The organism is Streptosporangiales bacterium, assembly GCA_009379955.1.
Classification (GTDB): Bacteria; Actinomycetota; Actinomycetes; order Streptosporangiales; family WHST01; genus WHST01.
Map to the genome: position 1 here is coordinate 1 of WHST01000020.1, position 56,756 is coordinate 56,756.

General features: G+C 71.4%; 54 protein-coding genes and 2 pseudogenes (1 of these 56 running past the window's edge). 30 read left to right on the plus strand and 26 right to left on the minus strand.

Translation table 11 applies throughout. The features are described 5' to 3' along the window. Positions 1-195: 195 nt before the first annotated feature. Positions 196-1,596, minus strand: a complete 1,401-nt coding sequence (locus GEV10_08490; protein MQA78503.1) for an asparagine synthetase B — start codon at positions 1,594-1,596, stop codon at positions 196-198. 166 nt (positions 1,597-1,762) lie between these two features. Beyond that, positions 1,763-2,533 (minus strand): FCD domain-containing protein, encoded by a 771-nt coding sequence (locus tag GEV10_08495; GenBank protein ID MQA78504.1) that lies wholly within the window; start codon positions 2,531-2,533, stop codon positions 1,763-1,765. Between GEV10_08495 and GEV10_08500 the strand changes: the two genes are divergently transcribed. From GEV10_08500 to solA, 4 genes are read left to right on the plus strand one after another with little or no spacing between them, the layout of a single operon-like run. After that, positions 2,352-3,860 carry an MFS transporter gene (locus GEV10_08500; protein MQA78505.1) on the plus strand — a complete coding sequence of 503 codons (1,509 nt, stop codon included), beginning with the start codon at positions 2,352-2,354 and terminating at the stop codon, positions 3,858-3,860. The genes GEV10_08495 and GEV10_08500 overlap by 182 nt on opposite strands. Beyond that, positions 3,371-4,900 (plus strand): hypothetical protein, encoded by a 1,530-nt coding sequence (locus tag GEV10_08505; GenBank protein ID MQA78506.1) that lies wholly within the window; start codon positions 3,371-3,373, stop codon positions 4,898-4,900. Before GEV10_08500 ends, GEV10_08505 begins: the two co-directional genes overlap by 490 nt. Continuing rightward, entirely contained in the window at positions 4,603-5,862 is a 1,260-nt protein-coding gene (locus GEV10_08510; protein ID MQA78507.1) for a succinylglutamate desuccinylase, read from the plus strand. Before GEV10_08505 ends, GEV10_08510 begins: the two co-directional genes overlap by 298 nt. A gap of 1 nt (position 5,863) precedes the next feature. Continuing rightward, complete coding sequence (gene solA / locus GEV10_08515) at positions 5,864-7,033, plus strand: N-methyl-L-tryptophan oxidase (GenBank protein ID MQA78508.1); 1,170 nt, start codon at positions 5,864-5,866, stop codon at positions 7,031-7,033. A 25-nt stretch (positions 7,034-7,058) separates the two neighbouring features. Here solA and GEV10_08520 read toward each other — a convergent pair whose 3' ends face one another. Next, a complete protein-coding gene (locus tag GEV10_08520) occupies positions 7,059-7,910 on the minus strand; it encodes a GNAT family N-acetyltransferase (protein MQA78509.1) in 852 nt (283 codons plus the stop codon). Positions 7,911-8,189: 279 nt separating this feature from the next. On the opposite strand from GEV10_08520, the gene GEV10_08525 reads away from it, so the two are divergent. The 5 genes from GEV10_08525 to GEV10_08545 are packed head-to-tail and all read left to right on the plus strand — an operon-like array spanning position 8,190 to position 12,851. Next, complete coding sequence (locus tag GEV10_08525) at positions 8,190-9,500, plus strand: extracellular solute-binding protein (GenBank protein MQA78510.1); 1,311 nt, start codon at positions 8,190-8,192, stop codon at positions 9,498-9,500. Between the two features lie 3 nt (positions 9,501-9,503). Then, complete coding sequence (locus tag GEV10_08530) at positions 9,504-10,400, plus strand: ABC transporter permease subunit (GenBank protein ID MQA78511.1); 897 nt, start codon at positions 9,504-9,506, stop codon at positions 10,398-10,400. Continuing rightward, a complete protein-coding gene (locus GEV10_08535; GenBank protein MQA78512.1) occupies positions 10,397-11,245 on the plus strand; it encodes an ABC transporter permease subunit in 849 nt (282 codons plus the stop codon). Before GEV10_08530 ends, GEV10_08535 begins: the two co-directional genes overlap by 4 nt. Further along, positions 11,242-12,174, plus strand: coding sequence for a hypothetical protein (locus GEV10_08540; GenBank protein MQA78513.1), 933 nt, complete (start codon positions 11,242-11,244; stop codon positions 12,172-12,174). Before GEV10_08535 ends, GEV10_08540 begins: the two co-directional genes overlap by 4 nt. Beyond that, entirely contained in the window at positions 12,171-12,851 is a 681-nt protein-coding gene (locus GEV10_08545) for a putative N-acetylmannosamine-6-phosphate 2-epimerase (GenBank protein ID MQA78514.1), read from the plus strand. The genes GEV10_08540 and GEV10_08545 overlap by 4 nt, the downstream gene beginning before the upstream one ends. A gap of 18 nt (positions 12,852-12,869) precedes the next feature. On the opposite strand, the gene GEV10_08550 is transcribed toward GEV10_08545, so the two are convergent. From GEV10_08550 to GEV10_08560, 3 genes and pseudogenes are all read right to left on the minus strand, one after another. Continuing rightward, the gene (locus GEV10_08550) at positions 12,870-13,631 is read right to left on the minus strand and encodes a sugar isomerase domain-containing protein (protein ID MQA78515.1); all 762 of its coding nucleotides are present in this window, start codon (positions 13,629-13,631) and stop codon (positions 12,870-12,872) included. Further along, positions 13,628-14,899: a hypothetical protein gene (locus tag GEV10_08555; GenBank protein MQA78516.1), complete on the minus strand. Its 1,272-nt coding sequence runs from the start codon at positions 14,897-14,899 to the stop codon at positions 13,628-13,630. The genes GEV10_08550 and GEV10_08555 overlap by 4 nt, the downstream gene beginning before the upstream one ends. After that, a pseudogene (locus GEV10_08560) lies at positions 14,889-15,560 on the minus strand (UTRA domain-containing protein). Before GEV10_08560 ends, GEV10_08555 begins: the two are co-directional and overlap by 11 nt. Positions 15,561-15,940: 380 nt before the next feature. Between GEV10_08560 and GEV10_08565 the strand changes: the two are divergent. After that, positions 15,941-17,500: an FAD-dependent oxidoreductase gene (locus GEV10_08565; protein MQA78517.1), complete on the plus strand. Its 1,560-nt coding sequence runs from the start codon at positions 15,941-15,943 to the stop codon at positions 17,498-17,500. 71 nt (positions 17,501-17,571) lie between these two features. On the opposite strand, the gene GEV10_08570 is transcribed toward GEV10_08565, so the two are convergent. After that, positions 17,572-18,114, minus strand: coding sequence for a DUF1772 domain-containing protein (locus GEV10_08570; GenBank protein ID MQA78518.1), 543 nt, complete (start codon positions 18,112-18,114; stop codon positions 17,572-17,574). A gap of 312 nt (positions 18,115-18,426) precedes the next feature. Between GEV10_08570 and GEV10_08575 the strand changes: the two genes are divergently transcribed. The 5 genes and pseudogenes from GEV10_08575 to GEV10_08595 all read left to right on the plus strand — a co-directional run bounded on the left by GEV10_08575 (position 18,427) and on the right by GEV10_08595 (position 24,406). Then, the gene (locus GEV10_08575; protein ID MQA78519.1) at positions 18,427-20,076 is read left to right on the plus strand and encodes an ATP-binding cassette domain-containing protein; all 1,650 of its coding nucleotides are present in this window, start codon (positions 18,427-18,429) and stop codon (positions 20,074-20,076) included. A gap of 130 nt (positions 20,077-20,206) precedes the next feature. Further along, a pseudogene (locus tag GEV10_08580) lies at positions 20,207-21,956 on the plus strand (ATP-binding cassette domain-containing protein). Positions 21,957-22,113: 157 nt separating this feature from the next. Further along, a complete protein-coding gene (locus tag GEV10_08585; protein ID MQA78520.1) occupies positions 22,114-22,707 on the plus strand; it encodes an ATP-binding protein in 594 nt (197 codons plus the stop codon). A 29-nt stretch (positions 22,708-22,736) separates the two neighbouring features. Then, positions 22,737-23,642, plus strand: coding sequence for an ATP-binding cassette domain-containing protein (locus tag GEV10_08590; protein MQA78521.1), 906 nt, complete (start codon positions 22,737-22,739; stop codon positions 23,640-23,642). After that, positions 23,639-24,406, plus strand: a complete 768-nt coding sequence (locus GEV10_08595; protein MQA78522.1) for an ABC transporter permease — start codon at positions 23,639-23,641, stop codon at positions 24,404-24,406. The genes GEV10_08590 and GEV10_08595 overlap by 4 nt, the downstream gene beginning before the upstream one ends. Before the next feature lie 82 nt (positions 24,407-24,488). Here GEV10_08595 and GEV10_08600 read toward each other — a convergent pair whose 3' ends face one another. Continuing rightward, positions 24,489-25,586, minus strand: a complete 1,098-nt coding sequence (locus GEV10_08600; GenBank protein MQA78523.1) for a polysaccharide deacetylase family protein — start codon at positions 25,584-25,586, stop codon at positions 24,489-24,491. Here GEV10_08600 and GEV10_08605 point away from each other — a divergent pair. Genes GEV10_08605 through GEV10_08615 form a run of 3 tightly spaced genes read left to right on the plus strand, consistent with a single transcriptional unit; the run spans position 25,563 to position 30,064 of the window. Continuing rightward, a complete protein-coding gene (locus GEV10_08605) occupies positions 25,563-29,312 on the plus strand; it encodes a multifunctional oxoglutarate decarboxylase/oxoglutarate dehydrogenase thiamine pyrophosphate-binding subunit/dihydrolipoyllysine-residue succinyltransferase subunit (GenBank protein ID MQA78524.1) in 3,750 nt (1,249 codons plus the stop codon). The two genes, GEV10_08600 and GEV10_08605, sit on opposite strands and share 24 nt — an antisense overlap. A gap of 5 nt (positions 29,313-29,317) precedes the next feature. Beyond that, positions 29,318-29,500, plus strand: coding sequence for a hypothetical protein (locus tag GEV10_08610; GenBank protein MQA78525.1), 183 nt, complete (start codon positions 29,318-29,320; stop codon positions 29,498-29,500). A 51-nt stretch (positions 29,501-29,551) separates the two neighbouring features. Continuing rightward, positions 29,552-30,064, plus strand: coding sequence for a DUF664 domain-containing protein (locus tag GEV10_08615; protein MQA78526.1), 513 nt, complete (start codon positions 29,552-29,554; stop codon positions 30,062-30,064). 105 nt (positions 30,065-30,169) lie between these two features. On the opposite strand, the gene GEV10_08620 is transcribed toward GEV10_08615, so the two are convergent. The 8 genes from GEV10_08620 to GEV10_08655 all read right to left on the minus strand — a co-directional run bounded on the left by GEV10_08620 (position 30,170) and on the right by GEV10_08655 (position 38,569). Then, positions 30,170-31,060: an ABC transporter permease subunit gene (locus GEV10_08620; GenBank protein MQA78527.1), complete on the minus strand. Its 891-nt coding sequence runs from the start codon at positions 31,058-31,060 to the stop codon at positions 30,170-30,172. Then, positions 31,057-31,956, minus strand: coding sequence for an ABC transporter permease subunit (locus tag GEV10_08625; protein MQA78528.1), 900 nt, complete (start codon positions 31,954-31,956; stop codon positions 31,057-31,059). Before GEV10_08625 ends, GEV10_08620 begins: the two co-directional genes overlap by 4 nt. Then, positions 31,956-33,089 carry an ATP-binding cassette domain-containing protein gene (locus GEV10_08630; protein MQA78529.1) on the minus strand — a complete coding sequence of 378 codons (1,134 nt, stop codon included), beginning with the start codon at positions 33,087-33,089 and terminating at the stop codon, positions 31,956-31,958. Before GEV10_08630 ends, GEV10_08625 begins: the two co-directional genes overlap by 1 nt. A gap of 3 nt (positions 33,090-33,092) precedes the next feature. Next, a complete protein-coding gene (locus tag GEV10_08635) occupies positions 33,093-34,316 on the minus strand; it encodes an extracellular solute-binding protein (GenBank protein MQA78530.1) in 1,224 nt (407 codons plus the stop codon). A gap of 18 nt (positions 34,317-34,334) precedes the next feature. Next, positions 34,335-35,348, minus strand: coding sequence for a LacI family DNA-binding transcriptional regulator (locus GEV10_08640; protein MQA78531.1), 1,014 nt, complete (start codon positions 35,346-35,348; stop codon positions 34,335-34,337). Positions 35,349-35,482: 134 nt separating this feature from the next. Further along, the gene (locus GEV10_08645; protein ID MQA78532.1) at positions 35,483-36,697 is read right to left on the minus strand and encodes a cytochrome P450; all 1,215 of its coding nucleotides are present in this window, start codon (positions 36,695-36,697) and stop codon (positions 35,483-35,485) included. A gap of 62 nt (positions 36,698-36,759) precedes the next feature. Continuing rightward, positions 36,760-38,208 carry a hypothetical protein gene (locus GEV10_08650; protein ID MQA78533.1) on the minus strand — a complete coding sequence of 483 codons (1,449 nt, stop codon included), beginning with the start codon at positions 38,206-38,208 and terminating at the stop codon, positions 36,760-36,762. A gap of 1 nt (position 38,209) precedes the next feature. Beyond that, positions 38,210-38,569, minus strand: a complete 360-nt coding sequence (locus tag GEV10_08655) for a hypothetical protein (protein ID MQA78534.1) — start codon at positions 38,567-38,569, stop codon at positions 38,210-38,212. Between the two features lie 239 nt (positions 38,570-38,808). On the opposite strand from GEV10_08655, the gene GEV10_08660 reads away from it, so the two are divergent. Together GEV10_08660 and GEV10_08665 are read left to right on the plus strand one after the other, a co-directional pair. Beyond that, positions 38,809-39,735 carry a DUF4097 family beta strand repeat protein gene (locus tag GEV10_08660; protein MQA78535.1) on the plus strand — a complete coding sequence of 309 codons (927 nt, stop codon included), beginning with the start codon at positions 38,809-38,811 and terminating at the stop codon, positions 39,733-39,735. Continuing rightward, complete coding sequence (locus tag GEV10_08665) at positions 39,735-40,466, plus strand: PadR family transcriptional regulator (protein MQA78536.1); 732 nt, start codon at positions 39,735-39,737, stop codon at positions 40,464-40,466. Before GEV10_08660 ends, GEV10_08665 begins: the two co-directional genes overlap by 1 nt. Here the strand turns inward: GEV10_08665 and GEV10_08670 are convergent. Next, a complete protein-coding gene (locus GEV10_08670) occupies positions 40,453-41,421 on the minus strand; it encodes a zinc-binding dehydrogenase (GenBank protein ID MQA78537.1) in 969 nt (322 codons plus the stop codon). The genes GEV10_08665 and GEV10_08670 overlap by 14 nt on opposite strands. 29 nt (positions 41,422-41,450) lie before the next feature. Continuing rightward, positions 41,451-42,740, minus strand: coding sequence for an NAD-dependent malic enzyme (locus GEV10_08675; GenBank protein MQA78538.1), 1,290 nt, complete (start codon positions 42,738-42,740; stop codon positions 41,451-41,453). A 77-nt stretch (positions 42,741-42,817) separates the two neighbouring features. On the opposite strand from GEV10_08675, the gene GEV10_08680 reads away from it, so the two are divergent. Together GEV10_08680 and GEV10_08685 are read left to right on the plus strand one after the other, a co-directional pair. Further along, positions 42,818-43,378 carry a hypothetical protein gene (locus tag GEV10_08680; protein ID MQA78539.1) on the plus strand — a complete coding sequence of 187 codons (561 nt, stop codon included), beginning with the start codon at positions 42,818-42,820 and terminating at the stop codon, positions 43,376-43,378. A 101-nt stretch (positions 43,379-43,479) separates the two neighbouring features. Then, the gene (locus tag GEV10_08685; GenBank protein ID MQA78540.1) at positions 43,480-43,848 is read left to right on the plus strand and encodes an HTH domain-containing protein; all 369 of its coding nucleotides are present in this window, start codon (positions 43,480-43,482) and stop codon (positions 43,846-43,848) included. On the opposite strand, the gene GEV10_08690 is transcribed toward GEV10_08685, so the two are convergent. Next, positions 43,849-44,271: a hypothetical protein gene (locus tag GEV10_08690; protein ID MQA78541.1), complete on the minus strand. Its 423-nt coding sequence runs from the start codon at positions 44,269-44,271 to the stop codon at positions 43,849-43,851. Positions 44,272-44,434: 163 nt separating this feature from the next. Between GEV10_08690 and GEV10_08695 the strand changes: the two genes are divergently transcribed. The 4 genes from GEV10_08695 to GEV10_08710 all read left to right on the plus strand — a co-directional run bounded on the left by GEV10_08695 (position 44,435) and on the right by GEV10_08710 (position 48,134). Further along, a complete protein-coding gene (locus GEV10_08695; GenBank protein MQA78542.1) occupies positions 44,435-44,683 on the plus strand; it encodes a hypothetical protein in 249 nt (82 codons plus the stop codon). A gap of 35 nt (positions 44,684-44,718) precedes the next feature. Further along, entirely contained in the window at positions 44,719-45,642 is a 924-nt protein-coding gene (locus tag GEV10_08700; GenBank protein MQA78543.1) for a diacylglycerol kinase family lipid kinase, read from the plus strand. A gap of 284 nt (positions 45,643-45,926) precedes the next feature. Next, positions 45,927-46,181 (plus strand): WhiB family transcriptional regulator, encoded by a 255-nt coding sequence (locus tag GEV10_08705; GenBank protein ID MQA78544.1) that lies wholly within the window; start codon positions 45,927-45,929, stop codon positions 46,179-46,181. Between the two features lie 222 nt (positions 46,182-46,403). Beyond that, positions 46,404-48,134, plus strand: a complete 1,731-nt coding sequence (locus tag GEV10_08710) for a S8 family serine peptidase (GenBank protein ID MQA78545.1) — start codon at positions 46,404-46,406, stop codon at positions 48,132-48,134. Positions 48,135-48,183: 49 nt separating this feature from the next. On the opposite strand, the gene GEV10_08715 is transcribed toward GEV10_08710, so the two are convergent. The 3 genes from GEV10_08715 to GEV10_08725 all read right to left on the minus strand — a co-directional run bounded on the left by GEV10_08715 (position 48,184) and on the right by GEV10_08725 (position 50,658). Continuing rightward, positions 48,184-49,806, minus strand: a complete 1,623-nt coding sequence (locus GEV10_08715) for a PAS domain-containing protein (protein MQA78546.1) — start codon at positions 49,804-49,806, stop codon at positions 48,184-48,186. A gap of 102 nt (positions 49,807-49,908) precedes the next feature. Continuing rightward, positions 49,909-50,463: a hypothetical protein gene (locus GEV10_08720; GenBank protein MQA78547.1), complete on the minus strand. Its 555-nt coding sequence runs from the start codon at positions 50,461-50,463 to the stop codon at positions 49,909-49,911. Then, positions 50,464-50,658, minus strand: coding sequence for a hypothetical protein (locus GEV10_08725; GenBank protein MQA78548.1), 195 nt, complete (start codon positions 50,656-50,658; stop codon positions 50,464-50,466). A 611-nt stretch (positions 50,659-51,269) separates the two neighbouring features. Here GEV10_08725 and GEV10_08730 point away from each other — a divergent pair. The 4 genes from GEV10_08730 (at position 51,270) to GEV10_08745 (ending at position 55,019) form a co-directional block, all read left to right on the plus strand. Beyond that, positions 51,270-52,556, plus strand: a complete 1,287-nt coding sequence (locus GEV10_08730; protein ID MQA78549.1) for a helix-turn-helix domain-containing protein — start codon at positions 51,270-51,272, stop codon at positions 52,554-52,556. Next, complete coding sequence (locus GEV10_08735; GenBank protein MQA78550.1) at positions 52,553-53,110, plus strand: GNAT family N-acetyltransferase; 558 nt, start codon at positions 52,553-52,555, stop codon at positions 53,108-53,110. Before GEV10_08730 ends, GEV10_08735 begins: the two co-directional genes overlap by 4 nt. 518 nt (positions 53,111-53,628) lie before the next feature. Continuing rightward, complete coding sequence (locus GEV10_08740) at positions 53,629-54,531, plus strand: DUF2785 domain-containing protein (GenBank protein MQA78551.1); 903 nt, start codon at positions 53,629-53,631, stop codon at positions 54,529-54,531. Then, positions 54,528-55,019 carry a GNAT family N-acetyltransferase gene (locus tag GEV10_08745; protein ID MQA78552.1) on the plus strand — a complete coding sequence of 164 codons (492 nt, stop codon included), beginning with the start codon at positions 54,528-54,530 and terminating at the stop codon, positions 55,017-55,019. Before GEV10_08740 ends, GEV10_08745 begins: the two co-directional genes overlap by 4 nt. Positions 55,020-55,027: 8 nt before the next feature. Here the strand turns inward: GEV10_08745 and GEV10_08750 are convergent, their stop codons facing one another. The 4 genes from GEV10_08750 to GEV10_08765 form a co-directional block, all read right to left on the minus strand. Continuing rightward, the gene (locus GEV10_08750) at positions 55,028-55,861 is read right to left on the minus strand and encodes a helix-turn-helix domain-containing protein (protein MQA78553.1); all 834 of its coding nucleotides are present in this window, start codon (positions 55,859-55,861) and stop codon (positions 55,028-55,030) included. Between the two features lie 195 nt (positions 55,862-56,056). Continuing rightward, positions 56,057-56,446: a thioesterase gene (locus GEV10_08755; protein ID MQA78554.1), complete on the minus strand. Its 390-nt coding sequence runs from the start codon at positions 56,444-56,446 to the stop codon at positions 56,057-56,059. Positions 56,447-56,452: 6 nt separating this feature from the next. Beyond that, on the minus strand, positions 56,453-56,668 hold the full coding sequence (locus tag GEV10_08760; GenBank protein MQA78555.1) for a biotin/lipoyl-binding carrier protein: 216 nt from the start codon (positions 56,666-56,668) through the stop codon (positions 56,453-56,455). A gap of 57 nt (positions 56,669-56,725) precedes the next feature. Further along, a protein-coding gene (locus GEV10_08765; protein ID MQA78556.1) for a biotin carboxylase crosses the window boundary here: on the minus strand, positions 56,726-56,756 show its final stretch. The gene runs 1,310 nt beyond the window's last position; only the last 31 of its 1,341 coding nucleotides appear in the window; its start codon lies off the right edge, out of view — the gene reads right to left on this strand; its stop codon occupies positions 56,726-56,728.

Here is a 56,756-nt window from a genome sequence, read left to right on the forward strand (position 1 = left end):
CCACGTGATCGTCGATCAACACGTACAGTGCGGTCAGGAGGGTGTTCAGATCTTTGCTCACACATCGAACATGAACACCCTCCCCCACATCCACGGCCACGACGCGCCCAGGCCCTTCAAGGAATCACTCATCTAGGGCGTGTCTCCAAACGACTGTCCGGGCTACGCACGCCGCTTGGAGACGCACCCTGGGCGTCAGACCCGGTCGTCGGTCCAGGTGCCGGCCACCGCACGCACCTGCTCGGGGTTCTCGAACCTCTTGTCGAGCATGCTCGCGTACCACTCACTCTCGCCCATCGACTCGGCGGCGGCCAAGCTCGGCAGCAGGGTGGTCATGCCCGTGCCCTCGTCGAACTGAGCCTTCTTGCGCCAGAGGATCTCGTCCGGGAGCAGGTCGGAGGCGACCGCGCGCAGGATCCACTTCTCGACCGGCTCGCCGTCGGGAGCGAGCTGCTTCAGCCGGGGGTGGATCTCCATCGCCTCGGCGATGACGGCCTTGTCGAGGAACGGGACACGCGCCTCGACGCCGTGCGACATCGACATCCGGTCGACGCGCTGCAGGTTGATGTTGTGCATCGACTGCAGCGAGCGGCGCAGCTCGGCGTGCAGCTTCTCGTCGGGGTCGTACGAGCCGTGGTAGGCGTAGCCGGCGAACAGCTCGTCGGCGCCCTCACCGGTGAGCACGACGGTGACGTGCTCGGACGCGAACGCCATGACCTGCCAGGTCATGACAGCCGATCTGACGCTGTTGATGTCGGCGTTCTCGAGGTGCCAGATCACGTCGGGCATCGTGCCGACGACGTCGTCGGGGTCGACGACGAGCTCGTGGTGGATCGTGCCGAGGTGGTCGGCGACGACGCGTGCCGCGCGCAGGTCCTCGGTGCCCGGCAACCCGACCGCGAAGGTGTGGAGCTCATCGACGTGCGGCCGGGCGAGCGCGCAGACCAACGAGCTGTCGAGCCCGCCGGAGAGCAGTGCGCCGAGGGGCACGTCGCTGCGCAGCCGCTTCACCACCGCGGCCTCGAGCACCTCGCGTAAGTCGCGGACGACCTGCGCGGTGGGACGGTCGACGGGATCGGTGTCGGGCACGTCGTAGTAGCGCATCAGGCCACGATCGCTGTCGTAGACGTGACCCGGGGGGAACTCGGTGATCTCGTCCGCGACGCCGTCGAACGCCTTGACCTCGCTGCTGAACCCCTCGACGTCGCCGATGCGCACGCGGTAGAGCGGCTTCTTGCCGAGCGGGTCGCGCGCCGCGATGACGCGGTTGTTCGCGACGTAGACGAACGCGAACATGCCGTCGAGCCTGGCCGGCGCGCCGGCACCCCAGCGACGTACGGCATGCAGGATCGACTCGCTGTCGGACCCCGTGTCGTAACGGTGCTCGCCGAGCTGGCCGCGCAGCGCCGTGTCGTTGTAGATCATGCCGTTGGCCACGAGCGCGTCACCGGACGGGCTGACGAGCGGCTGATGGCCGTGCGCCGGGTCGATGATGGCGAGCCTGCGGTGACCGACGAGGTTGTGGTCGGCTACGCGGTGCGTGCCGACGCCGTCAGGACCCCGATGCGATAAGCGGTCGAGCGCGTCGTCGAGCAAATCAGGAAGATCGTCGAGCGACTCGGGGTCGGTGGAATGGACTGGGAGTAGGGCAGCAAGCCCACACACGTGCGAACACGTCCTTCAACACCATCGCGAACAGAACGGGCCCCATCGTACCTGGTCGCCGAACGGGGTGTTGCAGTGCGTGAACGAACCGTTGTCGTCAACACAACGGCGCAGGTGCCTCGCCCGAGGACGACAGGTGGTAGTGGCGCAGACACGCCTGCGCGAGCCGCTCCCCGTCACCGGACTCCGCCGCAGCCACGAGTTCGAGATGTCGCTGCGCCTGCACGCTTCCCGAGCCCGTGCCGCGCCGCGTCAACGTCACCAGCAACGGGCCGAGCAGTGGCTCCTGGCTCCGCCACGCCTGGTGGAGCCACCGCTGGTCGGCCACCTCCATCAGAATGCCGTGGAACGCACGATCGAGCTCGATGAAGCGTTCGAGGTCGTCGGGGAAGCGCAGCGACGCCATGCGTCCCGCGGTCTCGCGCAGCCGGGCGGCCACGGCGGGGTCGAGGGGTGCGGCGAGGCGTCGCGCCGCATGGGCCTCGAGCAGACCGAGCACCTCGCAGATCTCTGCGGCGTCGCGGTCGCCGAAGGCGCGCACCCGGTGGCCCCGATGCGGGACCACCTCGACCAGGCCGCTCGCCGCCAACCGTTGCAGGGCCTCACGGATCGTGCTCCGGCCGACCTGCAGCTCGGCGGCGAGTCGCACCTCGACGAGGTGCTCCCCCGCCGGCAGCGAACCCTTCATGATGGCCAGCCGCAGCTGGCTCGCCACCTGGTCGACGAGCGTGCGCGACGCCGGCGGGACCAGGACCTCCCGTGACACCCGTCCCCTGTCTGACACCCGGGCCTCCTCGTCCGGCGAAGTCTTGACAGTACGCCACGCGAGGAGGATTGTCAGACATCCCGACAACCGAGGGGAAACCATGGCCTCGACCGGAGCCCGTCAGGGCAGTCGTGGAGCGATCTTCGCCGGCTCGTTCGGCAACATGGTCGAGTGGTACGACTGGGGCATCTTCGGACTGCTCGCGCCGGTCTTCGCCACGCAGTTCTTCCCCGCCTCCGACCCCACGGCGGCCCTGCTCTCCACCCTGCTGACCTTCGCGCTCGGCTTCCTCGTCCGGCCGTTCGGCGGGATCCTGCTCTCCCCCATCGCCGACCGCGTCGGGCGCCGGACGATGCTCGCGGTCACGGTGCTGCTGATGGGCGGCGGCAGCATCCTGATCGCGGTGACGCCGACCTACGAGACGATCGGCATCGCCGCACCGGCGATCCTGCTCCTCGCCCGCTGCCTGCAGGGGCTGTCCGCGGGCGCCGAGTTCGGCACCAGCTCGGCGTTCATCGTCGAGCACGCCCGCCCCGACCGCCGCGGCCTCGTGGGCTCCATGCAGCTGGTGAGCATCGGCCTCGGCACGCTGCTCGGCAGCGGCACGTCGTCGATCATCAGCCAGTGGTTCACCGGTGACGCCGCCGCGTGGGGATGGCGGCTCGCGTTCGGCCTCGGCGGCCTGCTCGCCCTGGCCGGCCTGATCCTGCGCCTCGCGGTCGACGAGACGCCCGCCTTCGAGGCCGTCAAGGACGAGGGCAAGGTCGTGCGACGGCCGCTGCGGCAGGCGATCAGGGAGCACCCGCGTGCGCTGCTGCGCATCATCGGGATGAGTGTCGGCGGCACCGTCTGCTTCTACCTGTGGACCGTCTACCTCCCGACGTTCGGGCACCTGACCGGCGGCCTGTCGCTGTCGACCACCCTCGCCGTCAACACCGCGTGTCTCGGCCTGTTCGTCATCCTGCTCCCCCTCGTCGGCTGGGCGTCCGACGTCTGGTTCGGGCGAAAGAAGCCGATGGCCGTCGAGGCGATCGGGTTCGTCGTGCTCGCCTTCCCGCTCTTCGCGCTCGCGAGCAGCGGCAGCCTGGCTGCGTACGTCGTCGCGAGCGTGATCGGCATCGTGCTGCTCACCGGTATCGAGGCGAACCTCGCCGCGGCGTTCTGCGAGCAGTTCCCGGCGAACCTGCGTGCCACCGGCATCGGTGTCCCCTACGCGATCGCGACCGCGCTGTTCGGCGGCACCGCACCGCTCATCACGACCGAGCTCGTCTCGCTCGACAAGGCGATCTGGATCGCGGCGTACGTCATCGTGCTGCAGGTCGTGTCCGCGGTCGTGTTCCTGCGCATGCCGGAGACGAGCGAGCGGCATGCCAAGGGGCCGACGGTCGCGACGGCGACGGCAACCGCGGCCGAGGGAGACGGCGCGTGAGGCCGGACGACGACGGCTTCACCGTCCGCACGTCGCGTGGTGCGCGACGGCTGCGACCCGGCGACGGTTACACGCTGCCGCACGAGCACGTGTCGTGCGACCTGCGCGCCCGGTGGCACGGCGAGGGCGAGGCGCAGGCGCTCGACCCGCCCGGCGTACGCGTCGGGCCTGACCTGCTCGACGAGATCCGCCACCGGCCGCAGGCCTCGGTCAGGGAGAACCTCGTGCTCTCCGACTGGTATCTCGCCGCGACCGAGCTGCGTCCGGTCGGGGAGACCGGCGGCCAGCTCGTCGTCGACCTGACCGTGGAGGGCCTCTTCCCGCAACCGAGACTCTCCACGCGGTCGGCCGAGCTCGCCGGGCTGCACGCGGTCGTCGCGGTCGGACGGTACCTGCCGGGCTCGTTGTCGCGGGACGAACGCGACGAGTCCGTCGAGTCGCTCACCGAACGCTGGGCGCGCCAGGTCGACGAGGGGGTCGACGGCTGCACGATCGGGGTGATCGGCGAGCTCGGTGTGGGTCATGACCTCGGCGACGTCGAGCGCCGCACCCTGCGCGCCGGGGGCGCGGTCGCCGCGCGCACCGGTCTCGCCGTCAACGTCCACATCGAGCCGGGCTCCCCGCACACGCACGAGGCACTCGACGTCCTCGCCGACGCCGGCGCCGACCTCGCCAGGGTCGCCGTCAGCCACGTCGACGCGACACCCGACCTCGCGTCCCTGACCGCGTTGCTCGACCGCGGTTGCTACGCCGAGTTCGACCTCTTCGGCCGCGCGCCGACGTTCCGGTTCGCCGGCCGCTACCTCTCCGACGACGAGACGCGCGCCGACGCGGTCGCCGAGCTGGTCCGGCGCGGTCACGCCGACAGGCTCCTGCTGTCGCAGGACATCTGTATGCGGACGGGGCTGCTGCGGTACGGCGGCCCCGGCTACGCCCACCTCGCCAGGCACGTGCTCCCCGCCCTCGCCGCGCGGATGGGCGACGAGGCCGTCCACCGCATGACCAGGGTCAACCCGCTCCGTCTGCTCGCAGTCGACTGAACGCTCCATTCCGACCTCCTGGGAGGACATCCGTGACGACGCACCACACCCTGACCATCGATGCGCTGCCCGGCGAGCCGCTGGCGGTGCCGTACGCCGAGATCAGGGGCGACCGCGCCGGTCCGCACCTCACCGTCGTGGCGGGTGTGCACGGCACGGAGTACACCTCGATCGCCGCGGTGCGCGAGCTCGTCGCGACGCTCGACCCGCGGACGCTCGCGGGGCGCGTGACCGCTGTCCCGGTCCTGAACCTGCCGGCGTTCTGGGCGCGTTCCCCGTTCGTCGTGCCCGTCGACGGCGAGAACCTCAACCGCTGCTTCCCCGGCGACCCGGACGGCGGCTACACCCAGGCGCTCGCCCACCACCTGTTCACGGCGTTCATGTCCGGCACCGACTACCTCCTCGACCTGCACGCGGGTGACCTGCCCGAGGCGCTGGAGCCGTTCACCATCTACGACGAGTCGCCCGTCGACGACGCCGCCCGCGGGCTCGCGCTCGCGTACGGCGTCGGCCATATCGTGCGGCAGAGCGCGGCGGCTCGTACGGTCGGCGGCAGCTCGTGCGCGGCCGCGGCCGACGCCGGTGTCCCCGCGATCATCGCCGAGGCGGGGCAGAACGGCATCCTCGACCGCGCCGCCGTCGAGATCCACCTCGCCGGGCTCGCGAACGTCCTCGGCCACCTCGGCATGACCGAGCACGCACCGACGGGCGTGCCCGTGCCCGAGGAGCACGCGGGTTGGGCCTGGCTGCGTACCCCGGACGCCGGCTGGTGGGAGCCGGCCGTCGGCGTCGGCCGGCAGGTCGAGAAGGGCGACCTGCTCGGCGTCGTCAGCGACGTCCTCGGCGACGGGCGGCACGAGGTGGTCGCGCCGGTCGCGGGCGTCCCGTTGTTCGTCACGTCCAGCCCGGCCGTCGTGGCCGACGGCCTGCTGCTCGGGCTGGCGAAGCGAGGAGGTGCCTGACATGGCATCGGGACCGAGGATCGCGGTCGTCGGGCTCGGCTCGATCGGCGCGATGACGTCGTGGCAGCTCGCGCGCCGCGGGGCAACGGTCACCGGGTTCGAGCAGTACAGCCCCGGCCACGACCGCGGCGCGCACGGCGGTGAGACCCGCATCTTCCGCACCGCGTACCTCGAGTCACCCGACTACGTGCCGTTGCTGCAGCGTGCACGTGCCCTGTGGCGCGAGCTCGAGGCGGAGACCGGCGCCGACCTGCTCCACCTCGGCGGCGTGCTCACCATCGGGTCGGGCGCGACGGCCGAGATGGGCAACATCAGGACGTCGGTCGAGTCGTACGGCCTCGACGTCGAGGAGCTGACACCCGCGGCGGCGCGCAGCCGCTACCCGCAGCACACGTTCGAGGACGACGACGCGGTGGTGCTCGACCGCGACGCGGGGCTGCTGCGTCCCGAGCTCGCGGTGCTCCACGCCGGACTGCGCGCCGAGACGCTCGGCGCCACCGTCCACAGGTACACGCGGGTGACGGCGGTCGAACCCGACGACCGCGGCGTGGTCGTACGCTCCGACGCCGGCGAGGAACGCTTCGACCACGCGGTGGTGTCGACGGGCCCGTGGGCCATGGAGCTGCTCGAACGCCTGGGCTACGCGGCCGGCACCATCCACGTCCGCCGGCCGGTGCAGGCGTGGTTCCCCGCCCGCGACCCGTCGCTGTTCCGCGCGGACCGCTGCCCCGTCTTCATCCGCCTGACGCCCCTGCACTGCTACGGTCTGCCCGCCACCGACGGGTCGGGGCTGAAGCTCGGCCTGTCCTACGAGGACAACCTCCCGGTCGACGACCCCCGCGCGCTCGATCGAACGGTCACTGTGGCGGAGCTCGAGAAGTTCAGGGACACCGCACGTCGCCTGCTGCCGCAGGTCTACCCGGACCCGACCCGCGTGAGCGCGTACATGGAGGGATACACCGCCGACCACCACGCGCTCGTCGGCCGGCTGCCGGGCAGCGACCGCGTCACCGTGCTCGCGGGGTTCTCCGGGCACGGCTTCAAGCTCGCCCCGGCGTTCGGCGAGCTGGGCGCCGACACCGCCCTGGGCGCGGCCGGCACCCCACCGATCCCCCAGCTCGACCCGGCTCGCCCCCTGGGACCGCCGCCGGGCGACTTCACCGTGCTCTAGCCGAACGCGCACCGCCTCGACGGGGTCAGGGGTGGAAGGCGTAGGCGGTAGTGTCGGTGAGGGGCTCGTAGCCGAGTCGCGCGTAGATCTTGTTCGAGGTCGGGTTGGCCAGGTCGGTGTTCAGGCAGACGTCGCATGCTCCCTGGTCGAGCAGCCGGCGGGTGACGTCGGCCACCAGGCCGCTGGCGTAGCCGCGGCCGCGGCGTTCCGGCGGCGTGTAGACCGGACCGACCCGCGCGACGCCGGCGACGAGCGGCGAGTGGCCGACGTACGAGACGACCTCCTCGCCGTCACCGGTGTCGTCGAGCCAGACGTACGCGCAGCCCGTCGCGATGCGTTGCGCGACGTCGCCCCGCGTCGACTCCTCGTCGGCGCCGTTCGCCGGATCGGACTCCTGCCGGAACGCCCACGACCAGGTGCCCAGCAGGGCCTGGTCGGCGACGGACGCGGGGCGGGCGCGGCCGGGCGTGCCGGTGGGCGACGTCAGCTCACCGAGAACGTGGAGGCGCACCGCCATCGTCACCTCGTACGACCGGTGACCGTCCGCGCACCACAGCTCGGCGAAGTCACGTGCGAGGTCGGCGGGACCGCTGACGCCGGGCAGGTCGTGCCCCGCGTCGGCCATGGCCGCGGCGACGAGGGCCACCGCCTCGGCAGGCATGGTCGTGAGGACGGCGACGTAGGGCGGGGTCCGTACCGCCACACCGACGACCGGGCCCGCCGCATCGCGCACGGCGACGTACGTGCTGGGCGCCGCGTCGACGACCTCGCCGGTGGCGCGCTTCACGACGATCGTCGACACCACGCTGTTCAGCACCGGGTCGGCGGTGAGGAACTCCGCCGTCGCGGCCCAGAACGCGGCTGGGTCGTCGGTCACGTCGCATCGCATGACGTGATACTGCCCGGCTCCCGGTGCCGACTCAACCGGGTTCCGCTGCGACTCTGGACCAGTGGACCACTTCGCCGCGGGAATGCCTCCGATGTCCCGCCGGTGCAACGTTCCGGACGGCGAGAGCCCTGAGCACTGGTCTACTTGGATCTGCCGAAGACCCTTCCCGGCCGGGCCGTACCGGTGTTGAGTTCTGGCATCCGCGATCGTGCGAGCCGGGTGGACCCCCGACACGGACTCCACTCGGCGATCCCCCCGGGAGCAGGCATGGGCCAGGCAATGGGCAGAGCGCACCGACGTCGACTGGTCGCCGTGGTGGCGGCCCTCGCGTGCACGGCCGGAGTCGCGGCGTGCGGCGGTGGCAGTGACGGTGGCTCCGACGGCGGCGACGTCACGCTGACGTTCTGGACCCACACGCACCCGCCGATGATCGAGCTGAACAAGACGCTCATCGCACAGTACGAGAAGGCGAACCCGAACGTCACGGTCGAGTACCAGACCATCCCGAACACCGAGTTCGGCACGAAGATGCTGACGGCGCTGTCCAACGGCACCGGGCCCGACGTCATCAACATGGACGACAACGCACTGCGCGGCGAGTACATCCCGAAGAACCTCCTCGCGCCCGTCGATCCCAAGGCGTTCGGCAAAGGCTCGGTCGAGGAGCTGGAGAAGGGCTACGCCGCGGGCGTCCTCGACGGCGCCAAGGACGCGAAAGGCACCCTCTACGGAGTGCCGAGCGAGCTGAACAGCACGGCCTTCGCCATCAACACCAAGCACTTCCGCGACGCCGGTCTCGACCCGAAGAAGCCGCCGAAGACGTGGGACGAGGTATCCGCGTACGGCAAGAAGCTCGTCGCCGCCGGGCACGGGCAGTCGTTCAACTTCAACTACATCCACTCCGGCTGGTACAGCCAGATGTACCAGACGCTGCTGAACCAGACGGGCGGCAGCATCGCGAACGGGTCGTGCGACAAGGCGACGGTCAACCAGCCGAAGTCCGTGGCGACGATGCAGATCTGGGCCGACCTCGCCCGCAACGACAAGATCGCCGACCCGCACAAGGCGAGCCGCGAGGCGACGGCGCCGTACCAGGACCTCGCCACCGGCAAGCAGTCGATGGCGATCGTCTACCCGTGGTCGATGCCGCAGATCGCGGACTCGAACCCCGATGTCTACAAGGACCTCAGCGTCGTGCCGCTCCCCCAGGTCGACGTCGCGAAGCCGGTGATCCGTTGGTACGGCTACGACTGGGCGGTGAACAAGGCGTCGGAGGAACAGGAGGCGGCCTGGAAGTTCATCGCGTTCCTCTCCACCAAGCACGACGCCTGGCTCAGCGATGTCGGGTTCATCCAGGGCCAGCAGGGCTGGACCGAGTCGAAGCCGGCCAAGGAGCTCGACGACTACGACACGTGGGCCAAGGCGTATACCAACGGCAAGTTCGACCAGGTGTGCCCGCACTGGAGCGAGGTCCAGGACGCGCTGAAGGCCGCCATCGACAAGGTCGTGTTCGACGGTGTCGCGCCCCAGCGGGCGCTCGACCAGGCGAACACCCAGATCCAGTCGTCCATCGAGTAGCCGGTGGCAGCGACCAGCAGTGCCGTGCCGCGCGGGCAGGCGGGGCCGAGACGCCGCCTCGACGCGAGACGTGACGCCGTCGGGGCGATCCTCGCCGTGCCCGCGCTGGTGCTGTTCCTCGCGTTCGCGATCTGGCCGGCGCTGCGCGTCTTCTATCTCAGCCTCTTCGACTACTCGCTGACGGCGCCCCCGGAGTGGGTGGGTGCGGGGAACTTCGAGTTCCTGCTCGGCAGCAGCGAGTTCCACCGCGTCATCCTCAACTCGCTGTTCTACGTCGCCGCGACGTACGTGCCGTCGGTCTGCCTCGCGCTCGGGCTCGCGCTCGTACTCAGGTCCCGCATGCCCGCTGCGGGCGCCGTCCGGCTGCTCTACTTCGTGCCCGTGGCGATGAGCTGGGTGGCGGTGTCGGTCATCTGGCGGCTCGTCCTGCAGCCCGACGGCCTGCTCAACCAGACCTTCGGCCTCGACCTCAACTGGCTGACGACCACCGCGACCGCCAAGTGGGGTCTGGTGCTGATGAGCGTATGGAAGGAGACCGGCTTCTTCCTCATCCTGTTCCTCGCCGGCCTCAGCGCGATCCCGGAGGACCTGTACGAGGCCGCGGTCGTCGACGGCTGCTCGGCATGGCAGCGGTTCGTCCACGTCACGCTGCCGATGCTCAAGCCGACGACCGCGATCTGCTCGATCATGGCGGTCATCCGCGGCTTCCAGGCGTTCAGCGCGCAGTACGTCATGACCGGAGGCGGCTTCGGCACCGAGGTCGTCAACCTGTACGTGTACAAGACCGCGTTCGAGAACGCTCGGATGGGACGCGCGTCCGCCGTCGCCGTCCTGATGTTCTTCCTGTTGCTGCTCCTCACCCTGCTGCAGCTGCGGCTCTTCCGCCGGGACGACCGATGATGCCGCGCTCGTCGCACCCCGCCGCGGTCACCGGGCGCGTGCTCGGCTGGCTCGTCGTCGCGGCCGGCGGCGTCATGTTCGCGGCCGTGCTCGTGTACGCCGTGCTGTCCGCGTTGAAGCCGGCGGGTCAGGTGCTGAGCGTGCCGCTGCGCTGGCTGCCCGACCCGTTCCAGTGGTCCAACATCCTGCTGCCGTTCACCGAGACGGCGTTCGCGCGGTTCTACCTCAACTCCGCGGTGGTCGGCGTCGCGGTCACCGCGCTCAACGTGTTCACCTGCACGCTCGCGGGCTACTCGTTCGCCAAGTACCGCTACCCGGGACGCAACGCGGCGTTCGTCGTCGTCCTCGCCACCGCGATGGTGCCTCTCGAGGTCATCTACGTCCCGCTGTACGCGCTCGTCTACGACCTCGGCTGGGTGAACAGCTTCGCCGGGCTGATCGTCCCCGCGGGCACCAGCGCGTTCGGCATCTTCTTGATGCGGCAGGCGATGACGCAGGTGCCCGACGAGCTGCTCGAGGCGGCGCGCATCGACGGCGCCGGCGAGCTCCGCACCCTGGTACGGATCGTCATGCCACTCGTCCGCGGCCCACTCGCCGCCCTGGCGCTGTTCATCTTCATGACGAACTGGGACTCGCACCTGTGGCCGCTGCTGGTCGGCTCGGACGAGGCGCACACCACGCTGCCGGTCGGGCTCTCGGCGATGCAGGCCAACAACCTCGGCGCCGCGGGCATCCCGATGATGATGGCCGCCGCGATCCTCGCCCTGCTGCCCACCCTGCTGCTGTTCCTCACCCTGCAGAAGCGGTTCGTGCAGGGCGTGGCCATGACGGCCGGGATCCGATGACGATCGTCGGCGTCGACGGCGGGCAGAGCACGCTGCGGCTCGCGGTCGCGGGCACCTCGCTCCACGCCGAGCGCGAGGGTTTCAGCTACTTCCATGGCGACCCCTACGGCGAGCAGCTCACCGCGATCACGCTGTGCTGGGAGGAGGTAGGCCGTCCGGCACCCACCGCGGTCGTCGCGCTCGGCCTCACCGGTGCGCCGAGCGACCCGACCAGGCGCGCCGACTTCGCACGAGCCGTCGCCGGCGTCCTCGGCGCCGCGGAGGTCAGGCTCTGCGCCGACATGGTCACCGCGCACCTCGGCGCGCTGCCCGACGGCCACGGCGTCGTGGTGGCGGCGGGCACCGGCGTCGCCTGCCTCGGCGTCGACGCGCGCAGCGGGGCACTGCAGCCGGTGGATGCGCGAGGACACCTGTTCGGCGACGACGGCAGCGCGTTCGCCGCAGGCAGGGCGGGGATCGCCGCGACCCTGCGCGCGCTCGACGGGCGCGGTCCCGCCACGGCGTTGTCCGAGGCGGCGGAACGCAGGTACGGCCCGCACCGGGCCATGACCCAGCGGCTCTACGCCTCCCTCACGGTCGTCGCGGAGACCGCCGCGTTCGCCGTCGACGTCGACGCGGCGGCGTCCGCGGGTGACGAGGTAGCGACCGCGATCATCGACGACGCCGCCGCCGACCTCGTCAGATCCGCCACGGCCGCGGCACGTGTCGTACCTGACGAGCCCGTGCCGGTCGCGGGCACGGGCCGCTGGTTCCGCGCACCCGCGCTGCACCAGGCGTTCGTCGAGCGGCTCGCCACCCGGCCGAGGCTGCAACTCGTCGAGCCCGCGGGCGACGCGCTCGCCGGTGCCTGCCGGCTCGCCGCCGCCGCGGACATCGGGCCCTACCTCCCGCTCGTCCACGTCCATCACGAAGGGGGTCGCGCCCGATGACGAGTCTTCCGTTCGCACGAGGCTCGCTGCTCGTGTCCTGCCAGGCCAAGCCGCCGAACCCGTTGCACGGGCCGGAGACGATGGCGCTGATGGCACGGGCGGCGGAGGCCGGCGGCGCTGCGGGCATCAGGGCGAACGGACCGGCGGACATCGCGGCGATCCGCGCCGTCACCGAGCTGCCGGTCATCGGCATCGACAAGCGGGGCGACCCGGGCGGTGTGTTCATCACCCCCACACCGGAGGCCGCGCTGGCCGTCGTCCACGCGGGCGCCGCCATGGTCGCGATCGACGGCACCGCCAGGGAGCGGCCGGACGGCGGCAGCCTGCGCGACCACGTCACGGCGATCCACGAGACCCTCGGCGTCCCGGTGATGGCCGACGTCGACACGATCGAGAACGGCGAGCGCGCCCGTACCGCCGGCGCGGACCTGGTGGCCTCGACGCTGTCCGGGTACACGGCGCAGCGCGCTGCCCCCGACGAACCGGACGTCGACCTGGTGGCCCTGCTCGCCGAGCGGCTCGACTGCCCCGTCGTGGCCGAGGGCCGCTACCGCACCCGCGCCGACGTCGCCGCCGCACTCGCCGCCGGCGCGTACGCCGTCGTGGTGGGCACGGCGGTGACGAACCCGATGGCCATCACCCGCCGCCTCGCCGGCGCCGCGGTGCCGCGGAACTGAGTCGTCGTGTCCGCGGGATCAGGGCTCGTTCTGCATGACCCTGGTGCCGTAGCGGGCCTGCAGGGCGTCGTTGCGGGCCTTGCCGTCCGGGACGTTCACCGACGTGAGCACCGGCACCTCGGCGCCGCGGGCCAGCAGGAGGCCGCTGGCCTCGGTGACGATCATCTGCGCGATGAGTGCCCCGGTGACGGTCGAGCTCGGCGTGATCGTCGCACCACCGGGCAGCTCGACCTCGGAGTCGCCGACGACGCCGCAGTTGTCGACGACCACGTCGGCGACCTCCATCAGCCGCGCGCCTGACGGGTGCGTCGACGTGATCGACGAGCTGTGGCGTACGGACGTGACCGCGATGACACCGTTGCCGTTCTCCCTGGCCAGCCGCGCGATCTCGACGGAGGTGGCGTTGCCCCCGGAGTTGGAGGCGATCAGGAAGACGTCGGCCGGGCTGATCTCGTGGAGCGCCCACAGTCGCTGCGCGAACTCGACGTTGCGCTCGGCCTCGGGGTTGACGATCTCGTCGGGCGTGGCCTTGCCGGCCATCACCAGCTGCTTGAGGGCGAGCTTGTTCGCGGCGACGAACCCGCCCGCCCGTCCCGCGATCTCCATGGCGAACGACTGCGAGTGTCCGGTGCCGAAGGCCTGGAGGACTCCGTCGGACGCCAGCGCGTCGGCGCACAGCCTCGCGGCGGCCGACACCGACTCCCGCTGCGTCGTGACCACGCGCTCGATCGCCTGCCGCATGATGCCGACGGCCGTGGTCTGGTCGGGGAAGTCAGTCATGTCACATCCTTCGTCTGGAGCGATTCCAACAGTCGGCCGCACTCGGCCAGGGCCGCCTCCGCGGCCCCTGGTCCGCACGGACTGATCAGCACCTCGTACTCGACCGAGGCGTACGCGTCTCGGGTGGGAAGGTACCCGAGATACCCGTTGGTGTAGCCGACGAGCACGGCGCCGCGACCGGCCCGCGCCCGCCAGCCGTCCGCGAGGTCGAGGAACGGCTCGCCGCCGAGCGCGGCGAGCCGCAGGTCACCGATCGACACCACGCCCGTCGCACACCGCGGGTCGCGCACCGACCGCGCGCGGTCGGCCAGCAGGGCGCCCTGCCACCGCGTGTACGCCGTGCGCCGCTGCGGCGATCCCTCGGGCAGCTCGCCGATCCGGCGTTCGAGCTCCGCCAACGGCTCCGGCGGCCCGGTGTCGGTGCGCGGCGCCACCGCTACCCGGCTCGACGCCGCGGCGACGGTACCGTCGCCGACGACCGCGTCGGGCGGTGCGTGCAGCAGCTCCGCGACCTGCGAGGCGACGAGGTCGCCGAGCCGACGCAGCTCCGCCGGCGTCTGCGCCCGGCGGTGCGGCCTGGTGCTCACGTCGCCCGCCGCGCCCGTCGCGACGACGCACCACGCCGCGCCGAGCGACGTGCCGAGTGCCCGGCGTACCGCACCGGGCAGGTCGGCACTCGTGGCGCGGTTGCCCGCGTCGAGCACCGTCGGGTGCACGGGCAGCACGACGACGAGGCCGCGCGTACGTTCCTGGTCACGTACCTCGATCACCGAGAACGGCACGGACCTGCGCGGCCGAGGACCGCTGCGCTGACCGGCCACGTCGGCCAGCTCGCCGTGCCGCACGACCAGCCGCGCGGGCGACTCCGCGCGCACCGCGTCCGACACGGCCGCGGCGACGGTGGTGGGGATCACCGTGTGCCACGGAGCCGGCGTGGGTCCGTCGCCCGGATGGCAACCGGTATCGGGGCCCGCGTGGGTGTGCGTGGCCGAGAGCCATACGGTCTCCGGCGAGCAGGACGGCACGGTGTCGACCACCGCCGCCCGCGTCGCGGCCGTCAGGTCGGCGGTGACGCAGGGCAGGTCGGCGACGGCCCACACGAACCTGCGCGTCCCCGCGCCGATCGTCACGACGCCGACCTCGAGCGGGTCGAGGGAACCGGCCGCGCCGCCCTCGCGGTCGGCGTACCCGCCCAGGCGCGTGCCGTCCGGCACGTCGAGCACCACCGTGGCGTGGCCGACCGCGATCGGTGCGGCGTCAGACGCCATGACGCACCTGGTGACGCGGCCCGAACTCCGGATGCAGCTCGACCGCCAGCCGGTACCGGTCACCGCGCGCCACCGACGTGCCCTGCTCGATGATCCGGCCCCTGCGGTCGTAGGTGACGACGGTGCTCTTCAGGCAGGGCTGGTCGAGCGGGATCTCCAGCAGCTCAGCGTCGGACGGGTCGGGCAGTACGGGCTCGACGGTGAGGCTGCCGGTGAGCACCTCGATGCCGTACCTGCGGCGCAGCAGCTCGTACCAGGAACCGCTCAGCTCGTCCTCGGCGAGCCCGGGCACGAGCTGACCGGGGATGCTGAGCGCCTCGACGCACATCGGAGTGCCGTCGACGAGACGCACCCGCGTCAGGCGCACGACGTCGTCGCCGACGGGGATGCGCAGCTGCCTCGCGACCTTCACCGTCGCGCGCACGTGGCGCAGCTCCACGACCCGGGAGCGGGTCGCCAGCCCACGCCGGCGCATGTCGGCGGAGAACGACAGCAGGCCGAGCGGTCGGGAGACCTTCGGCTGCGCGACGTACGTGCCGCTGCCGTGCCGCCGTTCGAGCAGGCCGTCGAGCACGAGCTCGTCGACGGCGCGGCGCAGCGTCATGCGCGCGACCGACCACTGCTCGGCGAGACCGCGCTCCCCCGGCAGTGCGCTGCCGACGGGAAGGCGCTCGACGAGGTCGAGCAGCCGCGCACGGATCTCGACGACCCGACTCGGTCGTTGCTTCGCCTCCACGCGCGCTCCCGGTCACCGTCACGTCAGGTACTCAGCCAACCAGCAAAGCGTCCCTCACGCGAGCCCCGGGACGCATCGGGAGCAGACCAGTCGAGCACTGTCACGGCGCCACTCCCCTGTGGGAGCACCGATCCCGCCCCCGATGACCGTCGAAGTGGTCCAACCGCGGAACCCGGCACCGCTGGGGACCCCAGCAGGTACTCCCGGCACCGCTGGGGACCCCGGCGGGTACTCCCGGCACCGTTGGGGACCCCGGCTGTGGCTCCCACCCCTGCCGGGGACCCCGGCGCACCTAGGGTGTGGCCATGCCACGCGTGGACGTCGTCGTCATCGGAGCGGGACACAACGGGCTCGTCGCGGCGACCCTGCTCGCCCGGGCCGGCCTGTCCGTCACCGTCGTCGAGGAACGCGACGTCGTGGGCGGCGCGGCCCGGACGGAGCGGCCGTTCGCGAAGGTCCCTCGGCTGCGGCAGTCGACCGGCGCGTACCTGCTCGGGCTGATGCCGCCGGAGCTGATCCGGCTGCTCGGCGTCGACCTGCCGGTCCTGCGCCGGGATCCGCACTACTTCGTGGCCACGACCGGATCGGCGCACCTCTCGATCGGCACCGACGCCGCGGCGGCGCGGCGGCAGATGGAGGAGTTCTTCTCCCCCGCCGACTGGGCCGCCGACCAGGCGCTGCAGGCCGAGCTCGCCGCCCTGCGGGACGACCTCGCGCCCGCCTGGCTCGCGGAGCCGCTCACCGTCGAGGACACCGCCGAGCGCCATATCCGGCCGGCGCTGCGCGAGACGTTCGTCGACCTGTGCCGCGGGTCGGCCACCGCGTACCTCGACAGGTTCGGGTTCGCCAGCGAGCTGCTGAAGGCGATGTACGTCGTCACCGACGCGCTCACGGGCGCGTACGCGGGTCCCGACTCACCCGGCACCGGCCACAACCTGCTGGTCCACAACATGTGCCGACTGCCCGGCTCCGACGGCACCTGGATGATCGTCCGCGGCGGGATGGGCACCGTGACCGGGCGGCTCGCCGACGCCGCGCGCGGGGCGGGCGCGGAGATCACGACAGGCACGGCCGTCGCGGGCGTCCGCACGTCGGGCGGCACCACGACCGGCGTGACGCTCGCCGACGGCACCGAGATCGACGCGGGCGTCGTCCTCGGGTGCTGCGACCCGTTCCGGCTGCACGGCCTGCTCGGCGACGCCGCGCCCGCGGACCTGACCGAGCGGCTCGACCGCATCCGCCGGCCGGGCAGCACCCTCAAGGTCAACCTCGCGCTGCGCGACCTCCCCCACCTGCGCTGCCTGCCGGACGGCGCGCCGAGCCCGTTCGGCGCGACGGTCCACCTGCTGCCCGAGGAGCGGCCGCTCGCCGCGCTGCGGCAGATGTGGGACGACGTCCGCGCCGGCCGACTGCCCGACGCCCCGCCGATCGAGTGGTACGTCCACACGACCGTCGACGACTCCCTCATGGACCCGGCCGGGCACCATTCGAGCGCCCTGTTCGTGCAGACCGTCCCCTACGCCCTGGCGGGCACGACCTGGGACGACGCGCTGCCGGGTTACGTAGACCGGCTGCTCGCCCTGTGCGACCGCTACGCCCCCGACACCAGCGCCCTCGTCGCCGACGTCTTCGCCCTGCCGCCGCCGCGGATCGAGTCGCACTTCGGCATCACCGGCGGCAACATCTTCCACGTCGACAACACGATCGCGTTCGCCGACCGGATGCCGTACGCGACCGGCGTCCCCGGCACGTACGCGGGGAGCGCCGGCTGCCACCCGGCCGGCTCGGTGATCGGCGCCGCGGGACACAACGCGGCCCAGCGCATCCTCCGCGACCTCGACCTGCCCGCGGCTGTCGGCAGGTGAGGTTCCTGCCTGACCTTCCCTCGAATGCCGTGAGGGCTACCGCCCTGGGCGGACGCGGATGACCGGAGGCGTCATCGACGAGGCGCGCCGGCGCGGGGGCGCAGAGCGAGGGCGAATCCGACGGCGGCGGCGATCGAGGTCAGGATCCGTGCGTGGTTCAACCAGACCCATTGGGTGTACAGGTCGTCCCACCGTGCCGACGCACCTGCCGTCGACGGGTCGAGCGCGTCGATCGACGCACTGATCGGGACGTTACCCGCAAACGTGATGACGACCGCGGCGAGCAGGAACGCGAATGCCGCGGCGAGGATCCACGGCGCGGACCCGTTCCTCCACCTCATGGCCGCCCGCACGATGAGCACGACGCACAGCGTGGCGGTGCCGTACATCAGCAGCATGAGGGGCGGGGTGACCGCGGTGCCGTTGAGGGCCCGCATGGCGGCGATCCCCTGCGCGGCCGGCAGCTCACGCACCGCCGGCATGACGACGAAGGAGAAGTCGAAGAACACTCCGGCGTTGACCCCTGCGGCGATCGCGGCCACCGCCGTCCACCACCGGTCCGGACCTCGCATCCGACTCTCCTTCTGGATCGGCATCCGACTGTCCCTCTGCATTGGCCCGGAGGGCTGGCCGAACCCGCTCACGATGAACACGTCCCGCCGGAGAGTCCCGGCGTCCAGCTACCTGTCGTTGTTGTCATGAGGACAGCAAACCGTCCGACTGCGGGACTTTCCATGGCCGAGAGGCGCAGAAACATGCGACATCGTCCAGGGTCGGGGCGTGGACGCCATGGCGGCCGTTCGCAGTCGCGGGGACGGGGGGCATCAGGTTAGGTAAGCCTAAGTTAGGCTGACCCGGTGCCCGACCGCCCCGCCGACGCCGGCGACCTCTCCCGCGTGACCGCCGGCTCCGTCATCCGCCGGACGATGACCGGGCAGGCACGCCTCGCCGTGCCCGGCACGCTGCTGATCATGGCGCACCAGGCGCTCGAGTCCCTGGTACCCGTCGTCATCGGCCTCGTCATCGACCGCGCGGTCGCCTCGGGCGCCACCGGCGCGCTGGCCGGCTGGATCGGTGTGCTCGCGGTGCTCTTCCTCGCCCTGTCCCTCGCGTTCCGCTTCGGCGCACGCCTCGGCACCCGGGCCGTCGAACGCACCGCGCACGAGCTCCGGCTGGCGCTCACCCGCCGCGTCCTGCACCCGCGCGGCGGTGCGGAACGCGTCCAGCTGCCCGGCGCGCTGCTGAGCACCGCGACCACCGACGCCCGCCAGGTCGGCGCGCTGATCCAGGTCCTCGCCGTCCTCGGCGGCGCGCTCACCGCCCTCGCCGTCACCGCGGTCGCGCTGCTGCGCATCTCCGTGCCCCTGGGGCTGGTCGTCCTCGTCGGCGCACCACCGCTGCTCGCGCTCATCCACGTCCTCGGCAAGCCGCTCGCCAGGCTGACGGCCGTCGAGCAGGCCGCGATGGCGCACGCGTCCGGCGTCGCCACCGACCTCGTCGGCGGGCTGCGGATCCTCAAGGGCATCGGCGCGGAGGCGACCGCGGGCGCGAGGTACCGGTCGGCGAGTCGCGCGTCGCTCGCGGCGAACGTACGTTCCGCGCGGGCGGAGGCGGTCTACGACGGCGTCACCATCTGCCTGACCGCGCTGTTCATCGCCGCCGTCACGTTCGTCGGCGGTCGGCTCGCGGTATCCGGCCAGATCACGGTCGGCGACCTCGTCGCGTCGGTCGGGCTGGCCCAGTTCCTGCTCGGCCCGATGTCGAGACTCGGCATGTTCGGCGCCGGCTACGCGCGGGCCAGGGCGTCCGCCGCGCGCGTCGCCGCGGTCCTCTCGGCGCCGTACGCCGTCTCCGGCGGCGCGGGCGTCCCGCTCCCCCCTGGCGAGGGCGGGCTGCGCGTCCGGGACCTGCACCACGAGGGCCTCGCGGGCACGACGTTCGAGGTGGGCGCCGGCGAGATCGTCGCCGTCGTGACGTCCGATCCCGCCGACGCGACCGCCCTCCTCTCCGTGATGGCCCGAGGCGCGGAACCCGCGCGCGGGTCGATCGAGCTCGACGGCGAGACCCTCGCCGGCCTCGACGTGGTCGACGTCCACGGCACGCTGCTCGTCGCCTGGCACGACGCCGACCTGTTCGAGGGGACCGTGACCGACAACGTGGCCGCCGCGGGCGCCGACGACGACACGGTCAAGGAGGCGGTCGAGGCCGCGGACGTCGACCAGGTGATGGAGGCCCTGCCCGACGGCAGTGACACCTGGCTGACCGAGCGCGCCAGGAGCCTGTCCGGCGGCCAGCGGCAGCGGGTCGCACTCGCCCGCGCACTCGCCGCCGACCCCCGCGTGCTCGTCCTGCACGAGCCCACGACAGCCGTCGACGCCGTCACCGAGGCCCGCATCGGCAGTGGTGTCCGCCGCATGCGCACCGGCAGGAGCACCGTCATCGTCACCACGAGCCCCGCACTGCTCGCGATCGCCGAACGCGTCGTCGTCCTCGACGGGGGTGTCGTCCGCCGCGAGGGCACCCACGCCGAGCTGCTGGCGGACGACGAGGCGTACAGGCATCTGGTGCTCGCATGACCGTGCTTCCCGCCGCCCTCCGCCGCTCCGCTCCTCGCTCGGCGGACGGCTGGTCGCGCTGTGCCCTCCGAACCGCTGCGATGCTCACTTTGGAGGACGGCTCGTGACCGAGTCCGGGAGGCAGCGCACGCTGCTGCCCACCGCGACCACGGCGCGCTGCGGTCGGGCGGCGGTGGAGCTGCTCAGGACCCACCGGCTCGGCCTCGCCGTCGCGACCCTGGTGCTCGTCGCCGCCACCGTCGCGAGCCTCCTGGTGCCGCCGGTCCTCGGCCGCATCGTCGACGTGGTCGTCGCCGGTGAGGGCACCGCCGCCGTCGCGTACCTCTCCGGGCTCCTCGTCGTCGCCGCGTTCGCCCAGGGCGGCTTCACCGCGCTCGGCAACGCGCTGGTCGCCCGGCTCGGCGAGACCGCGCTCGCCGCCCTGCGCGAACGCGTCGTCCGCCGGGTGCTCCGGCTGCCGCTCGAACGCGTCGAGGCGGCGGGCACCGGTGACCTGCTCTCCCGGGTCGGCGGCGACGTCGCCGTCATCGGCACCGCGGTGCGCGAGGTGCTGCCGCTGCTCGCCAACGCCGTGCTCACCATCGGCCTGACGGTCGTCGGACTCGGCGTGCTCGACTGGCGCTTCGCCATCGCCGGGCTGGTGGCCGTGCCGATCCAGCTCCACACCCTGCGCTGGTACCTGCGCAGGTCGGGTCCCCTCTACGCCGCCGAACGGGTCGCCGAAGGCGAGCGCGCCCAGCAGCTCCTCGAGACCGTCGGCGGCGCCGCCACGGTGCGGGCGTACCGGCTCGGGCACCGGCACACCGACAAGGTGCGGGAGCGGTCCGCGGGAGCGATGGCGTACGTCCTGCGCACGGTGCGGCTGCAGACGAGGTTCTTCGGCCGGCTCAACCTGGCCGAGTTCGTCGGTCTCGCCGTGATCCTCGTCATGGGCTTCTTCCTCGTGCGCGCCGACTCGGCGACGATCGGCGCGGCGGCCGCCGCCGCCCTGTACTTCCACCGGCTGTTCGACCCGATCAACATCCTGCTCGGGTTGTTCGACGAGGCTCAGCGCGCGGGCAGCGCGTTCGCCCGTCTCGTCGGGGTCGACGACATCCCCGACGTCGAGGAGCCGCCTGCGCCGCCCCGGCCGCGGGACTCGTCCGTCACGGTCGCCGGTGTCGGTCACGCGTACGTCCCGGATCACGAGGTGCTGCACGGCGTCGACCTCACGATCGCTCCCGGCGAGCGCGTCGCCGTGGTCGGCATCAGCGGGGCGGGCAAGACGACGCTCGCCAAGCTCGTGGCCGGCGTCCACGTGCCGACCTCCGGTCGTGTCGAGCTCGGCGGCGTCGACCTGCGAGACCTCGGCGCGACCCGCCACCAGGGCTCAGGTGGCGCTCGTCACCCAGGAGGTGCACGTGTTCGCGGGCACCGTCCGCGACGATCTCACCCTCGCCGATCCCGGCGCCGACGACGAGCGGCTGCGCTCGGTCCTGCACCGTGTCGGCGCCCTCGCCTGGGTGGAGGGCCTGCCCGACGGGCTCGACACGGTCGTCGGCGAGGGCGCCCACCGGCTCACCGCGACCCAGGCGCAGCAGCTCGCCCTCGCGCGCCTCGTCCTCACCGGCGTGTCCGTCGCGATCCTCGACGAGGCCACCGCGGAGGCGGGCAGCGCGGGTGCCCGCACGCTCGAGGCAGCCGCCGGTGACGCGCTCGAGGGCCGCACGGCGATCGTCGTCGCCCACCGGCTGACGCAGGCCGCGAACGCCGGCCGCATCGTCGTCATGGACGACGGGCGGATCGTCGAGTCCGGGCGGCACGACGACCTCGTCGCGGCGGGCGGCCGTTACGCAGCCCTGTGGTCCGCGTGGAGCGCGGCGCGTCCCGGCCGACGCTGACCGCCGGACGCGCCCCGGGATCTCTGCGCGCCTCCGTTTCGTTGTCCGGTGGGGACCCCGAACGACGATGGGGCGTGGCGCACGTGCTGGTGGTCGATTCCGTCATCCCTGAACGCCACGAAGGCGCCGTCGACCTGCGCGGTCGGCGGCGCCCACCATGGGAGCTGGTCTACGCGCCCGGTGGCGTCCTCTTCCTCGCCGGCGTGCCGGGTGCCGGCAAGACGACGCTGTTGCGCCGGCTCTTCGCCGAGCCGGCGCGTACGACGACATCGAGGTACTCGACTCCGACGAGATCCGGCGGCGGGTGCGCCGCCGCCTCGGGTTCCTCCCCTACGTGTGCTGGCGTCCGCTCGTCCATCTCCTGCACTACCTGCGCATCGTGCGGGCCGTGCGCGGCCCGGCCGACCGGACGATCTTGATCCACGACACCGGGACGCACACCTGGCTGCGGCGCGGGCTCCGGCGCGTCGCGCGGCGTTCCGGGCGCCCGATGCACGCCCTGCTCCTCGACGTCGACCCCACCCGCGCCTGGGCGGGCCAGCGCACCAGGGACCGCCAGGTCAGCCCGCGGCGGTTCGCGCACCACACGGCAGGCTGGCGAGAGCTGCTCGACGCCGTCACCGACGACCCCACGGGAGCGGAGAGCTACGCGAGCTGCGTGCTGTTCGACCGCGCGGCCGCCACCCGCCTGCGTGCCATCTCCGTCACAACCCGCGCACCAGACATGGCGGTCTGTCAAGCTATGGCCTGACGTTCGCGCGGGGGCGCGGGGAGCGCAGGGTGACGGACATCAGGATCGAGCGCCTGACCAAGGTGTTCGGCGCGCTCACGGCGGTCGACGACCTGTCGTTCACCGTCCCCAGCGGTCAGGTCGTCGGGTTCCTCGGGCCCGACGGCGCGGGCAAGACCACTACGCTGCGTTGCCTGCTCGGCCTCGTCCGGCCGACGTCGGGCGCGGCGACGATCGGCGGCACGACCTACGCCGAGCTCGCCGAACCGCTACGCGAGGTCGGCGCCACGCTGGGGGCGACGGGCTTCCATCCGGGCCGCACGGCCCGCGACCACCTGCGCGTGGTCGCGTCCGCCGCGGGCATCGACGAGGGCAGGGTCGACGAGTGCCTCGCGACCGTCGAGCTGACCGAGGTCGCCGGTCGCCGGGTCGGCGTGCTCTCCCCCGGCACGCGGCAACGGCTCGCTCTCGCGACGGCACTGCTCGGCGATCCCGGTGTCCTCGTCCTCGACGAGCCGGCGAACGGGCTCGACCCCGCCGGCATCCACTGGCTGCGCGGCCACCTCCGGCGGCTCGCCGACGACGGCCGCACCGTCCTGGTGTCGAGCAACGTCCTCGCCGAGGTCGAGCTCGCCGCCGACGCCGGCGTCATCATCGACCGGGGCAGGCTCGTCAGGCAGGGCTCGATGGACGAACTCACCGACCGCGAGGCCGCGTCCGTCCGGGTGCGCACGGTCCAGGCCGACGCGCTCACCGCCGCGCTGGTGGGCGCGGGCGCCGAGGTCGAGCGGCTCGGACCCGACACCCTCCTGGTGCACGGCGCGACGAGCGACGACGTCGGGGTCGTCGCGCGGGAGGCCGGTGTCGCACTGCGCGAGCTCGCCGTCGAGGACGCCGGGCTGGAACGGGTCTTCCTCGACGTCCTGGAGTCGACCGACGCCGAGGCCGCCCCGTGAGGCGCCTCGTCCGCTCGGAGATCCGCAAGGCCCTGTCGACGCGTGTGCCCCTCGTGCTGCTGGTCGTCGCGACAGCCGTGACGGTAGTGAGTCTCACGGCGACGGCGGTGCTGGCGGGACGCGAGATCGCCGACGCCACCATGACGCCTGCCCTCGACACCGAAGCCGGGATGCACGCGCTGCTCGCCTCGGCGTCGTCGGGCAGCGTGCTCGCCCTCGTCCTGGGGATCCTCGGGGTCACGGGCGAGTACCGGCACCTGACGATCACGCAGACGTTCCTCGGCGCGCCGAGGCGGTACCGCGTGGTGTCCGCCAAGCTCCTCACGTACCTCCTGCTCGGCGGGCTGTTCGGGCTCGTCGTGACCGCGGTCGGCCTCGGTGCGGGCGAACTCGCCCTGCTGGTCGCCGTGGAGCCCGTCAGCCCGCTGCGCGGCGACGTCGCCGCCATCCTCGGCGGCGCGGTACTCAGCCACGCGATGTACACGCTCGTCGGCGTCGGGGTGGGCGCACTGCTGCGCAACCAGGTCGTCGCCGTCGTCACGGTCGTCGTGTGGACGCAGCTCGTCGAGAACATGCTCGTCGGGATGTTCCCGCCGGTCGGGCGCTGGCTGCTCACCGGCGCGAGCTCCGCCGTCGTGCGGTACGGCGAGTCGACCGGTCTCGCCCTGCTACCGGTGTGGGCGGGCGCCCTCCTGCTCGCGGGCTACGCGGCCGTCTTCGGCGCCGCCGCGTACGCCACCACGACCCGCCGCGACGTCACGTAACGGCCGCTGTCACCCGTGAGGGGCACCCCGACCGGGTCACGGCACGGTGAGGGTGCCCCTCACGGGCCGGCGCCTGACGCGGTCAGGGCTGGCGGCGGTGGGGGCAGAGGGTGGTGAAGGTGTAGCCCCGCGCGCGCAGCCGCTCGATGATGTGCGGGAGCGCGGCCACGGTCTGCCGCCGGTCGCCGCCGCCGTCGTGCATCAGCACGATCGACCCGGGGTGCGTACCGGAGACGGCGCGGCGCACGATCGTGCCGGCGCGTGCGTGCTTCCAGTCCCTGGTGTCGACGTTCCAGGTCACCGGCACCTGGCCGGCCCTGGCGATGCGGCCCTGCACGTGCGGGTTGATGGCGCCGTACGGCGGGCGTACGCACCTCGGCCGCAGGCCGGTGTGGGCCTGGATCTCCCTCGTGGTGGTGCGCAGCTCCCGGTCGAGCTGTTCGGTGCTCAGGCTCTCCATGTTCTTGTGGTCCCAGGTGTGCGACTGGACGCTCATCCCGGCGAGGGCGAGCGCGTGGACGTCGGCCGGACGCTTGCGGACGTTCATGCCGAGGACGAAGAACGTCGCGGGCACCCGCTCACGCCTGAGCACCTCCAGCACCTGCCCGGTGTACGGAGACGGCCCGTCGTCGAACGTCAGCGCGACGACCTTCTCGCCGCGCTTCGACCGGTCGCCGAGAACCTGGGGCACCCTCGTCGCCGGCAGCCGCCGCGGCTTGGCGCGCTTCCGCTTGGCCGGAGCCGACCGCGTGGCGGTGGTGCCCGACGGGCCGGGCGTCGGCGAGGCGGCCTCCCGCGGGTGGCTGACAGGCGACCAGGTGATCGGGCCGTGCGACGCCGTCGGCCAGCCGTCCCCCGGAGCACCGTACGGCCCGCCGCCGGAGGCGACGAGCGGCCGGCAGGCGGTCATGGCGACGAGGACGACCACGACACCGACCGACACGAGGATGGTGGCGCGACGGGGCACGCCGACCAAGGTACGCGGTGCCGGCGACCGATCGGGGCACCGGTCCGTCCCTCGGCGTTGCGGTCGGCAGGCTGCTGGCGTCCCACGCGGGACACACACGACGACGCCCACCGGACCGGTGGCGTCCCACGGCGCACCGCTCCGGGTAGCCTGGCCCTGTCCCGCCAAAGTGACACTGGTGAAGAGGCGATGTCGGCCGTGTCCCCATCCCATGAGTCCGGTCAAGACCCGGCCCGCGAGTTCGGGCCGAACGAGTGGCTCGTGGACGAGCTGTACCAGCAGTTCGTCCAGGATCCGAAGTCCGTCGACAAGGCATGGCAGGACTTCTTCGCCGACTACAAGCCGCAGTCGAGCACGGTCGCGGCGTCCACGACAGGTGACGGCCTGGTCACCCAGCGCTCCGGCACGACGGCGACGGCCGCCCCGGCGCAGCGGGCACCGGCCCGCGAGCAGGTACCCCAGCAGACCACGGCGTCCCCCGCTCCGAGCGGCGGCGCGCAGGCTCCCCCGGCCGAGGCCACCCCTCAGCCGACCCGGGCAAGGCACGCCCAGCCCGCGTCCCCGGCGGCGGACTCGAAGGCCGGGCCCGACGTGACCGCCAAGCAGCAGTCCCCGCTCAAGGGCGCGGCGGCGCGCGTCGTCACCAACATGGCGCAGAGCCTCGAGGTCCCGACCGCGACGAGCGTCCGCGCACTGCCGGCGAAGCTGCTCGTCGACAACCGCATCGTCATCAACAACCACCTCAAGCGCACCCGCGGCGGCAAGATCAGCTTCACCCACGTCATCGGCTACGCCGTCGTCAAGGCAGCCGAGGCGATGCCGGAGATGAACTCGTCGTTCACCGAGGTCGACGGCAAGCCGACCCTCGTCCGGCCCGAGCACGTCAACCTCGGCATCGCCATCGACCTGCAGAAGAGCGACGGCAGTCGCACGCTCGTCGTGCCGTCGGTCAAGACGGCGGAGGCGATGGACTTCGCCGGGTTCCTGCGGGCGTACGAGGACATCATCCGCAAGGCCCGCACCAACAAGCTGACGATCGACGACTTCGCCGGCACCACGATCTCGCTCACCAACCCGGGCATGATCGGCACGGTCCACTCGGTGCCCCGGCTGATGAAGGGCCAGGGCTGCATCGTCGGCGTCGGCGCGATGGAGTACCCCGCGGAGTTCCAGGGCGCCGCGCCGGAGACCCTCACCCGGCTCGCGGTCAGCAAGATCATGACGCTGACCTCGACGTACGACCACCGCATCATCGGCGGCGCGCAGTCCGGCGAGTTCCTCCGCCGCGTTCACGAGCTGCTGCTCTCCGACTCGTTCTGGGACGGGATCTTCCGGTCGCTGCGGGTGCCGACGGTGCCGATCCGCTGGGCGCCCGACCTCGCGGCGTCGCACGAGGACGACATCCACAAGCAGGCGCGCGTCTTCGAGCTCATCCACGCGTTCCGCGTGCGCGGCCACCTGATGGCCGACACCAACCCGCTCGAGTACGAGCTGCGCAGCCACCCCGACCTCGACACCGGCTCGCACGGCCTCACCCTGTGGGACCTCGACCGCGAGTTCGCCACCGGCGCCACGTTCGGCGACACGCCGATGATGAAGCTGCGCGACATCCTCGGCATCCTGCGCAACTCGTACTGCCGCACGGTCGGCATCGAGTACATGCACATCCAGGACCCCGACGAGCGCAAGTGGATCCAGGACCGCGTCGAGCGCAAGCAGAAGAAGCCCGACCGCGACGTGCAGCTGCGCATCCTCAACCGGCTCAACGTCGCGGAGGCGTTCGAGACCTTCCTGCAGACCAAGTACGTCGGCCAGAAGCGCTTCTCGCTCGAGGGCGCCGAGACCCTCATCCCCGTCCTCGACGCCGTGGTGTCCGCCGCCGGCCAGGACGGTCTCGACGAGGTCGTCATCGGCATGTCCCACCGCGGCCGGCTCAACGCACTCGCCAACATCGTCGGCAAGAGCTATGCGCAGATCTTCCGCGAGTTCGAGGGCAACCTCGACCCCAAGAGCGCACACGGCTCGGGCGACGTGAAGTACCACCTCGGCGCCGACGGCGAGTACGTCGGCCTCGGCGGCGAGCAGATCGCCGTCTCGCTGGTCGCCAACCCCAGCCACCTCGAGGCCGTCGACCCCGTGCTCGAGGGCGTCGTCCGCGCCAAGCAGGACATCATCGACAAGGGCGCCGCCGGCTTCACCGTGCTGCCGCTGCTCGTACACGGCGACGCGGCGTTCGCCGGGCAGGGCGTGGTCGCCGAGACCCTCAACCTCTCCGGCCTGCGCGGCTACCGCACCGGCGGCAGCGTCCACGTGGTCGTCAACAACCAGCTCGGCTTCACCACCGACCCGAGCGCGGCCAGGTCGAGCGTCTACTGCACCGACGTCGCGCGCATGGTCCAGGCACCGATCTTCCACGTCAACGCCGACGACCCCGAGGCGTGCACCCGGGTGGCACGGCTCGCGTTCGAGTACCGGCAGCGGTTCCACAAGGATGTCGTCATCGACCTCGTCTGCTACCGCAGGCGTGGCCACAACGAGGGCGACGACCCGTCGATGACCCAGCCGCAGATGTACGACCTCATCGACGGCAAGCGCAGCACGCGCAAGGTCTACACCGAGTCGCTGGTCAACCGCGGCGACATCACCATCGAGGACGCCGACGCGTCCTTGCAGGACTACCGCGCGCAGCTCGAGCGGGTGTTCAAGGAGACGCGTGAGGCGGTCACCGACCTGCCGTCCGAGGTGCACCCCGCGCCGCAGTTCTCCACCGCGGAGAAGGTCGATACGGCCGTACCGCTCGAGGTGCTGAAGAAGATCGGCGACTCGTTCGTCAACGTGCCCGAGGGCTTCACGGTCCACTCCAAGGTGCTGCCGGTGCTGCAGCGGCGGGCAGCGATGACCTCCCAGGGCGGAGTCGACTGGGCGACCGCGGAGCTGTTCGCGTTCGGCACCCTGCTGCTCGACGGCTACCCCGTCCGCATGGCGGGCCAGGACAGCAGGCGCGGCACGTTCGTCCAGCGGCATGCCGTCGTGACCGACAGGCACAGCGGCGCGGAGTACAGCCCGCTGAAGCAGCTCGAGCCCGGGCAGGCGCCGTTCTACATCTACGACTCGCTGCTGAGCGAGTACGCCGCCATGGGCTTCGAGTACGGCTACTCGGTCGCCAACCCGAAGGCGCTGGTCGCCTGGGAGGCGCAGTTCGGCGACTTCGTCAACGGCGCGCAGATGATCGTCGACGAGTTCATCAGCTCCGCCGAGCAGAAGTGGGCGCAGCGCAGCGGCGTCGCCCTGTTGCTCCCGCACGGCTACGAAGGCCAGGGACCCGACCACTCCTCGGCGCGGATCGAGCGGTTCCTCACGCTGTGCGCGCAGGACAACATGACCGTCGTCCACTCGGCGACACCGTCGAACTACTTCCACCTGCTGCGCCAGCACACCCTCGACTCGATCCACCGGCCGCTGATCGTCTTCACGCCGAAGCAGGTGCTGCGGCTCAAGGCGGCGGCGTCGCCGATCGAGGAGTTCACCACGGGCACGTTCCGCCCTGTCATCGGCGACGGCGACGTCGACCCCGCGGCGGTCCGGCGACTGCTGCTCTGCTCGAGCAGGATCTACTACGACCTCGTCGCGCGGCGGGAGAAGATCGGCGACACGTCCACCGCCATCGCGCGGGTCGAGCAGCTGTACCCGCTGCCCACCGACGCGCTGGCGGCCGAGATCACCAGGTACGGCTCGCTGCAGCAGGTCGTCTGGGTGCAGGACGAGCCGGCCAACATGGGTGCCTGGCCGTTCATGGCGCTGCACCTCCCGTCGCAGGTCGGCGACGTCAACCTCGTGTCGGTGACCCGGCCGGCGAGCTCCTCGCCCGCGGCCGGCTCGCACCACATGCACGCGGCCGAACAGCAGCACCTGCTCGAGACCGCACTTCCCGAGGCCTAGGCTCCGTGTACTTCACCGACCGCGGGATCGAGGAGCTCACCGAGCGGCGCGGCGACGAGACCGTCACGCTGGCCTGGCTTGCCGACCAGCTCCGGTCGTTCGCCGATGTGCACCCGGAGTTCGCCGAGGCCGCCGACCGCCTGGCCACCTTCCTCGCCCGCGACGACGACGAGGACGGGGACGACTAGCCTCGACAAGTCGCGTGCGGCAGCGAACCGCCTGCGGTAGCGTCCGCGATCATGACACCTCCCCGCGAACGCCCTCCCTTCGTGGCCGACGAACGCACCCAGCTCGTCGGCTGGCTCGACATCCAGCGCGCGATCGTCCACTGGAAGTGCGAGGGGCTGTCCGACGAGGACGCCCACCGATCGGTCCTCCCCACCTCGCCGCTGATGACGATGGCGGGCATCGTGTCGCACCTGCGGTGGACGGAGAACCTCTGGTTCGAGGTCCTTTTCCTCGGCCGCCCGGCCGACGGTCCGCAGTTCGTGGACGAACCGGAGGACGCCGACATGCGGGTCGACGGCGTCCCGCTCGCGCAGCTCCTCGACGACTACGAGCGGCAGTGCGCGGTCTCGAACGAGATCATCGCGGCGCACGCGTTCGACGACGTCGGCAAGCACCCCGACTTCGGCTCTGCAGCGGCGACCCTCCGCTGGATGCTGATCCACATGGTCGAGGAGACCGGCCGGCACGCCGGTCACCTGGACATCATCCGCGAGCTCCTCGATGGCGCCACCGGCTACTACTAGTCACCCGCCCGACCACCGACAGCGCACCCGTGAACGGCACCCCGACCGTGCCAGAGCACGGTGAGGGTGCCCCTCACGGGTCAGGGGACACGGTGAGGGTGCCCCTCACGGGTTGGTCCCTTCTTCCTTGATCCTGGTGACGAGTTGCGTCGGGTTGACGAACCGCAGCGCGACGACGAGCAGCACGACCATCGACATGGTGTAGAGAACGGCCATCGCGTCGATCGACTGCTGGGTGCGGATGCCAGCGGAGAACACGGCGTAGTACAGCGCGACCACCAGCGTCTGGCTGTCCGGCCCCGCCGTGAGGAACGTCAGCTCGAACATGCCGACCGTGCGGACGAGCACGAGGATCAACGCCGCGAGGATGCCAGGCACGAGCAGCGGCGCCAGGATCCTGGTGAAGATCGCGAACGTGCCGGCACCCGACATCCGTGCCGCGGACTCGATCTTCTGGTCGATCTGCTCGATGAACGGCGTCATCGTCAGCACGACGAACGGGATCGACGGCACCAGGTTGGCCAGCACCACGCCGGCGAGGGTGCCGGCCAGGTGGAACTTGTACAGCACGGTCGCGAGCGGGATGCCGTACGTGATCGGCGGGACCAGGATCGGCAGCAGGAAGAGCACCATGACCAGCCGCTTGCCGGGGAAGCTGCGCCGTGCGAGCACGTATGCGGCGGGCACGCCAACGACGGCCGAGATCGCCACGACCAGCAGCGAGACCTCGACGGTGACGAGGAAGACCTGCGACAGCCCGAACTCCCGCCAGGCGGCGCCGTACCACTTCGTCGTGATCCCCTCGGGCAGCCAGGTGGTGAACCAGCGCGTACCGAACGAGTTCACGACGACGACACCGATGACGCCGGCGAGGTTGACGAAGAAGAACGCGAAGAGCGCCCACGCCAGCCAGGTTGCCGGGCGGCCGACGAACCGGCGCCTGTGCCGTTCGCCGGTCGCGGGCGGCGGGGCGGGTCGCTCGGTGACCTGTGTCATCCCTTGCCTCCCGTCGCCCCGCGGTAGAACGTGGTGCGCCACGCGAGCACGAGCGCGACGACGGCGAGCATCAGCACGGCCATCACCATCGCGATCGCCGAACCCATCGAGTAGTCGTACCGCTGGAACGCCGCGTAGTACGCCTCGATCGAGATCACGTGGGTGCTGCCGCGCGGGTCGCCGACCAGCTGCGCCGACGGGAACACCGAGAACGCCAGCACGAACGACAGGCAGAACGTGATCGCCAGGCCGGGCACGAGCAGCGGCAACGTGACGTACCTGAACCGCTTCCACCACCCCGCGCCGAGAGTCGCCGCCGCGCGTTCGAGGCTGGGGTCGATGCCGGTGAGGTACGACAGCGTGAGCAGGTACGCGAACGGGAACCCGGTGATGATGAGCGACGCGAGCACGCCCCAGTAGTTGTGCACCAGCTCCAGCGGCTCGTCGAGGACGCCGATGCCCAGCAGGAACTTGTTGAGCCAGCCGTTCGGGCCGAGATAGCCGAGCAGGCCCTCTGCGGTCAGCACCGTGCCCAGCGTGATGGGCAGCACGAGCAGCGTCGTGATCAACCGCTTTCCGGGGAACGCATGCCGCGTACGCAGCGCGACGGGGACGGACGCGAGCACGTTGATCAGCGCGGCAGGCACGCCGAGCTTGAACGTGATCCAGACCGTCTCGCGCAGGTACGGGTCGGAGAAGAACGTGACGTAGTTGGCGAACGGCCCGCCGCGCTGCGGCTGGAACGACAGGCCGAGTCCGTACAGGAACGGGTAGCAGAACAACGCGACCAGGAAGACGAGACCGGGCAGGAGGAGAAGCAGCGTGCGGTCGATCCCGCGCTCGGCCAGCCGGTGGCGCAGTGCGCCCCGCCTCCGATCCTGCGCCGAGGCGGCCATCACGTCACCCCGCTGCCGACCTCGGACGGGCGCGGCGCCGCCGCCGAGCCCTCGTCGGCGGCGAAGACGAGGACACGCTCCCGCGGTGCCGTCAGGTCGACCGTGTCACCGGGGACGAGCCTGCGGTCGGTGCGGAAGTGCACGACACCGGAGTCGCCGAGGCGCGCGCGTACCGCCTGCTCGCGTCCGTGGTACTCCACCACCTCGACGGTCACCGCGACGGTGTTCGGGCCCGCCGTGTCGGTCACGGCGAGGTCCTCGGGACGGATCGCCGCGACCGCACGCCCGGCCGTGACGCCGTCCCTGTCGACGCCGACCAGCCGCATCGACTCGTCCGCCAGGGTGACGGCGCCGGCGTCGACACCGACCACGTCGAGTTCGAACATGTTGCGGTAGCCCATGAACCCGGCGACGTACCTGTTCGCCGGCTCGGCGTAGACCTCCTCGGGCGTGCCGATCTGCTGCACCTCGCCCGCGCGGAGCACGACGAGCCGGTCGGCGAGCGACAGCGCCTCCTCCTGGTCGTGGGTCACGTACACCGTCGTGAGCCCGAGGTCCTGGTGCAGCCGGCGGATCTCGGTGCGCATCTCGATGCGCAGCTGCGCGTCGAGGTTGGACAGCGGCTCGTCCATGAGCACGACGGACGGTTCGAGCACGATGGCGCGGGCGATCGCCACCCGCTGCTGCTGACCGCCGGACAGCTGCCCCGGGTGCTTGTCGGCCTGGTCGCCGAGCTGCACGAGGCGCAGCGCGTCGTCGACACGGCGCCGCGCCTCCGCCTTCGGCACCCGGCGCATGGTCAGCCCGAACGCGACGTTGGCCCGTACGGTCAGGTGCGGGAACAACGCGTAGTTCTGGAACACCATGCCGAAGCCGCGGCGCTCCGGCGGCACCGTGTCGATCCTGCGGTCGTCGAGCCAGATCGATCCGTCGGAGAGCGGCAGCAGCCCGGCGAGGCAGTTGAGCGCCGTCGACTTGCCACACCCGGACGGGCCGAGCAGGGCGACGAACTCACCTCCCCTGATCAAGAGGCGCAGGTCGCGCAACGCCACGTGCTGCCCGAACCTGCGGCCGACGTCGTCGAGTCGCAGGGTGTCGAATCGAGCCGAGTCGAATCGAGCGGAGTCCGGCATGGCTCAGCCCGAGCTCTTCTTGCCGGACGCGATGTCGCGGTTCCACTTGTCGAAGGCCGTCACCTGGCTCTGCGCGGGCAACGACGGCTCCTTGGGGAACTCCTCGATCCACGCGTCGAACTCGGGGTGGCCGAACTCCTTGATGACCTGCTGCGACTTGGCCGGCGCCATCGAGATCGGCACGTTCTTCACCGCAGGCCCCGGGTAGAAGTAGCCGTCGTCGTACGCCTTCGCCTGCTGCTCCGGCGTCAGCATCCACTTGATCAGCAGGGTCAGCGCGGACATCTCGTCGGCGCTCACGCCCTTCGGCACGACCGCGTACTGCGCGTCGGTCACCCAGGTCATGTCGTCGAAGTGCGTGACGGCGATGTCCTTCGGGACCGCGCCCAGGGCGCGGGGGTTGATGTACCAGCCGGTGGTGGTCATCGCCATGTCGATCTGGCCGGTGGCGAGGTTCTTCATCGTCTCCGTGGTGCCGGACGCGTAGGTGCCGACGTACTTGTTCAGCTCCTTCAGGTACGCCCAGGTCTTGTCCCACCCCTTGACGGGGTCGCTGGGGTCGGAGTCACCGAGCAGGTACGGAAGGCCCATCAGCCAGGTGCGGCCGGGACCGGAGTTGGCCGGGTCGGCGTACTGGAAGCGCTTGGGGTGCGCCTTCGCCCACGACAGCAGCTCCTGCGGTGTCGTCGGCGGGTTCTTCACCTTCTCCGGGTTGTACTCGAGCAGCGGCCCGGACGGGTAGTAGACGAGCTCGACGCCCTGGCCCTCCGCGAGCTCGGCCATGTCGGCGGCGGGCTCGAGGTAGTCGGGAGTGCCGATCTTCTCGTCGTAGTCCGGCGACATCTTCGTCCAGAGCTTCTGCGAGATGCCCGCGGCGAGGCCGTCGGTGCCGGTGAGCACGAGCTGGATCTGCAGCTGTCCCGCCGCCTGCTGCGCCTTGATCTTCCCGGCGAGGTCGGGCGCGGGCGACTTGCTGTAGGTCACCTTGGAGACGACGTCGGGGTTCTTCTCGACGAACTCGTCGATCATGCCCTGGGTCAGCTGCAGGTTGCCGGCGACGTCGAGGACGTTCAGCGCCACCGGCTTCTCCGGCTTGTCCGGCACGTCACCGGGTTGGAGCGCCTTGCCTGCGTCGCCGCCACCGCTCGGTGCGCCGCAGCCGAACACCACCAGGCACACGGCGATCGCGGCCGCCGCACCCTTCCACCATCGACGCTGATGGGACATCTGGACCCTCCTCGGTTGTCAGGCCGTACGAGACGTTCTGCGGGACCGCGCCCGGTGCGGCGGACCCGTGGACGATCGGACGACGAGCTGCGTGGGGAGCTCGACACGGTCGGTCGGCTCGTCTCCCGTCTCCAGGAGGCCGAGCAGCATGTCGACGGCGACGCGACCCGAGCGCTCCTTGGGCACCGCCACCGTCGTGAGCGGCGGCGTGGTCATCGTCGCCATCGGGACGTCGTCGAACCCGACGACGCTGCACCGGCCGGGGACGGGGACGCGGCGTTCGGCGAGACGCGACAGCACGCCGAGCGCCATCAGGTCGTTGTACGCCACCACCGCGGAGACGTCGTGCTCCAGTGCGGCGTCGACGCCCGCGATGCCGGACTCGAAGTGCGGTGGGTACGGGCCGAACTCGACGATCTCGAGACCGCGCTTCTTCGCGGCGAGACGCAGGCCGCGCCGGCGTTCGCGGTTGGACCAGGAGTTCCGCGGTCCGTCGAGGTACGCGAACCGCCGGTGGCCGAGCTCCGCCAGGTGGTCGACGACCTGCCGGCCTCCCCCCACGCTGTCGAGCAGCACCGAAGGCGAGCCTGGGACCTTGCGGTTGAGGAACACCAGGGACGTCTCCGCCGCCGCCTGCTCGAGCAGAGCGGTGGTCATGCGGGACGAGCACAGCACGATGCCGTCGACCTGCTTGGACATCTGCATGATCAGCTCGTGCTCGGCACGCGGGTCCTCGTCGGAGTCGGCGAGGAAGACCCAGTAGTCGGCCTCGCGGGAACGCGCCTGCGCACCCTTGAGCACCCCGTGGAAGAACGCGTTCTCCAGGTCGGGGACGATCACGCCGATGTTGCCGGTCTTGCCCGTGATGAGACCGCGCGCCGCCCGGTTCGGGTGGTAGCGCAACCGTTCCGCGGCTTCGAGCACGCGTCGGCGCGTCTCGGCGTTGACCAGGTCGGGTGCGCCGAACGCACGCGACACCGTCGACATGGAGACCCGCGCCTCACGCGCCACCTGGTGGATCGTGGTGGCCAATCGCGCTCCTCGGCTCTCTCCGCCCCCGCGTGCCGCCTACCCTTGCAAAGGTTTTCACCCGGTGTCAACAGGTGGTCGAGCGGACTTCCTGCAAAGGTTTTCAACCTGCAGCGCGACCGAATCAGGCGAGCTGCTCAGCCGAGAGTCACCGGCAGCTCGTGCAGGCCGCGGATCAGCGTGCTCTGCCGCCATTGCAGCTCACCCGGCTCCCCCGCGAGCAGGATGTCGGGGAACCTGGCGAGCAGCCGCCCGATGGCGACGACGCCCTCCATCCTGGCGAGCGGCGCGCCGACGCAGTAGTGGATGCCGTGCCCGAACGCGAGGTGCCCGCCGGTGGGACGGGTGACGTCGAGCGCACCGGGGTATGCGAAGCGCTCGGGATCGCGGTTCGCACCGCCCAGGGCGACGAGGACGAACTCGCCCTCGGGGATCATCACGTCGCCGACCTCGACCGGCTCGACGGTGTAGCGCAGTGTCGCCATGTTGACCGGGGGCTCGTACCTGAGGAACTCCTCGACGGCACCGGGGAGCAGGCCCGGGTCGGCCCGCAGCGCCGCGAGCTGGTCGGGGTGCCTGAGCAGGGCGAGCACCCCGTTGCCGATCAGGTTCACCGTCGTCTCGTGCCCCGCGACCAGCAGCAGGAACGCCATCGACACGACCTCGCGGTGGTCGAGGCTGTCGTCGTCCTCGCTCGCCTGGATCAACGCGGTGAGCATGTCGTCGGCGGGCGCGGCGCGCTTCGCCGCGACGAGCTCGGTCAGGTACGTCGCCATCAGGCCGGCCGCCTCCATCCCGTCGCCGACCGAGAGCATTGCCGCCGACCAGGTGCGGAAGTCCTCGCGGTCCTCGAACGGGACGCCGAGCAGCTCGCAGATGACGGTCACCGGGATCGGGAAGGCGTATGAGTCGATGAGGTCGACGGCGCCGGACGCGCCGGCGCCGGCCATCTCGTCGAGGCACGTGTCCGCGATCTCCTCGATCCGCGGCCTGAGCCGCTCGATCCGCCGGGACGTGAACGCCTTGTTGACCAGCTTGCGCAGCCGGGTGTGGTCGGGCGGGTCGCTGTTGAGCATGTGGGCGTCGAGCAGCCCGGCGTCGCCGTCCTCGGGAGCCGTCTCGCCGTACTGGCGGGCGAACAGTGCGCCCAGTCCCTCGTGGCCCTTCGCGAGCCGCGGGTCGGCGAGTGCGGCCCTCGCCTCGGCGTACCGCGGGACGACCCATGCCTGCATCCCGCTCGGCATCGCCACGTAGCGCGCGGGACCGCCGGCCCGCAGCACCTCGTAGACCGAGTACGGGTCCTGCATGAACCCGACGTCGAGTACCTCCGTCGCGATCTCCGCGTGTGTCATCCGCCCCGCCTTCCCGTCGTCACGATCGACGATACGTCGGGACGCGGGACGACCGGGGCGCGTCAGTCGCTGCCGTGCACGTCCACGGACGATCCGCCCTCGCTGATCGGTGGCGGCGCCGTCCAGCCCGCCTCCTCGAGCACCATCTGGCCGTCCTCGTCGAAGTGCACGTCGTACGGCTGGACGTACTGGCCGTCGGGACCGTCGATCACCTGGTAGGCCGTGTAGATCGCCCGCACCCGGCCGTCGGTGTTCTGCTGGAACTCAACCTGGTACGTGTAGTACGAGTTGGCGTCGGCCTGGTCGACCGCGGCCAGACCCTCGGCCACGTTCGTCCCGACGGCGACCAGGTTGCCGCCCGGCATGCCCGGCGCGGTGTACGAACCCACCTGCGGCTGACCCTTCCCGTCGGTCACCACGTAGGTGTACGTCGACGCCGGCACGCCCGGCGGCTGCGCCGTCGAGCCGGGGGGTGTGTCCGCCACCGCGACCGGGTAGCCGTACTCGTCGAGCACCAGGCTCTGCGTCGCGGACGCGTTGACCGTGGTGTAGGGCTGGTACTGGGCCCCGGCGATGGCGCCGGCGATGACCATACCCGCCTCGGCCGTGCTCAGCGGCTCGCCGAGCTGGTCGTAGCCGGTGTAGGTGGCGAGCGTCTGCCAGCCCGTGTCGAGCCCGCCGAGTGTCTCCGCACCCGGGCCGTGACCGGACAGCTCGCCACCCTTGCCCGCGTACTGCGGGGTGACGACCGGGTACTCCTTGCCGTCGGGACCGACGAGGAAGCCACCTCCGGTGTACGCGACACCACCTGGCAGGCAGGGCGCACCGAGGAGCACCGCGAGGTCCCACGCCCCTGCCGTGCCCGAGACGACGTTGCCGTCCGGTGTCCAGCTCTTGTCCCACGGGTTGGTCGCGTACGGCCCCATCCCGGCGTTCGGGCCCTTGGCGGCGAGCCAGGCCTCCGTCGCGTTCGCGCTCAGCGTGAGCGTCGCGTACGTGCCGACGACCGGCAACGGATCGGTGACTGCCGCCTTGAGTCGGGCGGTGAGCGTCTCGTCCGCGGCGTCGAGGTAGCTCAGGATCTGCTTCACCTCGGAGGTGAGCTGACCTGGCGACGGGTCGCCGTCGGCCAGCTCGACTCCGGGTACGAGAGTGACGGTGCCGTCGTCGGCGACCGCGTACTTCTTCTTGTCGAGCGTCGCCGACATCTCCTGCCACCACGCGACCGCCTGCGCCATCGCGCCACTGAACGCACCGAGGTGCGTCTGCACGTCACGCAGGCGGATGGCCGCGGTGTCCATCGACGTGGTCGCGGCGGTGACGATCAGGGAGGCGGCGGGCTGACCGGTACCCGACCATCCGACGCCCGCCGCGATGCCATCGCGGACCGTGCCGAACGAGGACCGCCCCGACTCCGCCTTCTTCGCCGCGTCGCCGACCCTGGTGGCGGCGAAGTCCACCCACATGCTCGCCACCTGTGCCGCGTCAAGCATCGACGTCGTCGCCGCCATGTCAGGCGCCTCCGCTCACCCAGGTCAACCCGTCGGGAAGGATGTCCACCTGTACCGAGTCGCCGCCGGATGCGGCGATCTCCTGGGCCGACCTCGTGTCGCTCGCGGAGACCAGGTTCGCCGAGCTCTTCAATTTGTCGCCGATGGTGAGGGTGCCCGCGGCGAAGTCCAGCATGGTGTCCGACCAGGTGGCCACGAACGACGCCATCGCCGCGGCGCTCTGGTACCCACCGAGTCCGCCGGCCGCGTCGTCGCCCGCCAGGCCGACTGCGCCCCTCGCCTGATCGAAGTCGGGTGAGCAGTCGTGGGCGGTGTCCGCCCAGCTGTACACGAGTGCGTAGTCCATCGTGACGCTCGCCATCAGCTACCTCCCGATACAACGTCGCCGCAACGTCCGTACCCAGATCCTGACGGGAGAACGCGCAGCACAGGGCCGTACGAGAGCCCACGGCGCGAAGATGCCGGCAAGGTTGCCGGTCGTGCAGGCGGAACTGCCGGTACCCGGACGCAAGACGCGATATATCTTGACGAGTCGCCACGCCTGACCTAGTCTCGCGGATAGACACGATATATCTCGTTCACTCACACCAGGAGGCAGCGGTGGAACGCTGGACATTGGAGGGCCCGGAGACGCTCGAGCTCGACCAGGTATCGGATCTTAAGGTCAAGCTCGTGGCGGGTCACGTCGACGTCGTCGCGACGGAGGGTCCCCCACGGGTGGAGGTCCACGAGATCGCCGGCGACCCGGTGGTCGTGACCCTCTCCGACGGCCGGCTGGAGGTCGGCTACGAGGACCTCGGCGGCGTCTTCGACTTCGACGGCAGGTCCGCGCGCGAGGCGCTGGAGAACGTCGGCGACGCACTGCGCGACCTGCTGGAGAACGGGCGGTCGCCCCGCACGGACGAGTGGCTGAGGAAGTTCCCGTGGTTCGGCCGCAAGCGCCGCGCCGTCGTCTCCGTCGCGGTCCCCCGGCAGTGCAAGGTGCGGCTCAACGTCGTCTCGTCGACGGCCGTCGTCGCCGGGTTCGACGGGCACACCAAGGTCAAGAGCGTGTCGGGCGACGTCACCCTCGACGGCCTGTCGGGCACCGTCGACGCGCACACCGTGTCCGGCGCCCTCGAGGCGCAGATGCTCTCCGCCACCCTCGACTTCGTCACGGTGTCCGGCGACCTCACCGTCGTCGAGGCGACCAGCGACCGCATCCACGGCCGCACGGTCTCCGGCGACCTGACCGCCGACGTCGACCTCGCGCGAGGCGGCCGGCTGGAGTTCTCCAGCGTGTCCGGCAACGTCACCACGCGCCTACCAGAGACGACGGGCGCGCGCGTCACCGCCACCAGCACATCGGGCGACACCACCTCCGGCTTCGACGCCCTGCAGCGCGAGCGCAAGCCGGGCAAGCGGAGCCTGTCGGGGACCATCGGCGACGGCAGCGGGAGCATCGAGGTTCGCACCGTCTCCGGCGACATCCACCTGCTGCCGCGCCGCGCGCCGAAGAAGGCACTCGCCGAGAACGGTGCCGAGTGATGAGCTCGGTGTTCGGGCACGGACGGCTGCGGCTCTACCTCCTCAAGCTGCTCGACGAGGAACCCCGGCACGGCTACGACATCATCCGGCTGCTCGAGGACCGCTTCATGGGCGTCTACGCCCCCTCCGCCGGCACGATCTACCCGCGGCTCAACCGGCTCGAGGAGGAGGGCCTCGTCGAGCACGAGGTGACGGAGGGGAAGAAGGTCTACCGGCTGACCGACGCGGGCAGGGCGGAGCTCGCCGCGCGCCAGGAGGAGATCGCCGCCCTCGAGCAGGACATCGACAGGTCGGTACGCGACCTCGCCCGCGAAGTGCGCGAGGACGTCCGCTCGTCGGTCCGCGGGCTTCGGGAGGAGCTCAAGGCCGCCGCGCGCGAGGTCCGCAACGCCGAGCACGACCGCAAGCAGCAGGGCAAGCGCCCGTTCGACACGCCCTGGGAGGACCTCTCCGACGTCCCCGGCTGGTCCGAGGCGAAGGAGGCGGTGCGCGAGGCCAAGCGCGCCTTCCGCGAAGGCACCCGTTCGTGGCAGACCGAGTGGGAGGGCACCTGGACGGCGACCTCGGGTGGGAAGAAGGTCGTGAAGGACGTCCTCAAGTCCACCGAGCTGCTGCGGGGCGAGGTACGCAGGGCCGTCAAGGCCGATCTCGACGAGCCGCGCCTGCAGGAGGTCAAGACCGCGGTCGACGACGCGCTGGGCAGGATCCGCGAGCTGATCAGTCGAGGGTGAAGACGACCTTGCCGAAGACGTCGCCCGCGAGCAGGGCCTCGAAGCCCTGGCGGGCGTCGGACAGCGGCAGCACGCGGTCGATCGCGGGACGTGCGCCGCTGACGTCGAGGAACGCGAGCAGGCGTTGCAGCTCGGTGCGGCTCCCCATCGTCGAGCCGACGACCGACAGCTGCATGTAGAAGACGCGCTGCAGCTCCGCTGACGGGTCGGGGCCGGTCGTGGCGCCCGAGACCACGATGCGGCCGCCGGGACGCAGGCACTTCACCGAGTGGCTCCAGGTCGCCTTGCCGACCGTCTCCATCACGGCGTCGACGCGCATCGGCAGGCGAGCACCTGGCTCGAACGCCTCGTGGGCACCGAGCTCGACGGCGCGGCCACGCTTGCCCTCGTCCCTGCTCGTGACGAACACCCGCAGACCCGCGGCCCGGGCGAGGACGATGAGCGCGGTCGCCACCCCGCCGCCCGCGCCCTGGACCAGCACGCTGCCACCGGGCTGCAGGCCGGAGTTGGTGAACAGCATCCGGTAGGCCGTGAGCCACGCCGTCGGCAGGCACGCGGCCTCCTCGAACGTCAGCGCACCCGGCTTCGGCAGGACGTTGCCACGCGGGACGAGCACGCGTTCGGCGAACGCCCCGTCGTACCGCTCGGACAGCAGCGACCGCTTCGGGTCGAGCGTCTCATCGCCGAGCCAGTCGGCGCTCGGGATCACCGAGTGCAGCACGACCTCGTTGCCGTCGTCGTCGATCCCCGCGGCATCGCACCCCAGCACCCGCGGCAGCTCGTCGGCGCCGAGCCCGACCCCGCGCAGCGACCAGATGTCGTGCTGGTTCAGGGACGCGGCCCGCACCCGGACACCGACCCAGCCGGGTGGAGCGGTCGGGTCGGGGACGTCACCGGAGTCGAGCCCGGCGAGCGGATCGTCGTTGTCGAGGCGGACGGCGCTGACGGCGAACATGCTCCGACCCTAACGGTCGAAGCGCCGCGCTACGCGCGGGCGGCCGTCTCGACGGCGTGCGACACCGCCGGCACGACGCGGTCGTCGAACGGACTCGGGATGACGTACGTGGGACTCAGGTCGGGTCCGACGAGCGAGGCGAGCGCGTCGGCGGCGGCGAGCTTCATGCCCGGCGTGATCGACTTCGCCCGCGCGGACAGCGCGCCGCGGAAGATGCCGGGGAACGCGAGCACGTTGTTGATCTGGTTCGCGTAGTCGCTGCGCCCGGTCGCGACCACGGCCGCGTGCCGGCCCGCCACGTCGGGATGCACCTCGGGATCGGGGTTGGCGAGGGCGAAGACGATCGGGTCGTCCGCCATCGCGGCGACCGCCTCCTCCGGCACCCGGCCGCCCGACACCCCGATGAAGACGTCGGCGCCGCGCAGCCCGTCGGCGAGCGTGCCGCGCAGCCCGTCGGCGTTGGTCTCGCGCGCGAGCGACTCCTTGACCGGGGTCAGGCCCTCCCTGCCCAGATGGAGGATGCCGCGGCTGTCCGCGACCACGACGTCGCCGAGGCCCGCCTCCAGCAGGATGCGCGACACCGCGACGCCCGCTGCGCCGGCGCCCGAGATCACGACCCTGGTGTCGGTCACGTCCCGCTCGGTCAGGCGGAGCGCGCCGCGCAACGCCGCGAGCACGACGACGGCGGTGCCGTGCTGGTCGTCGTGGAAGACGGGAATGTCGAGTGCAGCGTCGAGTCGTTCCTCGATCTCGAAGCAGCGTGGTGCGCTGATGTCCTCGAGGTTGACGCCGCCGAACCCCGGCGCCACCCGGATCACCGTGTCGATGATCTCTTCGACGTCGGTGGTGTCGAGGCACAGCGGCACGGCGTCGATGCCGCCGAACTCCTTGAAGAGCAACGCCTTGCCCTCCATCACCGGCAGCGCGCCGAGCGGCCCGATGTCGCCGAGGCCGAGCACCGCGGTGCCGTCGGTGATGATCGCGACCGTGCCGCCCTTCCACGTATAGCGGTAGGCGAGCTCAGGATCGTTCGCGACGGCGGTGCTCACCCGCGCGACGCCCGGCGTGTAGGCGAGCGACAGGCCGTCGCGGTCGCGCACCCGAACGGTGGGACGGATCTCGATCTTGCCGCCATGATGCAGCGGGAACGCAGGGTCTGACTCGTACTCGGGAACGGTGGTCACGCTGGCCTCCACGGTGCTTCGACGATGAGCGGCGCGAAGAGAAGCAGCGCTGATGCGCGCTGGCCGGGTGGCCGCGAAGAACGAGGGTCCCTCGTGACCATCGATTCTGACAGAACGCACCCGGTCCGCCACCATGGGGTCAGCCGCGACCGCCGGGCCTCTCGACGTGGCCGGGGCGAGCGGGCAGGATTCGAGCGCAAGGAGGCACGCGCATGGATCTGAGCTCGTACGCGGAGCTCGCAGTGGCCCTGGTCAACACCGACGACCTGAGCCGACCGGACGGTGACGGGCTCACCGATCTCGCCGCCCTGCGCGCCTTCTTCGCGGACCGGCCGCGGTCCAGGGCGACGTGTACGAAGGACGACCTCGCGCGGCTGCGTGACCTGCGCGACCGGCTGCGCACTGTCTTCGAGAACGCCGACCGGGGCGAGGTGGCCACGGCGATGACCGGCCTCAACTCCCTGCTCGAGGAGTTCCCCGTCCGGCCCGTGGTCACCGACCACGACGAGTCCGGCTGGCACCTGCACCTCAGCGAGTCCGGGTCGCCGACCGAGCGGTACGTCGCGCGCGCCGTCTTCGGGCTCGCCGCCCTCGTCACCGAGCTGACCCCCGACCGCCTCGGCATCTGCCAGGCGGACCCGTGCCGCTTCGCCTTCCTCGACACCTCCACCAACCGGTCGCGCCGGTACTGCTCCGACCGCTGCGCCACCCGCGCGAACGTCGCCGCCTACCGCGCCCGCCGCCGCGAGCAGCAGAACCCCGCCACCGGCTAGTGTCAGCCGACCGGCGCCCGGCCCGGACGCGCCCAGTGAAGACGCGCGGGGACGATACGGTGAGTTCCCGCCAGGCTCGTGTCGACAACGACGGGAACACGATGCGCGAGGCACCGACCTACGTGCACCCCATGATCCCACGGGTCGAACGCCACCACCGGATCCTCGACCAGCTGCGCGCCGCCGCGCCGCGCACGGTGCCGGTGACCGAGCTCGCCACCACTCTCGGAGTCAGCGCTCGCAGCATCGAGCGGGACGTCCGTCTGCTCCGCGACGCGGGACTCCCGCTGCGGTCGACCCGCGGACCCCGCGGCGGCTACCGGCTCGAGGTGCGCGGGGCCAGGCTCTCGGTGGAGCTGACCGCGGGAGAGGCCGCCGTCCTCGTGGCATCGCTCGTCGGCATCGGCCCCCTCGCCTCGGCCACGGCGCAGTCGGCGCTGGACAAGCTGGTGGGCGCTCTCGCCTCGTGATCAGCGCGGTGCGCGGCCGCCATGTTCGGGAGTGTCGAGCACCTCGCTGCTCGACCTCGACATGAGACAACAGGCCGCTCCCACGGCGAGGACGCCCAGCGCCACGCCGACGACGTACTGTCCCGCCTGGACGACGGCGACGGCGACCGGCACGCAGATGATCTGGGTGACGAGGGCGGGCGCACGACCCCAGCGACGGCGCAGCAGCAGCCCGCGACCGACCAGGACCAGGCACACCCCGGCGACCAGGCCGAAGGCGGCCATGATCTCGGCGGCCGGGAGATTGTCGGCGCCCCCGCGCAGCGCGTCGACGCCCACGAGCACACCGAGCACCGCGGCGACCAGACCCTGCAGGAGCACCACGCCAGCGGGGACGACGAGCAGCATCGGGAGACGGTCCCTGCGCGCCGTTCGGTCGGTCACGAGGGCAGCCTAACGACGCCTGGTCGCGACCGATCCGCCACCGGCGGAAACCCGTCGTGATCCACCGCCGTCGGAAGCGATGAGTTCTCGCTGTGACGCGGGTCTCACCAGGTACGACGAGACGCCCTGAGGATTCCGGAAGGGACACACGATGTCGACCACGATGAGCATCTCCGACCTTGCCGAGGTCCTCTTCACCTCGGCGCTGCAGGAGTCCGAGCACCCCACACCCGACCAGGTCCGCCTGGCCATCGACGAGCGGCTCCTACTCTGCCACAGCGAACACGCCGTCTGCGTCGCCCGCGTCGCACAGGAAGCCGGAGACCACCCCGACGCCTATCTCGGCCGCATCCGATGGGCGCTGCAGGCGGTCTCCCTGGCGTACCGGTCCGCCACCCAGCTCGCCGCGTGATACCACCCCGACCATGACGCCATTACGCTGGCGGCATGCGCGCCGTCCTGGTGGTGAACCCCAACGCCACCACGACGACCCGTCGCACGCGCGACGTGCTCACCCGTGCGCTCGCCAGTGAGACCAAGCTCGAGATCGCCGAGACGAGGCGTCGCTGGCATGCCGCCGCACTCGCCCGCAGCTGCGCGGCCGACGGTGTCGACGTGATCGTCGTGCTCGGCGGCGACGGCACGGTCAACGAGGTCGCCAACGGCCTGCTGACCGAGGGCCCGCAGCCGGGACTCCCCGCGGTTGCCGTCATCCCCGGCGGCAGCACCAACGTCCTCGCCCGCTCGCTCGGCCTCCCCCGCGACCCCGTCGAGGCCACCGGCGCCGTCCTCGAGGCGCTGCGCAACGGGACGCGGCGCACGATCGGCCTCGGCCTCGCCGACTCCCGCTACTTCACCTTCTGCTCGGGGCTCGGCCTCGACGCCGAGATCGTGCGCGCCGCCGAGTCGCTGCGGTCGACCGGCACCAGGGTGTCGAACTCGGTGCACACCCGCACGGCGTTCCGCACGTTCTTCACCGCCTCCGACCGCAGGCACCCACCGCTGACCATCGAGCGTCCAGGCAGGCCGGCCGAACGCGGCCTGTTCTGCGCGATCGTGCAGAACACCTCCCCGTGGACGTACTCGGGCAACCAGTCCCTGAGCCCCTGCCCGGACGCGTCGTTCGACCTCGGACTCGATGTGTTTTCGCTGCGCACCATGCGGACGGTCCCCGCGGCCGACCAGCTGCTGCGGGTCCTCGGCAAGGGCAGACCCCCGGGCGGCCGTGCGGCGCTCGTGCTGCACGACCTCGACGAGTTCACCGTCATCGCGACCCGCCCGCTGCCCCACCAGGTCGACGGCGAGTACCTCGGCGAGCGTGAACGGGTGACCTACCGGAGCGTTCCCCACGCTCTGGACATCGTCCTGTGACTCTGTGTAACCGTGTAACGCCTCCGCGGCCTGGGACGATCCCCATGCGGGTGCGAACGTCACCACTCGATGTGACTGAGGCGACAGGTGGATTTGACAAAGTCTTTGGCCATGACCCTTGCGCCTGGCCGATCTTCCTGGAAGGGTCGGAAACCACACCACAGAGCTTGGGCTGACCACGGCTCGCTCACATCGTGAAAGCGTTCACAAGGAGAGGTACGGACGGTGAACTCACTCGTCTGCTCCTTGCGCCGCCCCCACCGAAATGGAGGAAAGGGATACTGATGGACTGGCGCCACCGGGCGAAGTGTCGTGAGGTCGATCCGGAGCTGTTTTTCCCGATCGGCAACACGGGCCCTGCGCTATCGCAGATCGAAGAAGCAAAGGCCGTCTGCCGGCAATGCCCCGTTGTCGAGTCGTGCCTCGAGTGGGCCCTTTCCACCGGCCAGGATGCTGGCGTCTGGGGGGCGATGAGCGAGGACGAGCGTCGCGCACTGAAGCGGCAGCGTATTCGGAGTCGCGCGCAAGCCACTGCCTGACCGCCCACTGGTCACAGACAGCCCCGAGAGAGCAATCAACCAAGGCCCGCGGCGTGAGCCGTGGGCCTTGCGGTTGCCCTCGGTCACCTCAGGTACCGCCAGAGCAGCGCGCGTGCCCTGGTGACGCTGTGTACCGAAGGTCACGATAAGTCCGTTATGGTGGCGCACCTCGCCAAGTACCGCTAGAAGGAACGCATCTCTCTCCACCAACGGAGGTGCGACATGCGGCTCGCCATCATCGTGGCAGGCGCCACCCTCGCCACGGCTACCGTGAGCGCCGTTCCCGCGCAGGCCGAGCAGACCGGTTCGGCGTCGAGCGACCCGACTCGATACGTGGTCCTCTACCAGGAGGACGCCTCGGCCGAGGCCGCCCACCAGGCGATCCGTACGGCGGGCGGCACGATCGTCCGGGAGAACACCGACATCGGGCTCGCCACCGTACGCACCCGCAACGCGAACTTCGCAGCGACCGCGGATCGTCATGGGGCGATCGAGGGTGTGGCCCATGATCGGGTCATCGGTAAGGGACCCGAGAGCCGGCACGTCGCGCGATCTCAGCGCGCGAACGTCGAGAAGGCCGGTCGTGGCGAGGGGCACCGTCCCAGGCAGCATCAGGGGACCGGTCGCGACGGTGAGCCGCTGGCGGACCGGCAGTGGGACATGCAGCAGATCCATGCCACGGCCGACGGCTCCTACCAGGTGGAGCGGGGCCGGCGCGGCGTGCTGGTGGGCATCATGGACACCGGTGTCGACGCCTCGCATCCGGACATCGCTCCCAACTTCAACCGCAAGCTGAGCCGCAACTTCACCGTCGACATCCCGTCCGACGCCAACGGCAACGTCGTCGACGGGCCCTGCTCAGACGAGCCGGACAAGTCCTGCCACGACCCGGCAACGGTCGACGAGAACGACCACGGCACCCACGTCGCGTCGACGATCGCCGCACCGATCAACCGGCTCGGGACCGCAGGGGTGGCACCGAAGGTCGGCCTGGTCAACGTCCGAGCGGGGCAGGACTCCGGGTACTTCTTCCTCCAACCCACCGTGGATGCACTCACCTACTCGGCCAATGTCGGCATCGACGTGGTGAACATGAGCTTCTACGTCGACCCGTGGTTGTTCAACTGTGTGAACAACCCGGCCGACTCACCGGCCGACAGGAGCGAGCAGCGCACGATCATCAGGGCCACGCAGCGGGCGCTCGACTACGCACATCGGCACGGTGTCACCCTGATCTCCGCGGCCGGTAACGGCGCCACCGACTACACCAAGACGATCACCGACTCGTCCAGCCCGGACTTCGCCGACGTGCCTGGCGAGCAGCCGTACGAGCGGACCATCCCGCCGAGCTGCATCTCGATGCCCAGCGAGGGCGAACATGTCATCTCGGTGTCGGCCACGGGCATCAGCACCCGCAAGTCGTACTACTCCGACTACGGCAACGGCTACGTGGACGTGGCCGCGCCGGGCGGCGACACGTACGACACTGCCGACCTCAAGAGAGACGTCACTCGTGCGGTGTTGGCGGCCTATCCCAGGTCCCTCGCCGAGCAGCGCGACGAGCTGAACCCGGACGGTACGCCGAAGGTCGACTACGTCGTCGCCGACTGCCGTGGCCGCGCCTGCAGCTACTACCAGTACCTGCAGGGCACCTCGATGGCCTCGCCGCATGCGGCGGGGGTGGCGGCGCTGATCGTCAGCAGGTACGGCCACCACGATCCACGGCACGACGGCCTGACCCTCAGCCCGTCCGTGGTGGGGTCTCGTCTGCAGGCCAGCGCCGTCGATCACGCCTGCCCGAAGCCGCGCACCCAGACCTACGTCCGGTACGTGCTACAGGACGACGGCACCTACGAGAAGGTGACCGACGAGCACACCTGCGAGGGCCCCCGGCGCGACAACGGTTTCTACGGCGACGGGATCGTGGACGCCCTACGCGCCGTACAGCGGTAGCGCCACCTCCACATCCCGGACCCGTGAGGGTGCCGCCATGCACGACGGGTCACCGTCGCGAGGTGAGCGGGAGGTCGAGCACCGCCTCGGTGCCGCCGCTCTTGCGGCTCCCCAGGTGCAGTCCCCCGCCGAGCTCGGCCACGACGAGCGTGCGCACGATCTGCAGTCCGAGGCTGCTCGACGCCTCGACGTCGAAGTCGGCCGGCAGGCCCGCGCCGTCGTCGGCGACCACGACCCGTAGCCAGCCGGCCGTCCGCTCGGCCGTCAGCGAGACCTCGCCCGACCGTCCGCCGAGACCGTGCTCGACCGCGTTCTGCAGCAGTTCGGCGAGCACGAGGGACAGCGGGGTCGCGACGTCGGCCGGGAGGATCCCGAACACCCCCGTGCGTCGGCGCGCGACGTGACCGTCGGCGGCCGAGACCTCCGCGACCATCGCGACGAGGCGGTCGGCCACGTCGTCGAAGTCGACGGTCTCGTCGTCGGACTGCGACAGGGTCTCGTGCACCATGGCGATCGAGCCGACTCGCCGCACGGCCTCCTCGAGGGCAGCGCGGGCCGACGGCGCCTCCAGGCGCCTCGCCTGCAACCGCAGCAGGGCGGCCACGGTCTGCAGGTTGTTCTTCACCCGGTGGTGGATCTCCCGGATGGTGGCGTCCTTGGTGAGCAGCTCCCGCTCGCGGCGGCGCAGCTCGGAGACGTCGCGGACGAGTACGAGCCCGCCGATCCGGTTGCCGTCGGGCTCGAGCGGGATCGCGCGGAGCTGCAGGGCGACCCCGTTGCCCTCGACCTCGGTGTTGGCGGCGGCCCTGCCCGTGACGACCTGCGCCAGGGCGTTGTCGACCGGCTCGGCCGACGGCGCGAGCGCGTAGGTGACCGTGGCGAGCCGCTCCCCCACCAGGTCTGAGGTGAGACCGAGGCGGCGGTACGCCGAGAGCGCGTTGGGGCTCGCGTAGGCCACGACGCCGTCGACGTCGAGCCGGATGAGGCCGTCACCCACGCGTGGTGAGCGACCGAGCTCGTGGACCGCGCCGGGCCGTGGGAAGCGTCCGGTGGCGATCATCTGTGCCAGCTCGGTCGCCGTGCGCAGGTAGGTGAGCTCGAGCCTGCTCGGGGTGCGGATGCCGGTGAGGTTGGTGTGCCTGGCGACCACGCCGAGGACGTCGGCGCCGCGCCTGACCGGGATGGTCTCCTCCCGCACGGGGACGTCGCCCGCGCGCCACGACGGGTCACCCTCGCGGCACACGCGCCGCTCGTTCCACGACCGGTCGACGAGCGGCATCTTGCCCCGGCGGACGAGGGTGCCGACCATGTCGTCACGGTGCGCGGTGGGTCCCGTCGCGGGCCGCACCTGCGCGGCGCAGACCCAGGCGTCGCCGTCCTGCGCGGGCACCCACAGCAGCAGGTCGGCGAACGACAGGTCGGCGAGCAGCTGCCACTCCGAGGCGAGCATGTGCAGCCACTCGATGTCCGCCTCACCCGCACCGGAGTGACGTCGGACGAGCTCGGTCAGGGAGGGCACACGCGAAGCGTACGCGTAGGAGAGGAGAGGAGAGGAGAGGAGAGGCGAGCGCGGAAGCGTCGCGGCCGGGCTCTTGAGCGACTGTCGACCCTCAGCGGCTCTCGACGGGACGGTGCTCGGGCGCGTACTCACCGACGGGCGGCAGACCGCCATCGGGCTCGACGATGTCACGGTGCTGGTCGTGCGATACCTGGGCGCGGCACTCCGGGCAGTACGTGCCGGTGAACTCGGCCTTCATCGGGAAGTCCAGCGTGCTCACGGCTCCACCTCGCATTCCAGGACCCACTGCCGCCTCCGACGGTACACCCGGTGCACCCGCCAGCTTGTACCGCGCGGTAGCAGCCGCTCCCGCTCGGGGACGAACGAGCTGCCGTACCGACTCAGGTCGAGCACTCGGGTCCCGGTCGGCAGATGCATGCGCAGCAGGATCGGTCTCTCCCCGAACCGCAACGGTGGCCGGTCGCGGGCACTGACCGAGGTGAACGACGGCTCACGCATCCGACGTCCGGTGAGCACGGTCAGGTCGCGTGGATCAACGCCCGCCGGCAGCCAGTCCCAGTCCACGCCGCGGGTGGTGTCCATCGACGCTGGAATGCGCGACATGGCCCGGTCCAGGGGCGCCACGTCGGAGGTCCACCGTTCGGGCTGAGATTCCGGGGTCAGCGTGCCGTCGCGGAGATCCCTATTCAGCCCCGGCCCGAACTCGCTGTAGTCCTCGACGGCATGCTGGAGGCGTTCCTGCTCCTGCTCGTGCCGCCAGGCGGGCACGGCTCGCTGTTCGGTTGCTGGCGAGACCGCTTGGCGCGGCAGTCAACCAGGTCCGCTGCCCTTGGCCTGCTCGCACGCCGCGGCGTACTCATCGAGCGCCTGCCGCGCCGCAGCGAGATGCTCGCGCACCGTCGACAGCGCAGCGGCCGCCTGGGCGAGCACTTGCACGCTGCTCTCGTTGCCGAGCGCGACGAACTGCTGCGCGACCTCGCTGGTCTCGGTGTCCAGCTCGGCCACGACACCCTCCCGTCGAGGGCGTCCTTGGCGTGACCGGCCTTCGCCTGCAGATCGTCGAGTGCGCTCACCGCGATCCTCCGTGTCAATGGGCGCGCGTACGGATCGTGCCCGGCGCCCGGCCCGGATGCAACCCGTCTCGCGGCCCCGGCAGGTCCGAAGGGTCCTGGCCGAACAGTCCTGCCGAGGCCGGGACGTGACGGCCGAGCTGGGTCCTAGGGGACACGTACCCGGCCGCCACGCCATTAACGGTGAGTCCGGCCGGACGTATCGGGGCGCCGCCACGGCCGGCTCACCAGCTCAGATGGAGTTCCAGACCTGCACGCCGTACTTGTCGGCGAGGCACATCGGGCACGGCAGCCGGTTGCCGTGCGGCTTGCACCGTGGCCCGTTCTCTCGGTCCTCGGCATCGTCGACCTCGGCCGCAGCCGCGCTGTCCTCGCTCACGTCCGTCGCCCCCTGCTACTCCCACACGAGATCGAACATGGTCACTTCCGTCCTGGCGGTTCCTGCAGCCAGAGGACCATCGCAGCGGCCTCGGGCGGCACCTCGTATTCAGGAACTGCATACGACGGAGGTGACCTGAATGCGGGTGCTGATCTACCCTGCTCGGGATGGAGCCGTCGGCCCGCGTGGTGGAGGCCCTGACCGATCCCGACGGCAGGGCCGCCGTCGGGATGGGCGCGACCGGCAAGGTGGTCCGCCTCGTCCGCAAGGCGCTGCTGCTCGACCAGGTCGACGTCGCCTCCCGTACGGGCTACTCGCAGTCGACGATCTCCCGCGTCGAGTCGGGGAAGATCACCGACGGGCCGGTGCTCGCCGACGTCGGCGAGGCGCTCGGCATCCCGCCGGCCGCGCTCGGGCTCGACGACCCGGCCCGCGACGGCCCTATCGTGGGTGAGGTGGAGCGCCGGGACCTGTTCAAGGGCGCCATCGCGGTGGCGTCCGCTGCGATGCTCCCGGCTGTGATCGCCGACACTGACCGGCCGCAACGGGTCGGCGCCGAGGCGGTCGCCGGGTGCTGGTCGGCCCTGCACCGCCTGTACGAGCTCGACGACCACCAGGGCGGCGGCGCGGTGTACGAGTTGACCGCCGGCATGGCCGCTCGTATGCAGCGCGCCCTCGCCCGCACCTCCCACACGCAGGCGACTGGCCGCCGCCTGCGCGCGGTCACCGCTGCGACGACGGTGCACGCCGGGTGGCAGGCGCTCGATGCAGGTCGCCGCGACGCTGCGCGCCGGTGGTGGCTGGAGACGCTGCACGTCGCCGACCTCGGCCCGGGCGCCGAGGAGGCGCGCGTCACCGCGCTGTCCGGGATGGCACTGATGGCGAACCGCGACCCCGCACACGGCCGCGAGGCCGTCGGCCTGGCCGGTGCCGCCCGCAGCGCCGCAGGGTCGGACGCGACCCCGACCCTGCTGTCGATGCTCGCCGCCCGCGAGGCGATGGGGTACGCGGGAGCTGGTGACAACGCAGAGGCGATCCGCGCGCTGTCTGCGTCGCGGCGGCACCTCCAGCAGGGCCGCCGCGGGGACGAACCCGCGTGGTTGAGCTTCTGGTGCCTCGCCGACCTGGAGACCCACGCGACCGTCGTCGCCGAGCGTCTCAACCAGCCCGTCACGATGGAGCGGGCGGCGCGGGAGGCCGTTCGCTGGTCGAACCCGGCGATGCCGCGGAACCACACGATCTACAGCGCGTACCTCGGGCTCGTCCTCACCCGGCTCGGGAAGCTCGACGAGGCGATCGCCACCACCCGCGATGCGCTGCACGGCGCTGCCGTCGGCGGCTCCCAGCGCATCACCACCGAGATCCGCGACACCGCGCGGCTCCTCGCCCGCCAGCGGTACGCGCCAGCTCGTGACTTCGCCGCCGCCGCGAAGAGCGTCCTGCCGGCGGCATGACGGCTGTCGACGTGGTCGTTTACTCCGTGCACGGACCGGTCACCGCCGCCGCCCGGACGGACAGCGTGCGGGACGTGTGGGCCGAGGTGTACGGCGAGCCGCCGTTCAATAAGGGCCCCGACGACGTCGCCACGTTCCTCGACGGCTGGCCGAACCGGTTGCGCGCGCCCGGGTTCCGGCTCGTCCTCGCCGAGCTCGGGGACGAGCCGGTCGGCGTGATCTACGGCCACCGGCTGCGACCCGGCACACCATGGTGGGAAGGCGCACTCGACCCGCTCCCGGAAGGCGTCGCCGACGAGCGGCCAGGCCGCACCGTCGTCATTGTCGACATGCTCGTCCGCGCGCCATGGCGACGCCGCGGGGTCTCCAGGCAGCTGCACGCGCACTACCTCGCCGGGCGGGACGAGGAACGTGTGACGCTGCTCGTCCGGCCGGACAACGACCCGGCACGGCACGCCTACGAGGCGTGGGGATACGAGAGGCTCGGTCGCAATCAACCGTTCCCGCCCGACGGGACGGTGTTCGACTCGATGGTCCGGCCGGTCGTACCGTAGGTCAGCGGCGGCCTCGTGTAGCCACGGCGACAATTCCCACGGGTCCGCCGATGAAGACGACCACCACAACCAGCGCGATCGTGAGCTCGGTCAGTCCGATGATCGGCATGGTCATTCCTTCGGTGGGCACCAGGTCAGTGTGCGCTCCACGCCGCCGACCAGTAGCCGTTCTCGCCGACGGGTCCAGCCGGTGACTGCCCGTCGTCGGATAGGTGGTCCCTACCACACTGCGGTGACGACGACGTTGATGCGCGGCCGGCCGGATCGTACGACCCCGCCGAGCGCGGTGAGGTCCTCGAAGCGTAGGAGCTCGACGAGCGCGCCGCAGGTAGGGGCCGCGACGCTCAGAGCACCGCCATCGCGTCGACCGCGGCACCTGCCGGAGGAGCGGGAGGAGGCGGGCGCGGGAAGCGTACGCGCGCGGGTGGAGGAGTACGCGGAAGCGTACGGTGTCCTCGTGATGTGGGTGCCCTCTGCGTCACGTGATCCCGGTGCTGGCAGGATGAGCAGGGATGGTGATGGACAGCCGGACGACGACCGATCAGGTCGCTTTCTGGGAGCAGGTGGTGCGCGACGGGTGCGCGCTGCCCCCGGAACCCCCGCTCGACGAGCTCACCATCGAGCTGAGCGGCCTGCTCGGCTCTCCTGACGGGCACCAGCGCGATGAGCTCGCCTACCGGGTGCTCGCCGCGTGGATCAGCCGCGGCGTCTACGACGACCTGCTCACCGGCCTCGGCGACGGCATGTCCGTCGGGTTGGCCAACGCCCTGGGCGACGACGGCACCGACTCGATCTTCCGGCGGTCCTTCTCGGCCCTGATCCTCGCCGAGGTCGTGGCCCGTGACACCGAGGCAGAGCTGCTCCATCCCGACACGCTGCTGCGCTGGGGCGACAGCGGCCTCCGCTGGCTGGTCAAGGAGCGTGACCTGCGCGGCATGGTGCCCGGCAAGGGATGGGCCCATGCCGTCGCCCACGGCGCCGACCTCGTGCTCTCCCTCGGGCTGTCGCGCCACTTCGGCCACGGCGAGCTGATGGTGCTGCTCGACGCGGTGGCCGACCGGCTGCTCGAGCCCACGACCTATCGGCTCGTGCACGGCGAGGACGAGCGGATGGCGTACGCCGTCATGGGGATCCTGCACCGCAACGTGGTGGAGATGGACCTGCTCGGTCCGTGGCTCGAGCGGCTCGCCACGGGCTGGTCGGGTCCCGGCATGTCCTACGACTCCGCGGTGGCGTTCAACGCGGCGAGCTTTCTCCGGGTGCTGCACCTGCAGCTCCAGCTCGGGGTGCGGCCGCTCATGTCGGCCGGCCGCGCGTCGGGTCATTTCGACAGCGACGTCGCCAACCGGATCGATCTGCTCGGTGGGATCGCCAGGCACCTGCGCGGCACCGCGCCGTACTTCCGTCAGCGCACGTCGTGAGCGTCACGGTCCGGGTCGCACGCACCGAGGAGTACGCCGAGGTCGGCGATCTCACCGCACGGGTCTATATCGACGCCGGCTTCATGGGTGCCGACACGCCGTACGTGGCGGATCTCCGTGACGCGGCCGGACGCGGTCGCGACGCCGTGCTCCTCGTCGCCGTCGACGCACACGACCGACTCGTCGGCTCGGTGACGTACGCGACCCACGGAGATGCGTACGCGGAGCTCGCGGGACCCGGCGAGGCGGAGTTCCGCATGCTCGTGGTCGACTCCTCGGCACGCAAGCTCGGCACCGGCACCGCGCTGGTGCGCGCCTGCCTCGACCTGGCGCGCCGCGATGGATGCGCGACGATGCGGCTGTCGACGAGCCCCGAGATGGTCGCCGCGCACCGGCTGTACGAGCGGCTCGGCTTCCGTCGCACGCCCGAACGCGACTGGACCCCGGCGCCCGGTCACGACCTGCTGGCCTACGCGCTGCCCGGCTGAGTGTCGGGTCACGTCCGGACCGTGCGCTCGAGCGCACGGCGCCGCGCGGCGATGAGCGCGACCGACTCGCCCTCGGGCATGGCCGCCTCGCGCAGGTAGTTGAAGACCGACTGGTGTCGGGAGACGGCCTCGACGTTGCCGCGGTGGTAGATGCCGCTGGTGAGCACGTCGAGGTAGACGATCGGTGGAGCGCCGGCGAAGGACAGGATGGTGAAGCTCACGCCCATCGCCGGGTCGGGGGTCGTGAACGGCAGCACCTGCAGGGTGACGGCGTGGGACTCCCGGCAGGTGAGCAGGTGGGTCAGCTGGTCGCGCATGATCGCGCGGTCGCCGAGCTGCCGGTGCAGCACCGCCTCACCGATGATCGCCCAGAGCGCCGGCGGGTGGTCGGCGACGAGGATCTCCTGCCGGGACATCCGCAGCGCGACCCGGGCGGCGATCTCGCCCGGCGGCACCGGCGGCCTGAGGTGACCCGTGACCGCGCGGGCGTACGCCTCGGTCTGCAGGAGCCCGGGCACGAGGTGCGCCTCGTAGGTGTCGATCCCCGCGGCGCGCGCCTCGAGGTCGAGGTACTGACCGAGCTGCTCGTCGGGCGTCGCCTGCTCCTGGATGGGCAGCCACAGTCCGGAGAGGACACCGCGGCCGTCGAGCACCCGGTCGGCGGCGTCGGTGAGGTGCTGGGACGGCGCGCGCCGGCCCTTCTCCACCATGCCGATCATCGTGCTCGAGTACCCGATGCGGCCGCCGAGCTCCTCCTGCGTCATGCCGGCCTGGGTGCGCAGCCGGCGTAGCTGTTGGCCGAAGTAGGCGAGCAGGTTCGTCGCCATCGTCTCGCTGGTCATCCACTCCGCTCCCTCGTCGCGCGCCCCGTGAGCGCGATGCCTGAGACGTGACCGTACCGGCCGTTCGTGGCGCGACAGGGAATTCGTGTCACACAGTCAGATCTGTGTGATATGGGGCGCGGCTTGAGGCGAACCCCTCGGCGGTGCGGCCGGCGGGATGCGGGCAAGACGTGATAAGAGCGGCGCGTCAGGCGGCTAGGAGCCTGGTCGCGCCTTCGCCAGGAACCGCGCGCGGTCGACCACGACCCGCTCGACCCGGCCACTCGCGACGATGCGGTCGGCGTCGTAGGCCGCCACGTAGAACAGCAGCCGGCGGCCGTCGACCTCGACGAGCTCGGAGTTGACGACGATCTCCGCGCCGACCGGGCTGGCGATGTCGTGGTCGAGGCTCAGCTTGGTGCCGACGCTCGTCTGGCCCTCGCCGAGAGCGCCGCCGACGGCGGCCACGGACGCCGCCTCGACGAGCGCGGCGACCCGCGGGGTCGCGAGCACGGGCACGTCACCGCTGCCCAGCGCGACCGCCGTGTCGTCCACCGACACGGTCGTCGTCACCCGGCCGACGAGGCCCGGCGCGAGAGTGCTCATGACGTGCTATTCGACCACGCAGATGAGGTCGCCGTCCTGGATGACGTCGCCCTCGGCCACCTGGAGCCGCGCGACGGTGCCGGCGGTCTCGGTGAGCACGGGGATCTCCATCTTCATCGACTCGAGGATGACGAGCGTGTCGCCCTCGTCGACCGTGTCACCTTCGGCGACGACGACCTTCCAGACGTTCGCCACCATCTCCGCGTGCACTTCCTCCGCCACGAGGGCTCCTTTCGACGACGCGCCGGACGCGCGGGGACCACTATGCCCGATGGGCTCCTACGACCGCATGCGGTCGACCAGGCCGGTG

Coding starts and splice junctions, on each gene's coding strand:
- GEV10_08570 (MQA78518.1), bottom strand. CDS start 18,114: ATGCAGAGGGACAGTCGGATGCCGATCCAGAAGGAGAGTCGGATGCGA.
- GEV10_08620 (MQA78527.1), bottom strand. CDS start 31,060: ATGACACAGGTCACCGAGCGACCCGCCCCGCCGCCCGCGACCGGCGAA.
- GEV10_08540 (MQA78513.1), top strand. CDS start 11,242: ATGACGATCGTCGGCGTCGACGGCGGGCAGAGCACGCTGCGGCTCGCG.
- GEV10_08500 (MQA78505.1), top strand. CDS start 2,352: ATGATGGCCAGCCGCAGCTGGCTCGCCACCTGGTCGACGAGCGTGCGC.
- GEV10_08635 (MQA78530.1), bottom strand. CDS start 34,316: ATGTCCCATCAGCGTCGATGGTGGAAGGGTGCGGCGGCCGCGATCGCC.
- solA (MQA78508.1), top strand. CDS start 5,864: ATGGCATCGGGACCGAGGATCGCGGTCGTCGGGCTCGGCTCGATCGGC.
- GEV10_08535 (MQA78512.1), top strand. CDS start 10,397: ATGATGCCGCGCTCGTCGCACCCCGCCGCGGTCACCGGGCGCGTGCTC.
- GEV10_08565 (MQA78517.1), top strand. CDS start 15,941: ATGCCACGCGTGGACGTCGTCGTCATCGGAGCGGGACACAACGGGCTC.
- GEV10_08615 (MQA78526.1), top strand. CDS start 29,552: ATGACACCTCCCCGCGAACGCCCTCCCTTCGTGGCCGACGAACGCACC.
- GEV10_08575 (MQA78519.1), top strand. CDS start 18,427: ATGACCGGGCAGGCACGCCTCGCCGTGCCCGGCACGCTGCTGATCATG.
- GEV10_08525 (MQA78510.1), top strand. CDS start 8,190: ATGGGCCAGGCAATGGGCAGAGCGCACCGACGTCGACTGGTCGCCGTG.
- GEV10_08585 (MQA78520.1), top strand. CDS start 22,114: ATGGGAGCTGGTCTACGCGCCCGGTGGCGTCCTCTTCCTCGCCGGCGT.
- GEV10_08630 (MQA78529.1), bottom strand. CDS start 33,089: ATGCCGGACTCCGCTCGATTCGACTCGGCTCGATTCGACACCCTGCGA.
- GEV10_08550 (MQA78515.1), bottom strand. CDS start 13,631: ATGACTGACTTCCCCGACCAGACCACGGCCGTCGGCATCATGCGGCAG.
- GEV10_08675 (MQA78538.1), bottom strand. CDS start 42,740: ATGGTGGCGGACCGGGTGCGTTCTGTCAGAATCGATGGTCACGAGGGA.
- GEV10_08600 (MQA78523.1), bottom strand. CDS start 25,586: ATGGGATGGGGACACGGCCGACATCGCCTCTTCACCAGTGTCACTTTG.
- GEV10_08670 (MQA78537.1), bottom strand. CDS start 41,421: ATGTTCGCCGTCAGCGCCGTCCGCCTCGACAACGACGATCCGCTCGCC.
- GEV10_08605 (MQA78524.1), top strand. CDS start 25,563: ATGTCGGCCGTGTCCCCATCCCATGAGTCCGGTCAAGACCCGGCCCGC.
- GEV10_08700 (MQA78543.1), top strand. CDS start 44,719: ATGCGCGCCGTCCTGGTGGTGAACCCCAACGCCACCACGACGACCCGT.
- GEV10_08545 (MQA78514.1), top strand. CDS start 12,171: ATGACGAGTCTTCCGTTCGCACGAGGCTCGCTGCTCGTGTCCTGCCAG.
- GEV10_08655 (MQA78534.1), bottom strand. CDS start 38,569: ATGGCGAGCGTCACGATGGACTACGCACTCGTGTACAGCTGGGCGGAC.
- GEV10_08710 (MQA78545.1), top strand. CDS start 46,404: ATGCGGCTCGCCATCATCGTGGCAGGCGCCACCCTCGCCACGGCTACC.
- GEV10_08495 (MQA78504.1), bottom strand. CDS start 2,533: ATGGTTTCCCCTCGGTTGTCGGGATGTCTGACAATCCTCCTCGCGTGG.
- GEV10_08755 (MQA78554.1), bottom strand. CDS start 56,446: ATGAGCACTCTCGCGCCGGGCCTCGTCGGCCGGGTGACGACGACCGTG.
- GEV10_08625 (MQA78528.1), bottom strand. CDS start 31,956: ATGGCCGCCTCGGCGCAGGATCGGAGGCGGGGCGCACTGCGCCACCGG.
- GEV10_08665 (MQA78536.1), top strand. CDS start 39,735: ATGAGCTCGGTGTTCGGGCACGGACGGCTGCGGCTCTACCTCCTCAAG.
- GEV10_08555 (MQA78516.1), bottom strand. CDS start 14,899: ATGGCGTCTGACGCCGCACCGATCGCGGTCGGCCACGCCACGGTGGTG.
- GEV10_08695 (MQA78542.1), top strand. CDS start 44,435: ATGAGCATCTCCGACCTTGCCGAGGTCCTCTTCACCTCGGCGCTGCAG.
- GEV10_08650 (MQA78533.1), bottom strand. CDS start 38,208: ATGGCGGCGACGACGTCGATGCTTGACGCGGCACAGGTGGCGAGCATG.
- GEV10_08645 (MQA78532.1), bottom strand. CDS start 36,697: ATGACACACGCGGAGATCGCGACGGAGGTACTCGACGTCGGGTTCATG.
- GEV10_08735 (MQA78550.1), top strand. CDS start 52,553: ATGACGGCTGTCGACGTGGTCGTTTACTCCGTGCACGGACCGGTCACC.
- GEV10_08730 (MQA78549.1), top strand. CDS start 51,270: ATGGAGCCGTCGGCCCGCGTGGTGGAGGCCCTGACCGATCCCGACGGC.
- GEV10_08685 (MQA78540.1), top strand. CDS start 43,480: ATGCGCGAGGCACCGACCTACGTGCACCCCATGATCCCACGGGTCGAA.
- GEV10_08740 (MQA78551.1), top strand. CDS start 53,629: ATGGACAGCCGGACGACGACCGATCAGGTCGCTTTCTGGGAGCAGGTG.
- GEV10_08680 (MQA78539.1), top strand. CDS start 42,818: ATGGATCTGAGCTCGTACGCGGAGCTCGCAGTGGCCCTGGTCAACACC.
- GEV10_08705 (MQA78544.1), top strand. CDS start 45,927: ATGGACTGGCGCCACCGGGCGAAGTGTCGTGAGGTCGATCCGGAGCTG.
- GEV10_08715 (MQA78546.1), bottom strand. CDS start 49,806: ATGGCGGTCTGCCGCCCGTCGGTGAGTACGCGCCCGAGCACCGTCCCG.
- GEV10_08750 (MQA78553.1), bottom strand. CDS start 55,861: ATGACCAGCGAGACGATGGCGACGAACCTGCTCGCCTACTTCGGCCAA.